The 57,671-nt window shown below is 65.6% G+C and carries 36 protein-coding genes (2 of these 36 only partly in view); 23 read left to right on the top strand and 13 right to left on the bottom strand.

What is annotated here, in order from left to right; all coding sequences use genetic code 11:
- From BH683_RS11320 to BH683_RS11335, 4 genes are all read left to right on the top strand, one after another.
- Window positions 1-1,493: the 3' portion of an AMP-binding protein gene (locus BH683_RS11320; protein WP_246833323.1), read on the top strand. It extends 73 nt beyond the left edge of the window; only the last 1,493 of its 1,566 coding nucleotides appear in the window; the start codon falls outside the window, past its left edge; its stop codon occupies window positions 1,491-1,493.
- 196 nt (window positions 1,494-1,689) lie between these two features.
- Complete coding sequence (locus tag BH683_RS11325) at window positions 1,690-2,514, top strand: FAD binding domain-containing protein (protein WP_084836372.1); 825 nt, start codon at window positions 1,690-1,692, stop codon at window positions 2,512-2,514.
- The gene (locus tag BH683_RS11330; protein ID WP_084836373.1) at window positions 2,511-5,243 is read left to right on the top strand and encodes a molybdopterin-dependent oxidoreductase; all 2,733 of its coding nucleotides are present in this window, start codon (window positions 2,511-2,513) and stop codon (window positions 5,241-5,243) included. The genes BH683_RS11325 and BH683_RS11330 overlap by 4 nt, the downstream gene beginning before the upstream one ends.
- A gap of 34 nt (window positions 5,244-5,277) precedes the next feature.
- A complete protein-coding gene (locus BH683_RS11335) occupies window positions 5,278-6,249 on the top strand; it encodes an antibiotic biosynthesis monooxygenase (protein WP_084836446.1) in 972 nt (323 codons plus the stop codon).
- A gap of 3 nt (window positions 6,250-6,252) precedes the next feature.
- Here the strand turns inward: BH683_RS11335 and BH683_RS11340 are convergent, their stop codons facing one another.
- The 4 genes from BH683_RS11340 to BH683_RS11355 all read right to left on the bottom strand — a co-directional run bounded on the left by BH683_RS11340 (window position 6,253) and on the right by BH683_RS11355 (window position 13,780).
- Window positions 6,253-7,005, bottom strand: coding sequence for a maleylpyruvate isomerase family mycothiol-dependent enzyme (locus BH683_RS11340; RefSeq protein WP_084836374.1), 753 nt, complete (start codon window positions 7,003-7,005; stop codon window positions 6,253-6,255).
- A gap of 56 nt (window positions 7,006-7,061) precedes the next feature.
- Window positions 7,062-10,220, bottom strand: a complete 3,159-nt coding sequence (locus BH683_RS11345) for a multicopper oxidase domain-containing protein (protein ID WP_084836375.1) — start codon at window positions 10,218-10,220, stop codon at window positions 7,062-7,064.
- A 165-nt stretch (window positions 10,221-10,385) separates the two neighbouring features.
- Complete coding sequence (locus BH683_RS11350) at window positions 10,386-11,891, bottom strand: dynamin family protein (protein WP_084836376.1); 1,506 nt, start codon at window positions 11,889-11,891, stop codon at window positions 10,386-10,388.
- On the bottom strand, window positions 11,888-13,780 hold the full coding sequence (locus BH683_RS11355; RefSeq protein WP_168187022.1) for a dynamin family protein: 1,893 nt from the start codon (window positions 13,778-13,780) through the stop codon (window positions 11,888-11,890). The genes BH683_RS11350 and BH683_RS11355 overlap by 4 nt, the downstream gene beginning before the upstream one ends.
- 90 nt (window positions 13,781-13,870) lie before the next feature.
- Between BH683_RS11355 and BH683_RS28415 the strand changes: the two genes are divergently transcribed.
- Window positions 13,871-14,386 (top strand): sigma-70 family RNA polymerase sigma factor, encoded by a 516-nt coding sequence (locus BH683_RS28415; RefSeq protein ID WP_143696047.1) that lies wholly within the window; start codon window positions 13,871-13,873, stop codon window positions 14,384-14,386.
- A complete protein-coding gene (locus tag BH683_RS11360) occupies window positions 14,379-14,870 on the top strand; it encodes a nuclear transport factor 2 family protein (protein WP_084836378.1) in 492 nt (163 codons plus the stop codon). Before BH683_RS28415 ends, BH683_RS11360 begins: the two co-directional genes overlap by 8 nt.
- A 78-nt stretch (window positions 14,871-14,948) precedes the next feature.
- Here BH683_RS11360 and BH683_RS11365 read toward each other — a convergent pair whose 3' ends face one another.
- Window positions 14,949-15,275, bottom strand: a complete 327-nt coding sequence (locus BH683_RS11365) for a hypothetical protein (RefSeq protein WP_084836379.1) — start codon at window positions 15,273-15,275, stop codon at window positions 14,949-14,951.
- A gap of 154 nt (window positions 15,276-15,429) precedes the next feature.
- Here BH683_RS11365 and glf point away from each other — a divergent pair, with 154 nt between their 5' ends.
- From glf to BH683_RS11430, 13 genes are all read left to right on the top strand, one after another.
- Window positions 15,430-16,668 (top strand): UDP-galactopyranose mutase, encoded by a 1,239-nt coding sequence (gene glf, locus BH683_RS11370; RefSeq protein ID WP_084836380.1) that lies wholly within the window; start codon window positions 15,430-15,432, stop codon window positions 16,666-16,668.
- Window positions 16,665-18,599, top strand: coding sequence for a glycosyltransferase (locus BH683_RS11375; protein WP_084836381.1), 1,935 nt, complete (start codon window positions 16,665-16,667; stop codon window positions 18,597-18,599). The genes glf and BH683_RS11375 overlap by 4 nt, the downstream gene beginning before the upstream one ends.
- A complete protein-coding gene (locus tag BH683_RS11380) occupies window positions 18,580-19,161 on the top strand; it encodes a phosphatase PAP2 family protein (RefSeq protein ID WP_084836382.1) in 582 nt (193 codons plus the stop codon). The genes BH683_RS11375 and BH683_RS11380 overlap by 20 nt, the downstream gene beginning before the upstream one ends.
- 9 nt (window positions 19,162-19,170) lie before the next feature.
- The gene (locus tag BH683_RS11385; RefSeq protein WP_084836383.1) at window positions 19,171-20,097 is read left to right on the top strand and encodes a decaprenyl-phosphate phosphoribosyltransferase; all 927 of its coding nucleotides are present in this window, start codon (window positions 19,171-19,173) and stop codon (window positions 20,095-20,097) included.
- On the top strand, window positions 20,084-22,126 hold the full coding sequence (gene zomB, locus BH683_RS11390) for a flagellar motor control protein ZomB (protein ID WP_084836384.1): 2,043 nt from the start codon (window positions 20,084-20,086) through the stop codon (window positions 22,124-22,126). The genes BH683_RS11385 and zomB overlap by 14 nt, the downstream gene beginning before the upstream one ends.
- Window positions 22,127-22,545: 419 nt before the next feature.
- Complete coding sequence (locus BH683_RS11395; protein ID WP_084836385.1) at window positions 22,546-23,517, top strand: alpha/beta hydrolase family protein; 972 nt, start codon at window positions 22,546-22,548, stop codon at window positions 23,515-23,517.
- Between the two features lie 157 nt (window positions 23,518-23,674).
- Window positions 23,675-25,528, top strand: coding sequence for an alpha/beta hydrolase-fold protein (locus tag BH683_RS11400; protein WP_084836386.1), 1,854 nt, complete (start codon window positions 23,675-23,677; stop codon window positions 25,526-25,528).
- A gap of 109 nt (window positions 25,529-25,637) precedes the next feature.
- Window positions 25,638-26,168: a DUF732 domain-containing protein gene (locus tag BH683_RS11405; RefSeq protein ID WP_084836387.1), complete on the top strand. Its 531-nt coding sequence runs from the start codon at window positions 25,638-25,640 to the stop codon at window positions 26,166-26,168.
- Between the two features lie 10 nt (window positions 26,169-26,178).
- Window positions 26,179-27,153, top strand: a complete 975-nt coding sequence (locus BH683_RS11410; protein WP_084836388.1) for a cutinase family protein — start codon at window positions 26,179-26,181, stop codon at window positions 27,151-27,153.
- Between the two features lie 135 nt (window positions 27,154-27,288).
- Window positions 27,289-28,284, top strand: a complete 996-nt coding sequence (locus tag BH683_RS11415; RefSeq protein WP_084836389.1) for an LLM class F420-dependent oxidoreductase — start codon at window positions 27,289-27,291, stop codon at window positions 28,282-28,284.
- Window positions 28,285-28,526: 242 nt separating this feature from the next.
- Window positions 28,527-30,425, top strand: coding sequence for a long-chain-fatty-acid--AMP ligase FadD32 (gene fadD32 / locus BH683_RS11420; RefSeq protein ID WP_084836390.1), 1,899 nt, complete (start codon window positions 28,527-28,529; stop codon window positions 30,423-30,425).
- A gap of 174 nt (window positions 30,426-30,599) precedes the next feature.
- Window positions 30,600-35,732 carry a polyketide synthase Pks13 gene (gene pks13 / locus BH683_RS11425; RefSeq protein WP_246833328.1) on the top strand — a complete coding sequence of 1,711 codons (5,133 nt, stop codon included), beginning with the start codon at window positions 30,600-30,602 and terminating at the stop codon, window positions 35,730-35,732.
- On the top strand, window positions 35,729-37,279 hold the full coding sequence (locus tag BH683_RS11430) for an acyl-CoA carboxylase subunit beta (RefSeq protein ID WP_084836392.1): 1,551 nt from the start codon (window positions 35,729-35,731) through the stop codon (window positions 37,277-37,279). Before pks13 ends, BH683_RS11430 begins: the two co-directional genes overlap by 4 nt.
- Before the next feature lie 94 nt (window positions 37,280-37,373).
- On the opposite strand, the gene BH683_RS11435 is transcribed toward BH683_RS11430, so the two are convergent.
- The 4 genes from BH683_RS11435 to BH683_RS11450 form a co-directional block, all read right to left on the bottom strand.
- On the bottom strand, window positions 37,374-37,874 hold the full coding sequence (locus tag BH683_RS11435) for a hypothetical protein (RefSeq protein WP_084836393.1): 501 nt from the start codon (window positions 37,872-37,874) through the stop codon (window positions 37,374-37,376).
- A 94-nt stretch (window positions 37,875-37,968) separates the two neighbouring features.
- On the bottom strand, window positions 37,969-41,265 hold the full coding sequence (locus BH683_RS11440; RefSeq protein ID WP_084836394.1) for an arabinosyltransferase domain-containing protein: 3,297 nt from the start codon (window positions 41,263-41,265) through the stop codon (window positions 37,969-37,971).
- Window positions 41,258-44,647 carry an arabinosyltransferase domain-containing protein gene (locus BH683_RS11445; RefSeq protein WP_084836395.1) on the bottom strand — a complete coding sequence of 1,130 codons (3,390 nt, stop codon included), beginning with the start codon at window positions 44,645-44,647 and terminating at the stop codon, window positions 41,258-41,260. Before BH683_RS11445 ends, BH683_RS11440 begins: the two co-directional genes overlap by 8 nt.
- 106 nt (window positions 44,648-44,753) lie before the next feature.
- On the bottom strand, window positions 44,754-48,002 hold the full coding sequence (locus tag BH683_RS11450; RefSeq protein ID WP_246833329.1) for an arabinosyltransferase domain-containing protein: 3,249 nt from the start codon (window positions 48,000-48,002) through the stop codon (window positions 44,754-44,756).
- A gap of 173 nt (window positions 48,003-48,175) precedes the next feature.
- On the opposite strand from BH683_RS11450, the gene aroQ reads away from it, so the two are divergent.
- The 3 genes from aroQ to BH683_RS11465 all read left to right on the top strand — a co-directional run bounded on the left by aroQ (window position 48,176) and on the right by BH683_RS11465 (window position 51,462).
- Window positions 48,176-48,634, top strand: coding sequence for a type II 3-dehydroquinate dehydratase (aroQ, locus tag BH683_RS11455; protein ID WP_084836397.1), 459 nt, complete (start codon window positions 48,176-48,178; stop codon window positions 48,632-48,634).
- Window positions 48,635-48,940: 306 nt separating this feature from the next.
- Window positions 48,941-49,882: a phosphatase PAP2 family protein gene (locus BH683_RS11460; protein ID WP_084836398.1), complete on the top strand. Its 942-nt coding sequence runs from the start codon at window positions 48,941-48,943 to the stop codon at window positions 49,880-49,882.
- A complete protein-coding gene (locus BH683_RS11465) occupies window positions 49,879-51,462 on the top strand; it encodes a hypothetical protein (RefSeq protein ID WP_094647414.1) in 1,584 nt (527 codons plus the stop codon). Before BH683_RS11460 ends, BH683_RS11465 begins: the two co-directional genes overlap by 4 nt.
- Window positions 51,463-51,544: 82 nt before the next feature.
- Here BH683_RS11465 and BH683_RS11470 read toward each other — a convergent pair whose 3' ends face one another.
- From BH683_RS11470 to BH683_RS11480, 3 genes are read right to left on the bottom strand one after another with little or no spacing between them, the layout of a single operon-like run.
- On the bottom strand, window positions 51,545-53,431 hold the full coding sequence (locus tag BH683_RS11470) for a galactan 5-O-arabinofuranosyltransferase (RefSeq protein WP_084836399.1): 1,887 nt from the start codon (window positions 53,429-53,431) through the stop codon (window positions 51,545-51,547).
- Between the two features lie 3 nt (window positions 53,432-53,434).
- Complete coding sequence (locus tag BH683_RS11475) at window positions 53,435-54,196, bottom strand: decaprenylphospho-beta-D-erythro-pentofuranosid-2-ulose 2-reductase (RefSeq protein ID WP_084836400.1); 762 nt, start codon at window positions 54,194-54,196, stop codon at window positions 53,435-53,437.
- Between the two features lie 49 nt (window positions 54,197-54,245).
- Entirely contained in the window at window positions 54,246-55,667 is a 1,422-nt protein-coding gene (locus BH683_RS11480; RefSeq protein WP_084836401.1) for an FAD-binding oxidoreductase, read from the bottom strand.
- A gap of 91 nt (window positions 55,668-55,758) precedes the next feature.
- Between BH683_RS11480 and BH683_RS11485 the strand changes: the two genes are divergently transcribed.
- Window positions 55,759-56,556, top strand: a complete 798-nt coding sequence (locus BH683_RS11485; protein WP_084836402.1) for an SDR family oxidoreductase — start codon at window positions 55,759-55,761, stop codon at window positions 56,554-56,556.
- Window positions 56,557-56,563: 7 nt separating this feature from the next.
- Here BH683_RS11485 and BH683_RS11490 read toward each other — a convergent pair whose 3' ends face one another.
- Window positions 56,564-57,671, bottom strand: partial view of an NAD(P)/FAD-dependent oxidoreductase gene (locus BH683_RS11490; protein ID WP_094647428.1) — the 3' portion only. It continues 428 nt past the right edge of the window; only the last 1,108 of its 1,536 coding nucleotides appear in the window; the start codon falls outside the window, past its right edge — the gene reads right to left on this strand; the stop codon is at window positions 56,564-56,566.

Below are 57,671 nucleotides of genomic sequence, written 5' to 3' on the forward strand. Positions count from 1 at the left end.
TCACCCGGGCCGCTAAGGCCTTCGCCGACCGCATCGCCGTCGTCGACGGCGAGCATTCCTTCACCTACGCAGAGCACCACCGTCGCGTACTGGCGCTGACCGGAGTACTGGGCGCGGCGGGCGTCCGGGCCGGCGACCGGGTGGCGGCGTTGTGTGCGAACAGTCACGTGATGCTCGAGTTGCACGGCGCGATCCCGCTGCACGGGTCGGTCCTGGTGCCGTTGAACACCCGGCTCTCGGTCCCGGAGATCAGCTACATCCTCGAGCACAGCGGGGCGACGATCTTGTTCGCGACCGAAGAGTTCGCCGAGACCGCGGCTGCGGTGGCGGACGCCGCAGGTATCGACCTGGTGCTCGCCGGAGCCGGCGGTGATTACGAGAAGCTGCTCGCGGATGCGCCGGGGCCGGTGCTGCGGGACCCTCATGAGCGCGGGCTCCTCGCGATCAACTACACGTCAGGGACCACCGGGCGGCCCAAAGGGGTGATGTATCACCACCGTGGGGCCTACCTGCAGGCCGTGGCGATGGCTTACCATTCCCGGCTCGACCCTGCGTCGAAGTATCTGTGGACGTTGCCGATGTTCCATTGCGACGGATGGTGTTTCACCTGGGCGGTCACCGCCGCCGGTGGCACCCATGTCTGTCTACGGTCCATCGACACCGCCGAGATCTGGCGGCGGCTGCGCGAAAGCGGTGTCACGCACTTCAGTGCGGCGCCGACGGTGCTGACGATGATCGCCGAGGATTCGGCTGCGGCGCCACTTGATCGCGCGGTGGCCGTGGGTACCGGGGGAGCTCCACCTTCACCCGTGCTGCTCTCCCGGATGTCTCGACTGGGCATGGAGGTCACCCACCTGTACGGGATGACCGAGACGTTCGGGCCGATCATGGTCAACCAGTGGCAACCCGAGTGGGATGAGCTGGAACGGGACGAGGTCTCGGTGCTCAAGGCCCGGCAAGGGATCGGCAACATCGTCGCCAGACCGGCACGGGTGGTGACGCCTGAAGGCATCGATGTGCCCGCCGACGGAAACACCATGGGAGAGTTGGTGGTCAGCGGAAATGACGTGATGCTCGGCTACTACCGGGACCCGGATGCCACCGCTGCAGCCACGATCGACGGGCATCTGCGGACCGGTGATCTGGCCGTGATGCACCCTGACGGATACGTCGAACTCCGAGACCGCAGCAAAGACGTCATCATCTCCGGCGGGGAGAACATAGCCTCCGTCGAGGTCGAGCGGGTTCTCGACGCCCATCCCGATGTCGTGGAATCGGCGGTCGTCGGACGCCCCGACGAACGCTGGGGTGAGGTACCGGTCGGCTATGTCACGATCCGGGCGGGTCGGGATCTGAGCGCGGAGGAGCTGATCGATTTCGCGAGAACACGTCTCGCGCGTTTCAAGGTCCCGAAGGAGATCGTGTTCACCGAACTCCCGAAGACATCGACCGGGAAGATCCAGAAAAACGTCCTGCGATCGGGACTGCGCTGAGTCGTCGACCCGTTCAGGGCGGTCGGATCGGGGCGATTTCGGTCTGAAACCTCACGGTGGCGCCGCAGGTCACGTAGATTTACTCCCGCCACGAACTTCGCCTTTCAGCTCTTCGACTCACTTCGTAGAAGTGCCGCCAGACATCGGGTTCGGCCCGCCGGCCGCCGTGGCATGAGCTGCCGAGGGAGACGACGCCATCGATATCAACACGATCACGGAAGTGGTCCGGCACCCGCCCGACCGGCCGGGGCACGACTGGCGCGACGGAGACGCGTGGCTGGCCGGGGGTACCTGGCTGTTCTCCGACGAGCAACCCCATCTGCGCAGGTTGATCGATCTCGCCGCCCTCGGATGGGACTCGCTGACCGCTGGTCCGCACGGCCTTCAGATCGGAGCCACCTGCACCATCCGCGAGCTCTACGCGCTTGTGACTCCTGATGATTGGACTGTCGGTCCGCTGCTGCGCACCAGTTGTGAGGCGTTCTTGGCCTCGTTCAAGGTGTGGAACTCCGCAACGGTCGGTGGCAACATCGTGATGGCCCTGCCTGCGGGGCCGATGACCACGGTGACGGTCGCACTGGAGGCGACCTATACCCTGTGGTCACCCGACGGCACCGAACGGACAGTTGACGCAGTCGATTTCGTGACGGCGAACAACCGAAATGTGCTTGCCCCGGGAGAGATCCTGCGCCGCATCGACATTCCGGCCTCCGCGCTCCGCAAGCGCTACACCCATCGCCGGTTCACCCTGACCAAGATGGGGCGTTCGACGATCTTCATGATCGCCACGCAGACGCCGGGCAGCGACGATCTGCTGCTGACCCTCACGGCGGGAACGACGCATCCGGTGCAGTTGGCCTTCGATTCCATGCCCGATGCGGATACCCTTCGCGACGCCGTCGACGCGGTACCGGCAGACGTCTGGTTCGACGACCCCAACGGCACGCCGGACCATCGGCATCATCTGGCGAGGCACTTCGCCGAAGAGATCCGCGTCGAACTGGCAGGCGGCACCCCATGACGTACACGGTGAACGGTAAGACCTTCTCCGAGGAACCCGATCCAGGGCAATGCCTGCGTACCTTCATGCGCTCATTGGGCCATCATGGCGTCAAGAAGGGTTGCGACGGCGGCGATTGCGGGGCGTGCACGGTCTGGCTCGACGGCAATCCCGTTCACAGTTGCATCACCCCGGCGTTCCGGGCAGACGGGCACGAGGTCACCACGATCGAGGGGCTAGGCACACCTGAAGCTCTGCATCCGATGCAGAAGAACTTCTGTGCTGCACCTGGATTCCAGTGTGGGTTCTGCACGGCAGGCATGATCATGACCGCTGCGACGTTCACCGACGAGCAGAAGCAGGATCTGCCCCGGGCGCTCAAAGGCAACCTGTGCCGTTGCACCGGATACCGCGCGATCGAAGACGCGGTGAACGGGGTCGCGGAAATCGAGGAGGCGAAGCCCGGTCACGCCGTCGGCACCAGCGTAGGTGCGCCGGCCGCCCTCGACATCGTGACCGGGCGGGCCGAGTACACGATGGATGTCGAGATGGACGGAATGCTCCATCTGAAACTGCTGCATTCCCCGCACGCGCATGCACGCATCGTGTCCATCGACACAACCGCAGCGTTGGCGATCCCCGGGGTGCAACGGGTCTACACCTGGGAGGACGTGCCCCGCAAGCTCTATACGACGGCGATCCACACCGATCACCTCGTCGACCCCGACGACACCTACATGCTCGACAACGTCGTCAGGTTCGTCGGTCAGCGGGTGGTGGCGGTGCTCGCCGACACCATCGGGGCGGCAGAGGAAGGCTGCAGGCGAGTTGTCGTCGAGTACGAGCCGCTGCCCGCGGTGTTCGACCCCGTCGAGGCGATGAAAGACGGAGCCCCGGCGCTGCACGGCTCGGACGACCCGTTTGTGCAGGATCCCGAGCACAACATCTTGCTCGAGATCCACGGCCACGTCGGAGACGTCGAAGCGGGTTTCGCCGAGGCCGACGTCATCCACGAGGGCACGTATTCCTCGCCGCGCGTGCAGCATGCGCATCTGGAGACCCACGGTGCGGTCGCGTGGATGGAAGACGGACGGCTCAACGTCCGGACCAGTTCGCAATCACCGTCCATCGCCAAGATCAAACTCTCGCACCTGTTCGATCTGCGGCCGGACCAGCTCCGCGTCTTCTGCAAGCGCGTCGGTGGCGGATTCGGTGGCAAGCAGGAGGTGATCGTCGAGGACCTGGTGTCACTGGCGACGCTCGACACCGGCAAACCGGTCAGTCTCGAGTTCACCCGCACCGAGGAGTTCACCACCGCCTCACCGCGGCATCCCATGACCCTGACCATCAAGCTCGGCGCCAAGGCGGATGGAACCCTCACGGCGTTCTCGGTGCACAACATCTCCAACACCGGTGCTTATGGCAACCATGGCGGTGAGACCTTGTTCGCAGGCGGCGCGGCCGTGGCGATCTACCGCTGTGCGAACAAGAAATACGACGCGTACTCGGTGTACACGAACACCGTTCCGAGTGGCGCGCTGCGCGGCTACGGCATGACTCAGCCGTCGTTCGCGGTCGAATCTGCCATGCACGAGTTGGCGGTCGCACTGCACATGGATCCGCTCGAGTTGCGCCGCCGCAACATCGTGCGCCCCGGTGACGCGCTGGTCGCGCTCGAAGACGGGCCCGACGATGTGATGTTCAGTGAAGACGGGCTCGGTGATTGTCTCGACCTGGTGGACGCGGCGTTGAAGCGCAACACCATCGAAGGACCCGCAGGTGACGAATGGTCGGTGGGCGTCGGAACCGCCAGCTCGGTGCATGAGACCGCGCCCCCGACAGAACACATCTCCGAGGCCTGGGCGACGCTCGGTGACGATCTCGTCTACGAGCTGGCCGTCGGAACCGTGGAGTTCGGTGAGGGCACATCGACCGCACATGTGCAGATCTGTGCGAATCAGCTCGGCACCACACCGTCTCGCGTGCGCTTGATCCAATCAGACACCGACAAGACGGGTTTCGACACAGGTGCCTTTGCCAGCGCCGGGCTCTTCGTGGCGGGAAACGCAGTTCTCAATGCGTCGAACGCACTCCGGAGCAGGATCCTGGCGTTTGCGGCGTCGCATACCGGGGTGCCCCTGGCCGACTGCTCGATGGACGATGACGGGGTGCTGTGCGGTGACACGAGATTGACGCTGGCCGAGGTGGTGGCGGCGGGCAAGGCCCGGGGGATCAGGTTCACCGAGGCGCGTAAAGCCTACGGATCGCCGCGTAGCGTCACCTCGAACACGCACGGCTTCCGGATCGCGGTCAACCGGATCACCGGCGAGATCCGCGTCCTCTACAGCGTCCAGGCCGCCGATCCGGGGGTCGTCATCAACCCGGCACAGGTACGCGGACAGATCGAAGGTGGTGTCGCGCAAGGCCTCGGTTTCGTTCTCACCGAGGATCACCACGTCGATCACACGGGGACGATGATCAATCCGAACCTGCGGAACTACCGGATCCCCACCTATGCGGACGTGCCGCGCACTGAGGTGATCCTGGTGGAGTCCCAGGATTCGGTGGGCCCGATGCGTTCTAAAGGTATGGCGGAGTGCTGCATCAACCCGGTCGCCGGGGCAATGGCCAACGCTCTCTTCGACGCCACGGGGGTTCGCATTCGTGAGCTTCCGCTCACCCCGGACCGTATATTCAGCACGTTGCTCGAGCACCAGAAGACGGTTGTCTCAGCGGCGGCAACCGCTTGAAGAACTCAACTTTCGCAACCAGTAGGAGATGGCGATGAGCGCCGACACGACCACCAACAACGCCGCGACGGTGATCATCGGCCAGAAGGTTCGGCCGGGTGCAGAGGCCGCATTCGCCATCTGGCAGGACAACATGAATGCCGCGGCCGCACAGTATCCCGGCTTCATCGCCGCCGAGACGGCACAGCCCACCAACGTCCAGCCCGACTGGGTCGTCGTCTACCGCTTCGATTCAATCTCCAATGTGCAGGCCTGGATCAACAGTTCGACCCGCCAGGAGCATCTCGATCTCGGCCGCGACTACTTCGACGGACCGGCCACCCAGCAGGTGATCAGCGGCGGGTCGAGGCCCACCGACCCGCTGGTGACGGTGGTCGTGACCCATCGGGTCAGACCTGAACACGTCGAAGACTTCCTTGCGTGGCAGGGGCGACTTCGGGAGGCCGAGACCTCGTTCGCGGGTTTTCGTGGGACCGAGTTGTTCCGCCCGATCGAGGGTCTGCAGGACGAGTGGACGGCGCTGTACCGCTACGACACCGCCGCCGATCTCGATGCCTGGCTGACCTCGCCGAAGCGCACGGCTCTGCTCGACGAGGGAAAGAAGTTCGACGACTTCGAACTCCGCACCATCGACAACTCGTTCGGCAGCTGGTTCGCCTTCGACGACAAGGGACACGAGGCCCCACCGCCGTCGGACTTCAAGACCTCGATAGCGGTTTGGGTTGGTCTGTACCCGACCGTCGTGCTGCTGACGCTTGCGCTGTCGCCGCTGGAGATGCCGCTGTGGCTGGGCCTGCTGATCGGCAACTTGATCTCGAGCTTCGTGATGAGCTATTTCACGATGCCCTACTACGTCAACAAGCTCCTCAAGATCTGGCTGTGGCCGAGACAAGACCGCACGGTGTCATGGACCAACGGCTGGGGATGGGCGATCATCGCCGGCGTCAACGTCTTCTGGGTTGCGGTGTTCTTCCTCTGCACCACGGTGTTCTGGAGCCTGCCCTAGCGATCAGAAACCGGTGCGGTCGAGCCAGGTGTCCCAGACCGAACGGTCTCCGATGATCTCGACCCCGGCGTCATCGGTCGGGCGTCGCCGAGTCAGCGCGAGCAGCAGATCGACCGATCGTCCGCGGACGGCCGTCGTCGCCTTGGCGTGAGAGTGCTCGACGCCGAGCGCATCGCCATCGCGACGGATGAACCATTCGCCTGCCGAACCGAGATCCTTCTCGGCCGCGTGCAGGTGCAAAGTGGACCCGTCGTCGAGTGGGGGAGTCCGTCGGCCGGCGGGCTCTGCTGCGAATATCTCGAACCATTCGGAGATGCAGTCAGCGGACAGTTCCGGCGACAGCGTGTAATCGCGTCCCACCGCGAGCTCTGCGTCTGCGCGATGGACCGTGGTCTCGTGCAGGCGACGGCGGATCCACCAGGAGGCGGGACGGGGTCCTACGAAGGTCCATACCGGAGTGTCGGGACCGGTCGCCCCCACCGCGTCGAGCAGTGTCCGGACGCCACCGTGGTACCACTCGATCGCACCATCGATGTCCGCCGGCGGCTTACCGTCGGGCACCTGCCGAGGGTCTCGAGGGCCGTCGGCCTTCTCGGCGACGATCTGGGCGGCCCAGCGATCACCTCGGCCGATGTGGCGGAAGAGCTGCTGGATCGTCCACTCCGGACACGTCGGTACGGGCGCGCCGTGGTCCGCGCCTCGGAAGACCTCACCGAGTAAGCGGTTCTGTTCGAGGAGAGCAGCTGAGTAGTCCATGGCTGAACGATACCGCCCGGGTCTGCCGTGACCGTGCCGGAAATCGCCGACGGAGGTCAGCGGCCGGCCAAGGCCGGCGCTCCGGTACCGGGTGTCGATGGCGGCAGTATCGTGAGCAGCCGTGGGCTCACTGTCGTCGAGGCCGGATCGGGCCGTCCAAGAGCATATTTGCGTACCTCGCCACCCGGGCCGGCGACCAGCAGGTCAGCGCCCGTGGTGGTGCTCGTGGTCGCGAGCCGGGCACCCGAACCGGGGAAGGCTGCGAACGATGCGATCTGACGGAACGCCACCGAGTCGTGGTGATGGGCCGGATTCTGCAGGTACATCTCGGGTCCACCGTCGAGCAGCGATCCACTGGACCAGACGTTCACCACGCCTTCGCCCGAGGCCATCCCGGTGACGATGCTCTGTGCGCCACCCTCTGCGCCTGCAACCCATCCCGTCGCCAATGACACTCCACCGGTGTAGGTCTCGTCGAAGGCAAGAAACTCTGAGGTCTTCGTCGGTTCGCCTATCTTGACCGCGTGTTCGGGGTCCGGTCTGGAACCGGGGCGCTCGTGTCGTGCCGTCGGCTGGTAGAGGTCGTAACGGAAGGTCTTGATCAGCGGTGACTCACCGGGCCCCGGCGCCGTCACGATGCTCATCCGGCCGGAAACGGCGTCGACCATCCCCGTCGCGACGGTGACCCCGCTCGTCGACCCCGGGTAGGGCGTGAAGCGTGAGAACTCATCAGGTGCCGTGCCGGACGGAGGCAGCACGCTCGAATAGATCCGCACCTGCGATTCGGTGCCGGGTCCTGTACCGACGATGATGTTGTCGGCCAGAGCATTTCCATCGATATCCGCGCCCGCGACGTTCACCCCACCGCGGACGTCGGCAGGGAAAGGTGCAAAGCGGGTGATCTCCTGCTGGAAGGGTGCACCACCCGCACCGCTGTACGCAACGACCTGCGGCGCGACCCCGGGCCCGGTGCCGGCCAGCAGGTCGAGCACCATGTCGCCGTCGACGTCTGCCATGGCCACGGTCGGTGTTCCCTCGAACCCGGGAAAGGGAGTGATGTTTGCCAGGGGCCGGTCTCCCGTGCCGTCGAGGACCTGTACCGCAGCTGCCCTGCCGGGTGAACCAGGCACTGTCACTGCATAACTCGACACCTCGGGGATCACATTGACCGTGGCCATCAACCCGTTGTCCTCGTGGTTGAGGCGGTGGCAGTGGATCACGTATGTCCCGATGTACTCGGTGAACTCGGACCGCAGGGTGAGAGAGGCCGGAACCAGGGCGTTTTCCTGGTCGTCGGTCACCGGTGCCGGAACGTTGATGTTGTCGACGCCCCACGGCTGTACGCCGGTGGTGGTCCCGGCGATCGGATCCACCATCTCGGTGACCTGAAAGTCGTTGACGTGGATGTGCATCGGATGTTCGTCGTTGTTGAGGTTGGTGATCTTCCATTCCTCGACCGAGTTCAGTCGTGGCTGGATCAGAGGGATGTTGGGGTATGTGCTCGAGTCGAAGGCATACGTGAACGCCTTGGGATCGTTCTCGCTGGCCAACGTGTTCGTGAAACCGCCTGACACGACGAGTTCACGGCTGACGTCCACGGGCATCGCCGAGGTGTCGACAAAGGACGTGTAGGCGTTCAGTGGCTGCCCGTGGTCGAAGGCGGTGGTCTGTCCCTGCCCCTCGCCCGGTGTGGCGTGGATGAGCTTCTGGGTGGGAAAGGTGAAGAATCCGTCGGCGTAGCTGATGTGCCGTGGGTCGACGGTGACCGTACCGAGTTCGGCGGGTGGGTTGTCGGTGCCGTTGTTGGTATAGAGAACACCGGGATTGGAGACCGGCTCGGCACCGGCGAGCGGTGGCATGTCGAGGATGAGATCACCCGTCGCCGGCATCGTGACCGCGATGGCGTACCGGGACGCGGGCGGGACGACGAGCCGAGTGCCGTCACCGCCTACGGGGCCCGCGACCTTCGTGTAGGGATTTCCGTCCTGGCCGACGATGGCGAACGTCGGATGGTTGCCGGTGGCGGTCTCCGTGAGCCGCAGTGGCATGTAGGCGAAGTCGCTGATGTTCGCGAGCACCCAGATCTCGGTCTGGCCCGGTTCGAGTTCGAGCTTCGGCTGGAACAGTCCGTTGACGGTGAACTGGACATCACGTTCGTTGTCGGGCAGGTCCGGATTCGCTCGGATCGTGGTCTTCTCGCCGATGAACGTCTGCAGGTTCTGCGGGACCATCTGGTTCTGGCCCCGATGATTGTCGGGGGACAGGGGTCCGGAGTACCAGTTGGTGAAGTACTGCGACCCCTTCGCCGTCTCGGCAAAGTTCGTCGGCGCCAGGACCGGTCGATAGGTGCCGTCCGCGAGCTGCGCAGGGTCGGGCGGGGTGAGCGTACTCAGATACTGCGGCCAGCCCGGATGATTGAGTGTCGCGCCGTCACCGCTGCGGTCGAAGACATAGTTGTACTGCAAGGCCATATCGCGAATCGGTATGTTCTTCTCCGTGACGATGGGCAGGTTCCCGTCTGGCCGCCCGATCTCCAGCAGGCCCGCCAGACCTGAGTAGGTCTGCGCGGCGGTGAGGGTGTGACGATGGCTGTGATACCAATACATCCCGTTGGGCATGTCATCCGGAATCGCATAGTCATAGGTGTTGCCCAGGCCCGCGGGAATGTCGAGAAGCACGTTGTCCGCGTTGCCATCCGGGCTCACATGGAGTCCGTGGGTGTGCAGATTCAGCGGCGATGATTCAAGCGCGGGAGGGTAGATCGGGACCTCACCGCCCTTGGGCGTGAACGCCGGGTCGTAGTAGTCCCTGATCGTCAGGCCCTGCAGGTCGTTGTCGTAGTGGACGATCAGTCGCTCGCCGGGGTCGACGCGCAGGGTCGGGGCGGGATACAGGTTGTCGCCGGTGGTCTCGCCGTTCGACGCGGTGCCCACGATGACCTCATATCCGAAGATGAGGAAGTCCGACACCGGACGCGACGCGGTGTCGAGGGCGACGGTGCCCTGATGGGCGGACAAACGTACCTCGAGTACCCCGTTCACACTCGAGAGCTTGACAGGTTCGGTATATGCCACGGGGCTACCGTCCGGGCCGTGGTTGGCACCGGCGTAGGCGAGGTCGTCATCGGAACCCCCGGACATGCAGGCGGCGATGACAATCGCCGTCGTGAGGGCGATCGCCATGGCGGATGAGAGCTTTGCGCGACTGTCGAACATGCTCTGCGTCCCTCACATCGATGCCGGACATCGATATAGGTCGAGCTCCGCCTCCGGCTGCGTCTCCGCGTGAGCCGCCCCGGTGGAGTCGCTGCAGCGAATGCGAGAACCATAGCCGGAAGAGGGGCCCAGATCAGCGTGAATGCCCGAACGCCCGACCGCTGATCAGATCGCGCGGCGCATCATCGAATAGGTGTGGAGCAGGACTGCGACGGCTTGTTCTTCGGCAGCGGACCCCCCGAGCAGGCCGGCTTCGTGGACGCGGCGGAGCCGGTTGTCGAGTTCCGCGGCCATCGCGCCACGTTCGGCGCCGACGGGCAGACCGATCCGGCCGGCGATCCCGGACCCGACCAGCACCTGCCTGAGTTCGCCGACCCATGGCGATTCCGGATCGGTGCGGGTCAGCGAATGCATGGCCTTGAACTCTTCCATCGTGTGCGCCTGGGGGGTCTGCCGAACCTTCCGCAGTATCGACCTGATCCGGCCGCCGGCCGGATGCGTCAGCGCCAGATGTTCGATCTGCGTGCAGGTCGAGACCGCCCGGGTGATCAACACCGATCGGGTCAGGTTGACGTCGATGTTGTCCCGCAGTTCATCGACGCCGGAACGCTGTTGGAGCCAGGCGTTCACCGCGTGCGCACCCTGCGGCGCGACCGCGCGTGCGTGGCGGAGGCCGTACTCGCCGAGCAGGTCGAGAAGTCGATCACGCCCCGCGTGGGTACCCGGTGACGGCGTTTCGGCCTCGAGCCAGAGCTCGAGTTGCATGTCGGACAGCCCGGCCAGGGCGGAGAGGGCGTCGGCGTCGGCCTCGGTGAATTGTCCGGTCTGGGCGGTCTGCGCCAGCAAACCGGCGACCGGCTGGACGGTCAGCAGTGCCGCCGACATCGACCGGGCGATCTTCTCGGACTGCGCGCGCGCCGTGGCGATCGGGTCCTCGTCGCCGAATGCGCCCTCTCCGATGGTGTCGGCCTTGGCCAGGGCACCAATGGTGTTGACCGCGGAGAAGCCGAGATCATGAAGGAACGCCACCTCGTCGGCCCTGGGGGTGGCGTCGAACAGGAAGATCGCCGCGTCGGCGCCCACAGACGCATCGCGGGTCTGTCCGTACCCGTCGATGAGCGCGCGCCGCGTCGCCTGTTCGTTGCCCGTGGTGATGGTGGCCAGACCAGGGGTGTCGATGAGAACCATGCTTCGCAGCAGCCGACTGGGCAGAAAGCGGTCGAGGTAGGCGACTTCGTCTGTGGGGCAGTTGAGCTCGGTGGGGCGGCCGTCGGTCAGCCGGACACTGTGCCTGGCGCCGCCGACCTTGACGACCTCGGCCCGCGACGGTGCGCCGTCTTGATACACCGCAACGACTTTGGTGCACTCGGTGGCGGCAGTGTCGGCAACCCTGTCCCCGATGAGAGCATTGACCAGCGTCGACTTACCGGCCTTGACGCGGCCGACCACCACGACGCGGGGCGGGGCCCAGAGGGCGTCGCGGATCTGGGCGGTGGAGCGGGCCAGTGGGCGGTCGATCCGGGCGATCTCGGCGAGCGCGGCGGTGAGCTGATCCCGTAGGGCGTGGGGTCGGGTGCGCCGGGTGGGTTGGTGGACGGTGGGCTGATTCGGGGTGGGTCGTTGAGGGGTGGGCTGATTCCGGGTGGGTCGTTGCGGGTTGGGCTGATTCACTGCGCGGTCTCCACGTCGGCGTCCAGGACGGGGTCCTTGCCCAACGCGACGGGGCCCTTGGTCCGGGCCTCCGCCTTGAGACCGTCGATCGCGGCGTCGAGTTGTTCGATGAGAGAGACGATCTCGGCCAGTCGCCGGCTCAGGCCCCGAACCCTCTTGTCGCGGGTCGCCTTGTCTTCCTTCGCGGCCTCGGCGCCGGCGTTGATCTGATCGGTGATCACGTCGGTCTGGGCCCGGAGGTGACGGCGATACGCCACGACGATCTCGGGTCGCGCCGTGGCGACGGTGCGATCGATGACACGCAACGTCGATTTGTTGGCCAGCGACAATGTCTCGCGCAACCAGGTGATCAGGTGCTGCCTGCCGTTGCGCATCGCTCGATACCCGAGGTTGACCGACAGCCAGACCCCGCCGGCGACGAGTCCGATCGGCAGCACGGCCGCCATTGCCAGGCTCCCGAAGATGGCCCCGCCGACCATGCCCCCGGTGAGCAGATTGGCGCCCATGAACCCCATCATCAGAGCGCTGGGATCCACCACATCCTTCCATTTGCGTTGGACCTCAGGAGAATTGATGTCCTCGGCGACCATGGCCCCGGCCACCGCATCCATGATGTCCTCCCAGTGCTCGTCGTCACCGAAGAGCGACGAGACGATCTGGTGCAGGGACTCGGAGAAGTTCTCGAACGCGCGTGCCGTCGCCGCCTGGAGGTCGGACATGATCGCGGCGGTGAACACCTGCGGCTGCTTGCGCAGGATCCGCCAGCCCTCACCGTTGATCCGTTCGCTCCAGCCCTCCTTGATCTTGTTCAGATCGGAGTCGAGCAACCCTACGGCGCGTTGGCGAGCGAGGGTGATGTCCCGGGAGAGGTGTTGATCCCATTCGGTGCCGTGCTCACGCAGTGCCTTGAGTGCGGCCTTCTTCTCGGCCAGATCATCGAGCGCCGACGAATCGCCCTGCACGACAGCGATCTCGGTGTCCAGGCGGACTTTCATGCGGTGCATGCCGCTGCGGCACACCTGGAGGCCGTCGAGCATCGGGGCGATCTCCGCGTCTTCCAACAGCGTGTCGATGGCGGCGCGGAGGGCGGGAATCCCTGAGGCTGCCAGAATCTCGTCGCGCGTGTCCGCCGGTTGCTCGAGCGCGGTCAGCGCCCGGACACCCGACACCCCGATCACCTCGACCGTGCGGCCCAGCCGACTTCGCACGATGGACCGGTTCTCCTCGGCGATCGTGCGCCAGTTGCGCCTGTTCTTGTCGATTTTCGTCATGGCCACGACCACCGACCCCGACGTCTCGGTCGCGGTCCGCAGGAACTCGATCTCGGGCGCTGTCAGCGGGGCGGCGCTGTCGCACACCATCACGATCGCGCCCGCCCTGCGTGCCGCGGTCAACGCGAGCCGGGCATGGCGGGGATCGAGCCCACCGGCCCCGGGGGTGTCCACCAGGGTGAGACCGGGCAGATGGAGGGCATCGACTGCGACGACCGCCTCGGTCGGCAGCGCCTCGACGGTCTGATCCTGCACGTGCCGTCCGTCCATCGTGACCCAGTCGGGTAGCTCGGCCGCGTCGATCACCCGCGTCGAATCCGCGAACACCAGGCGCGCGGAGCCTGCGAGCAGGGTGTCGTCAGGTGGTGCGAACCAGACGCTGGCGCTGGTGGTGATGTCGACACCCACCGGTGCCAGATCCGGGTGGCCGATGAGTGCGTTGACCAACGTGCTCTTGCCGCGCTTCACCTCTCCGACGAACACGATGGCACCGGCGGTGTCGGCGGCATGGAAGCGCGCGTGCGCGAGCTCGGCCGCGCGTCCCTGTCCGAACTTGCGGAGGGTTGCGGACGCGGTGGCGAGCGCATCGGCCGCCTCGGCCGTGGCACCTGCGGTCACAATGACTCCCGGGTCAGTCGTTGGAACGGTTTCACTGCCGATTACTCTGCCGCATCCGCAGCCATCTGCGACATTTATCAAGTGACTGACATGAGCGAGCGGGAACTCGTACTGCGGAGCCAGGACGGCGACCAGGCGGCATTCGGAGAGCTCGTCACCCGCAACCGCGATCAGATCTGGGCCATCTGTCTGCGGATCACGGCCAACAAGTACGACGCAGAGGACGCGTTGCAAGACGCACTGATCGCCGGTTGGCAGAACATCGGCAAGTTCCGGGGCGACTCGAAGTTCACCAGTTGGATGTACCGCATCGCCTCCAACGCCGCGCTCGCCGTCATCCGCAAGCGACTGGACACCTCGGCCGACGGACCGCCCGAGTTCGAGTCGAACGCGCCGCGAATCGATTCCCAGGTCACCGATGTGGCCCGGGTCCGGGCCGCGCTGAGCGCGTTGCCGATCGAGTTCCGGGAAGCAATCGTGTTGCGCGAGTTCGGCGATCTCTCGTATCAGGAAATCGCAGACCAGCAGGGGGTGGGCGTGCAGACTGTGAAGAGCCGGATCAACCGGGCCCGCGCCAAACTGCTGGAGATTCTGCACGATGCCTGACGCAATCCCCGCCCCGCTCGATGTCATCCCCGTCTCCACCGACCCCACCGACGCGCTGATCCGCTTCGCCTTCGGGCTGGATGCCGGCGACAAGGAGATCCTCGAATCGGCCTTCACCGAGGACGTCGTATTCGACGTCAGCCAGGTGGGGGACGAGCGCAGCGGCTTTCCCGCGATCGAGGGCCGCGACTCGGTCGTCGAGATGCTGCTGATGTCGATGGGCCCGCTCGACACGATGCACGCGTTGTCCAACTTCCGCGTCCACGTCGGCGGCGACGTCGCCCGCCTCAACTGTTACGCCATGGCGCAGCATTACCGGCCCGGTGAAGGACGTCCCAGAGACAAGACCGATCAGGTGATGATGGGCAACAAGTACGACGCCGAGCTCGTCCGTGACGGCGCCGGCTGGCGGATCAGACGCCTGACCATCGTCACCGTCTGGTCGCAGGGCAACCCCGATGTCTTGATCGACCACCTCCGCTGACCCGATCTTGGTGGGTTCTGGCGACCAAAAGCCCAGGTCAGGCTCACCATAACCCACCAAAATCGGGGGGTGGGGGAGTCAGATGTCGAGGTCGTCGGCGGGTGCGTAGTCGTCGCCGGTGTGGTCGGTGAAGTCGGTGGTGTCCGACTCGTCGGTCTCTGTGTCGCCGCCGTCGATGTCCCCGGAGGTGTCGAAGGCGTCCTCGAAATCACCGCCGAGAAGGTCATCTCCGTCACCATCGGTGTCGGTGACATCGTCGGTCTCATCCGGGATCAACTCGTCGAGTCCGCTGCCTGCGTGGTCGAATGCGGCTTCGAGGCTCTGATCGAAGACCGCCGGATCGACCTGGTCCTCGGCGCCGATCTGCGAAAAGATCGAGTCGAGCTGGTCATCTGGGCTGGTCACGGTATTTCTCCTCGGGTCGGGGGACGTCGGCACGCGGGGTACGACGAGGGTTTGTCAGTTATTGGAGTCTCCGGCACCCCAGAATGTTCCCTGGTGAGCAGAATGTTCCCTGGTGAGTCGGACCCTGCTCTCGGGTCGGTTACCCTGAACACCCGTGACCCCCGACAACGCCGCCCCCGGTGCTTCTCGATCCGGCATCGATAGTTCTCGATACGACCTCATTGTCGTCGGTTCCGGCTTCTACGGCCTGACGATCGCAGAACGAGCAGCGAACGACCTCGGCAAGCGGGTCCTGGTCATCGACCGGCGCAACCATCTCGGCGGCAACGCGTACTCCGAAGCCGAGCCCACCACGGGGATCGAGATCCACAAGTACGGTGCGCACCTCTTCCACACGTCCAACAAGAAGGTGTGGGACTACGTCAACAAGTTCACCGATTTCACCGGGTACCAGCACCGGGTCTTCGCGATGTACGAGGGTCAGGCCTACCAGTTCCCGATGGGCCTCGGTCTGGTCTCGCAGTTCTTCGGTCGCTACTTCACCCCGGACGAGGCGCGCGCGCTCATCGCCGAGCAGGCCAGCGAGATCGACACCGACGCGGCCTCGAACCTGGAAGAGAAGGCCATCAGCCTGATCGGACGGCCCCTGTACGAGGCCTTCGTCAAGCACTACACCGCCAAGCAGTGGCAGACCGATCCCACCGAGTTGCCCGCTGCGAACATCGCGCGGCTGCCGGTGCGCTACAACTTCGACAACCGCTACTTCAACGACACCTACGAGGGCCTCCCCGTCGACGGTTACACCGCCTGGCTCGAGAACATGACGAAGAGCGACCTGATCGAGGTACGCCTCGACACCGACTGGTTCGACGTTCGCGAGGATCTGCGAGCGCAGAGTCCGGATGCGCCGGTGGTCTACACCGGGCCGCTGGACCGGTACTTCGACTATGCCGACGGTGAACTCGGCTGGCGCACGCTCGATTTCGAGACCGAAGTGCTCGATACCGGAGACTTCCAGGGCACCCCGGTGATGAACTACAACGACGCCGCCGTCCCGTACACCCGGATCCACGAGTTCCGGCATTTCCACCCCGAGCGCACCTACCCGACGGACAAGACGGTCATCATGCGCGAGTTCAGTCGCTTCGCCGAGAGTGGTGACGAGCCGTACTACCCCATCAACACCCCGGAGGACCGGGCGAAGCTCAGTGCCTACCGAGCCCGCGCGAAAGCGGAAACAGCCTCGCAGAAGGTGCTTTTCGGTGGCCGCCTGGGCACCTACCAGTACCTCGACATGCACATGGCGATCGCCAGTGCGCTCACTGCCTATGAGAACACGTTGGCGCCGCACCTGCAGTCGGGTGCGCCCCTGGCGACAGAGAGTGAACAGTGACGGTATCGACAGCGGCCGAGCAGTCGCAGAACCCGCAGACCTTCGATGCGGCCAAAACCCTGCTGCAGCGGGTGATCCTGCCCCGACAGGGTGAGCCGCTCGATGTGCGGTCGCTGTACCTGGTGGAGTCCGAGTCCAACTCGCGCCGCGCTCACGCCCCGTCGCGCACCTCGGTGCTGCTGGGCGCGGAGTCCGAAGTCAGCTTCCTGACCTACTTCAACGCCTTCGCCGCCTCCTACTGGCGGCGCTGGTCGATTCTGAAATCGGTTGTGTTGCGTATCGAGGTGATCGGCGCGTGCCGCGTCGATGTGTACCGGTCGAAGATCGACGGATCCCGCATCGCGGTGGACGGAAATCTCGTCCCCACCGACGACAGCGGCCGCGGTGTCATCGAATTCGAGGTCGGGCTGGAGCCTTTCGAGGACGGCGGCTGGATCTGGTTCGACATCACGACCGACACCGACGTCGAGGTCGTCTCTGCCGGCTGGTACGCCCCGATCGATGCGCCCAGCGGTCCCGACACCAAGCGGGTGACGGTCGGCATCCCGACCTTCAACCGCCCCACCGACGCGGTGAATGCGTTGCGCGCGTTGACGTCCGATCCGCTGGTCGACGAGGTCATCGACGCCGTCATGATGCCCGATCAGGGCACCCGGCTGGTCACCGACGAGCCCGGCTTCACCGAAGCCGCTGCGGCACTGGGTGATCGCCTTCACATGTTCAAGCAGGGCAACCTCGGTGGATCTGGTGGCTATTCACGGATCATGTACGAGGCGCTGAAGCAGACCGACAGTCCGTACGTCCTGTACATGGACGACGACATCAGTATCGAGCCCGACTCGATCCTGCGCGCCCTCGCGATGTCGCGATTTGCCAAGTCTCCGATGCTCGTCGGCGGACAGATGCTCAACCTGCAGGATCGTAGTCACCTGCACTGCATGGGTGAGGTGATCGACCACCGCAACTTCATGTGGACGGCCGCGCCGTTCGTGGAGTACGACCACGACTTCGCCGAGTATCCACTACGCGACCGCGAGAACTCGAAGAACCTGCACCGGCGGATCGACGTCGAGGGCAACGGCTGGTGGATGTGCATGATCCCACGCGTGGCCGCGGAACAGATCGGCCTGCCGCTGCCGCTGTTCATCAAGTGGGACGACTGGGAGTACGCACTGCGGGCGGCCAAGGCCGGTTACCCGACGGCCACCATCCCCGGCATCGCGATCTGGCACATGGCCTGGAGTGACAAGGACGACGCCATCGATTGGCAGGCCTATTTCCACCTGCGTAACCGGTTGGTGGTCGCCTCGCTCCATCACGACGGCCCACTCGGCCCGATTCTGCAGTCGATCACCAAGGCGACCGCGAAACACCTGCTCTGTCTGGAATATTCGACTGTGGCCATCCAGAACGAGGCCATCCGGGACTTCTTGGCCGGACCCGAACACATTCGCGATCTCTTGCCGACCGCACTGCCCAAGATCGCGGCGATGCGCAAACAGTTCCCGGACGCAGTCGTCCTACCGTCCGCGACCGAACTGCCCCGAACATCCGGTGAGGCAACGCATCTCGGGGTGAACATCCCCGCGAACCCGATCAGCAAGATCAGGGCACTCGGAGCTGCGGTGGTGAACAATCTGCGGCCGGCGGATCCGCGCCATCACGAGGTGCCCCAGGCCAACTACCCGCCCATCGAGGCCCGCTGGTTCAGTCTCGGCCGCGTCGACGGGGTGACCGTGACGACCGCCGACGGCCGTGGTGTGGTGTACCGGCAGCGCGACCGTGACAAGATGATCGCCCTGGCGAAGGAATCAGCCGCGCTTGTGAAAGAACTGCGGGCTCGTTTTCCCGAACTCCGTGAAACGTATCGGTCCGCACATGCTGAGCTGACCAGTAAGGAAAGCTGGGAGCGTGTCTTCGGAATCGATTGAGGTCCCCCAGAGTTTCATCGGTCCGCTCAGCGGTGAGGTCAAGATCCTGGTCGGCGTGCAGAAGGCACTGTCCGACCGCCCCGGTGTCCTGGCGTCGGCCCGTGGGCTGTCGCACTTCGGTGAGCACTCCCTGGGCTGGCTCGGGCTGGCGGCCGCCGGTGGGGCCGCAGCGCAGGTCCGGGGCGACAAGGCGAACCGCAACCAGTGGATCGCTGCCGGTGTCGGCGCGTTCGGAGCGCACGCCGCATCTGTGGTCATCAAACGGATCGTGCGCCGCCGCCGACCCCACGACCCCCGGATCGCGATCGGGGTGGGCACGCCCAGCAAGCTGAGCTTCCCCTCCAGTCACGCGACCTCCACCACCGCTGCGGCGATTCTCATCGGTCGCGCTGCGGGATTACCGTCCGGGGCGCTGCCTGCGGCACTGGTGCCGCCGATGTTGCTGTCCCGGCTCGTGCTGGGTGTGCACTACCCGTCCGACGTGATCGGTGGCGCCCTGATCGGAGCCACCTGTGCAGCCGCGGTCACTGCGGGTGAAAGACTGACGAGAACTGAGAACTGAGGGAGTGCAGTGAGCGAGGAGCCGATCGAGCACGAGGTCGTGCGCGGCCCGCCCAAGAATCTGGCAACGGGTTTGGTCAAGGCGGTCAGGCCCCGGCAGTGGGTCAAGAACCTGTTGGTGCTGGCGGCACCCCTGGCAGCGGGTGCTGTCGACGAGCCGGATGTGCTCTGGCGTACCGGCGTCGCCTTTGTGGCGTTCTGCCTGATCGCGTCCTGCATCTACCTGGTCAACGATGCGCTCGACGTCGAGGCCGACCGTAACCACCCGACCAAGCGGTTCCGTCCGATCGCCGCGGGTGTGGTCCCCAGGTCGCTGGCGTTCGTGCTGGCGGCGGTCCTCGGGATCACGTCCCTCGGTATCTCGTTCCTGGCGAACTGGCAGCTGGCCGTCGTCATCGCGGTCTACCTGGCCATCCAGCTCGGATACTGCTTCGGTCTCAAGCACGAGCCCGTGATCGACATCTGCATCGTCTCGTCCGGGTTCTTGCTGCGTGCCATTGCCGGCGGCGTGGCGGCCGAGTTGCCCGACGGGCTCTCGAAGTGGTTCCTGCTGGTGATGACCTTCGGATCCCTGTTCATGGCGGCGGGTAAGCGCTACGCGGAGCTACAGCTCGCCGAACGCACCGGCGCCAAGATCCGCAAGAGCCTCGAGTACTACACGACGACCTACCTGCGTTTCGTCTGGACGCTGTCGGCAACAGCCGTCGTGCTCTGTTACGGGATGTGGGCATTCGACACAGACGGTGGACACAACGAGAACGTCTGGTACGCCCTGTCGATGGTGCCGTTCACCATCGCAATCCTTCGTTACGCCGTCGACGTCGACGGTGGTCAGGCGGGCGAACCCGAAGAAATCGCGCTCGGTGACCGTGTTCTCCAGCTGCTCGCCATCGCCTGGTTAGTATGCGTTGGTGTCGCGGTCTATGCCATCAGCTGAGAAGGGCCGGCCATCAGCTGATCCGGGGGTTCGTACAGCGCAACCACGGGTGTTCGGCCGCACGATCAATCCGGCCACCATCTCGCTGTGGATCAGCGCCGTCGTCGTCGGCGTCATCTTCGGATACGGCGCCTGGCAGCGTCGCTGGATCGCCGACGACGGTCTGATCGTTCTCCGCACGGTCCGAAACCTGTTGGCCGGCAACGGTCCGGTGTTCAACAAGGGCGAGCGCGTCGAGGCGAACACCTCGACGCTCTGGACCTATCTGATCTGGTTCTGGAGTTGGGTGACCGATGCCCAGACCGAGTACGTGGTGCTCTGGATCGCACTGGTGCTGTCGATAGCGGCCGTCCCGCTGGCCATGTACGGCACCGGCCGGCTCTACCGCATCGGCAGGGGACAGGGCCCGATGAACCCGGGCTGGATGCTCCTGCTCCCGCTCGGCGCACTCGTCTACATCGCTCTGCCGCCCGCGCGGGACTTTGCGACCAGTGGCCTCGAGACGTCGCTCTGTATCTTCTGGGCCGCGCTGCTGTGGTGTCAGCTGATCGCGTGGAGTCAGCGCTCGCCCGATCCGGCCGCCTGGGGGCGCAAGCAGGTCGTGACGACGCTGTTGCTCGGTTTTACCGCCGGGCTGTCGCCGCTGATCCGCCCTGAGCTGACGCTGGTCGGCGGCCTGGCCCTGCTCTTGGTCTTCTGTAGCCCGATGAGCTGGAAGATGCGGATCGCCTTCGCCGGCGTCGCGGCGGTTCTTCCCGTCGGCTACCAGATCTTCCGCATGGGTTACTACGCCCTGTTGGTACCGAACACGGCCGTCGCCAAAGACGCCTCCGGGTCGAAGTTCGATCAGGGGCTGACGTACCTGGGCAACATGTTCAGCCCCTACTTCCTGATCCTTCCGCTGGTCATCGCCGTGATCGCTGCCGGACTCACCTGGTACCTGCGTCGCAGTGCAGTGGATACCTCTGCTGAGCGTCCCGTTGATCTCGTCAAGCACGAGGACGACGCTCCGGTGAGCTGGCGTACACGCGCGGGTTCGATCAGTCGCAGGTTGCAGAGTCCCGCCGCGGTGGTGACGCTGATCTTCGTCTGCGGCTTCCTCGAGTCGTTCTATTGGGTACGTCAGGGCGGCGACTTCATGCACGCCCGGGTCCTGTTGGTCCCGCTGTTCCTCCTGATGCTGCCGGTGATGGTGATCCCGGTTGCTCTTCCCGCCGGGTTCGGGCTGCGCCGGAGTGACACCGATGGTTCGCGGAGTGTGCGTCCACAGGTGGTCGGCTGGGCCGGGACGGTGGTCATGGCTGGGTTGTGGATCACGACCGTCGTGTGGGCGATCTCGACCTCACATGTGGCAGGCATGAAGAACGGCACCGAGATCGGTCGCGGTGGCATCGTCGACGAGCGGCGCTACTACATCCAGAACATCGGTGTCGAGCACCCGATCACCGCTGAGGACTACCTGAGCTACCCGCGGATCCGGGCGATGGTCGCGTCGATCAACAAACACCAGGACACCGGTGGGGTGCTGCTGCCCTCCCCGAACTACGACGAGTGGTATTTCGATCCGCTGCCGGTTCCTCCTCCGCCGGGCGTGGACAAACAGATCACCGTCTTCTATCTGAACCTCGGGATGACGAGCATGAATGCCTCGCTCGATGTGCGCGTCATCGACCAGATGGGGCTGGCATATCCGATCGCGGCGCACTCGGATCGGCTTCCGGACGGCCGCATCGGTCACGACAAAGACCTCGACGCCGAATGGGTGGTCGCGGAATCGGGTGCCTACCCCCGATACCCGGTGCTCCCGCCCTTCGTCAGCGCCGACGGGGTGCGCCAGGCGCAGGTGGCCCTGACCTGTAAGCCGACGGAGGACCTGATCGCGTCGTATTCGGCACCCTGGACGTTCGCGCGCTTCAAACACAACCTGCGGCAGGCGGCGGGATTCACGTCCTACCGCATCAATCGCGTGCCCGAGTACGAGTTGGAGCGGTGCAAACTACCCATCCCGGCTCCGGTCTATCCGAACTAGGCACCTGTAGCGTGACGAATGAACCGGCGTGAGCGTCACGCTCAGTTACCTGAGCACACGCGCATGGTTTCCTGAGAAAAAGCTGATAACTTGAGGTCTCGCACCTGGTCGCCGCAACCCTGCGCCGGGCCGGCAACACGCAAGGTCTCGAATGTGTAACGCGGCGTTTTGCAGGTGCGATACGTATGGGGAAGAACGATTTGGGCAGGTCACGAGGTCGTCTAATCCGACAGTGTGACCGATCACAGGGTTTGTCAGACCGGAAGCTATCTAATAGGCTCCGGTCGTTGCCAAAGGGCGGCACGCTGCGTTCGTGAAGCTGTGTGACACCTGAGGATCTTGGTGTCCTCGTGGCCAGAGTTATTTTGCTGAACTGCAGTCCGGGCCGTTGCCGCTGGATAGAGAGAGAGTTGTATTCGATGCGCGTACGCACACCGTTTGGGCGAGTGGGGTTCGGTAAGCGACTCGTCGCTTCCGTCGCCGCACTGGCGACCATTGCCGGCATCGGCGTTGTTGCCGGTACAGGCACCGCCAGCGCCTGGGGCACCGGAACCGGGTTCCAGCAGTTCCGCGTGGACGGCTGCGGGATGCCGGGTGGGGTCAAGGTCCGCTCGTGGAGCAAGCCCGGCAACTACAAGACCGTCGTCATGCTCGACGGCCTGCGTGCGACGAACGACGTCAGCGGCTGGGAGCACGAGACCAATGTGCAGAACATGGTCGATCGCGGCGTCAATGTCGTGATGCCCGTCGGTGGTGCCGCGAGCTTCTACAGCGACTGGAATGCTCCGAGCAACTTCAACGGACAGACCTACACCTACAAGTGGAACTGCGTCATCGCGAACACGCTTCCGCAGGCGCTGTACGCCAAGAACATGGTTCCCGGCGGCAAGCTCGCGATCGCCGGCATCTCGATGGGTGGCAACGCTGCGCTCGTGGTGGCCGCGAACAACAAGCGCTACTACTCACACGCCTTCTCGATGTCGGGCTACCTGAACCTCTCGGCTCCGGGCATGAAGTCGGCCATCCGCGTCGCTCTGCTCGACGCCGACGGCGGCCCGTGGAACTCTGACAGCATGTGGGGCCCGCCGTGGAGCACCCGCTGGTACGACAACGATCCGTTCGTGCAGATCACCAAGATGCACGACCTGAAGGTTCGCGTCGCATCGGGCAGCGGTATCCCCGGTGGCTACAACCAGAACGACAACGCCGTCAGCATCGTCCAGGGCGTGCCGCTCGAGATGCTGTCGCTGGCACAGACCCGCGCGTTCGAGGTGCAGGCCTTCGTCAACCGCGTCCAGCTGACCACCGACTACCCGTTCGCCGGTACTCACAAGTGGGGCTACTGGCAGGACATGATGTGGCGCGCACTCCAGCAGGGCTGGTTCCGCTGATCTGTCTCCCGTGACCCACTAGTCACAAAATTCACACCTGTCACAGGTGTGGCAACCTCAAAACAGAACGCTCTACGTGTAGACAACACGTAGAGCGTTCTGTTTTTGGTTCGGTCCCAGAGAGTCGGCTGGGTGTGACTTGGAGGAGTAGATCTACATGCGGAAGCAATTTGTGCGCGGTGCGCTCGGACTGATGGCCGGCGCGATATCGGTGTGCACGGTGCTCGGCGTGACGACGCCCGCCATGGCCGCGCCGGTGGTTCCCGCCCCGCAGGCCCCCGCCGTCAGCGCTCCGGTCGCCGTGCCGGGGGTCAAGATCACCAACACCTTCTGGTATTCCGACCGACGGGTCGCGATGTGGGTCTACTCGCCCGCGATGGGAACCAACATCCAGGTGCAGGTGCTCCTGGCCCGCGATTGGAACTACCGCCCGGCGAACAAGTTCCCGCAGATGTACATGCTCGACGGGCTACGAGCCCAGGACGACCAGAACGGCTGGATCCTCAACACCAACATCGAGGACTTCTACAAGGACAAGAACGTCAACGTCGTCCTGCCCGTCGGCGGAGAGTCCAGCTTCTACACCGACTGGGCCGAACCCGACAACGGCAAGAACTATCAGTGGGAGACGTTCCTGACCAAGGAACTGCCGCCCCTGATGGAGAGCCAGTGGCGATCGACCGACGTCCGCGGCGTCGAAGGACTGTCGATGGGCGGCAGCGCAGCGATGATGCTCGCAGCCCGCAATCCCGGTTTCTTCAAGTTCGCCGCGTCCTTCTCGGGCATCCTGCAGCTGAGCTCGTTCGGGATGCCGCAGGCGATCCAGTTCGCGCAGAACGACGCGGGCGGTTATGACTCGGCGAAGATGTTCGGTCCGCCGACCGCACCGGCGTGGAAAGAACACGATCCCTACGTCCTCGCAGACAAGCTGCGCGGGACGAGTCTCTACGTGTCCTCGGGCAACGGCCTGGTGGGTCAGTACGACACCGCATCCACCATCCCGGGTCTGGCCACCAACTACGCGGGCGTCGGCCTCGAGGTCCTCTCGCGGGTGACGTCGCAGCAGTTCGCGAGCAGGCTGAACCAACTCGGGGTGCGGGCGCAGGCCGTCTATCGCGCCTCGGGGACGCACACGTGGCCCTACTGGCAGTTCGAGATGGAGCAGGCGTGGCCGCAGGCGGCCGGAGCCCTGGGGCTCGCGGCAGACAAGCCGGCCTGTGCCACCGGCGGCGCCATCGCGCCCGTCTACAAGGCGAACAAGTCGCTCGGCGAGTGCCTCACCCCGGAGTACGACGTACCCGGTGGGCGCGCACAGGACTTCCGCAACGGACGCATCATCTGGTCGGCCAAGACCGGAGCACAGGTGGTCGGTGGCGGCATCGGCGGCGCGTACGTCGCCGCGGGTGGTCCCGGCGGTTGGCTCGGATTCCCGACCAGCGGTGAGCTCGCCACCCCCGACAAGGTCGGCCGCTTCAACCGGTTCCAGAACGGCAACATCTACTGGACCCGGACGACGGGGGCGCACCCGGTCGGTGGCGCGATCTTCGCGGATTGGGGCAAGAGCGGCTACGAACGTGGCCCGCTGAAGTACCCGACCGGCGACGAGCACAACACTCCCGGCGACAAGGGACGCGTGCAGGACTTCCAGGTCGGCTCGTACTACTGGAATCCGACGAACGGCGCACATTCGGTGCAGGGCAAGATCTTCGAGAAGTACGCGGCCCTCGGATACGAGGGTGGCTGGCTCGGATTCCCGAAGACCAACGAGATCGGCCTGGCCCGGGGCGGCAAGCTCACGGCCTTCGACGGCGGCAACATCTACTGGACCGCCACGAAGGGTGCCTACGCCATCGCACCCGGCCCGATCTTCGACGCCTGGGGCAAGGCCGGGTACGAGAACGGCAAGCTGGGTTACCCGATCAGCGATGCGCAGGAGATCACCGGCGGAACGCGGGTCCTGTTCGAACGCGGCGTGATCGAGGTCGTGAACGGCGTCGCCGTCGTCAAGTAAATCCTCAGGTCGCTTCGGTAGCCTTGCTGGCATTCGAGAACGGCGGGTTCGGAGCCGGGCGGCTCCGCCCTGCCGACCTTCTCCTGATGACGTGAGAAAAGGACGTGACATGACAGGCTCCACCATCCGGGTTCTCACCGCCGGGGCCGCGCTGCTGATGACCGCGGCGCTGGCCACCGGTTGCGGTGACGACTCGACGGCATCTGCGCCGACCGATGTGGTCAGCTCCACCACCAGTGCGCCGAGCAGCACGAGCGCCACGAGCAGCAAAGCCGCACCGTCCAGCAGTGCCGCGACCTCGACCGAGGCCAGCAGCGACGGTCAGCCCGACGACACCGAGGGCCTGCCCGCAACAGGGCCCGCACCGGCCGACGTACCCGAGGGCGTCGAGTCGGACAACAAGACCGAGGCCTATCTCGCGGAGCTGAAGAAGCAGGGTGTGAGCGTTCCCAACGACCCCGACAACGCGCTCGCGCTGAGTGCCGCCCAGGCCGTCTGCAACGGCAAGGAGCAGGGCACGAGCATCGACGACATCAAGATCTTCGTGGTGCCGCTGGTGGGATCGGGAACCACCGATGAGGCCAAAGCCAACGCCGACGCCGACAAGGTGATCAAGGCCGCCGAGTCGAAGTACTGCTGACGCCCCCGAGATGAGCGCCAAAAAGAGAAGTAAGGGCCGGTTGCTGCTGCTGGCGATCCTCGGTCTGGGGATCCTGAGCATCATCGCGATCATCCTCGTGGTGATCTTGATCATCAATCTGTTCAAGCCGGAACCGTCCGGCCCCACCGGTCCGAGCGGCTCTCCGTCGAGCTCGGCCCCGCGGCCGACCGCCCAGCCGGCGGACTGCCCCGACGTGCAGGTGATCGTGGTACCGGGAACGTGGGAGTCGGCAAGCGACGACGACCCCTACAACCCGACGTCGAACCCGAACTCGTTGATGCTCAAGGTGTCCGCGCCGCTGGCGAACGAGTTCGACAGCTCTCGTGCCGACGTCTACACGGTCCCGTATGTGGCGCAGTTCAAGAACCCGACCAACTTGGCCGACCGGCAGGTGGACTACAACACCTCGCGCGCCGAGGGAACCAACGCGACGCGGGCGAAGATCGCCGAGGTCAATCAGAAGTGCCCGCTGACCAGTTTCGTCCTGACAGGGTTCTCGCAGGGTGCGGTCATCGCCGGCGACATCGCAGGTGAGATCGGTAACGGCCGGGGCCCGGTGTCGCAGGATCTGGTCGTCGGGGTCGGGTTGATCGCCGACGGTCGCCGCCAGCCGAATCAGGTCGGTAACGCCGGACCGAACCCGCCGGGGGTCGGGGCGGAAATCGCCCTCGACATCCTGCCGATCCCGGGAATCGACCTCACGGGGCCACGGCCGGGTGGATTCGGCGAACTCACCGACCGTAGCTATTCACTGTGTGCGCCCGGCGATTTGATCTGCGATGCACCGACGATCGCGAATCCGGTCGAAGGTCTGACGAAGCTCATGGGCGCGATCAACAACCCGGTGCACGCGATGTACAACACCACGCGTTACTGGAGCGACAACGGACAGCCGGCCACCGTCTGGATGACCGACTGGGCGCGAGGTGTCATCGACAAGGCGCCGTTCCCGAAGCACGAGTGATCGCATTTTGCCGGGCTCGGGTCCGGAAGTAACGTTGTCCCGGCCAACCCCTGGCTGACCGGGATATCGGGCGGACTGGGCCCCGGTCCGGCCTGCGATGGTGCCGGGTGACTTTTGTGAAACAGGAGACCTGAGATGACGTCAGCGAATGCCGAGTCGGGCCTGCGCAAGTTCCGGTTCGGGGCGGGTGGCGAGGGCAACCGTGACGAAGGTGGTGCCCGCAAGTTCGTCAAACTCGCGCAGACCGCCGAGGAATACGGATTCGACACCTTCGCTGTGCCCGACCACCTCGGCAACCAGGTCGGCCCGCTCGCCGCGCTCGGCGCGCTGAGCCAGGCCACGGACAAGATCCGGCTGGCCACCTCGGTCCTCGCGAACGGATATCGCCATCCGGCTCTGCTGGCGAAAGAGGCCACGACCATCGATGTGCTGTCCAAGGGCCGTCTCGAACTGGGCATCGGCGCGGGCTGGATGAAAGAGGAGTTCGACAAGGCCGGGATCGAGTTCGAGTCCCCGGGTGCCCGGATCCGCCGCCTCGACGAGTCGCTGACGATCCTCGATGGCCTACTGCGCGGCGAAGAAGTCAATTTCGACGGCGAGTTCTACACCATCAAGGGCCTCGTCGGCAGCCCGCGACCGCGGCAGGGACCTCGGCCGCCGATCGCGGTGGGTGGCGGCGGACCCAAGATGCTGGCGCTGGCCGCAAAGCACGCCGACATCATCTCTGTGGCCACGGGCACCACTGCCGAGGGCAAGCTGCGGTTGTCGGACATGACGATGGAGAAGACCATCGAGCGCGTCGATCGCATCCGGCAGGCCGCCGGTGACCGGTTCGCCGAGATCGAGCTGAACTGGACGATCGCGACCATCGTGGTCACCGACGACCGGGAGGCGACCGCCGAGATGGCACTGGCCGCTCTCGATCAGGGGTACCCCCCGAACATCGCGATGGACGTCAAGCTCTCCGTCGAGGACATCCTGCAGTCGCCGTACCTGGCGTTCGGGTCATTCGAGCAGATCGCCGAGCAGATCCGTGAGGTCCGGCGCAGGACCACGATGTCGTACGTCGGAATCTTCCCGACCCAGATGGATGCGTTCGCACCGGTCATCCCGCTGCTCAAGGGCGAGTAGCCCATGATCTTTGCCATGGTGGCGTAGGTTGACCCTCGGCGCTATCCCCTCCGGGGTGACCACCTGGCAAAAGGAGAGTTACTGACCGGTAGTATGTTGGCGATTTGGCTCGGGCCTGAACGCGGCTGCGAGTCTTGTTTGGCTTGATAAGAAGAATAAGGAACGCTGAGAGGTCGAGGCGTCTACAGAACCGGTGACCACACGTATTTCGGCAGGTGTCGGAGTCGCTATCAGGAGTGCGAATGAACAACGAGTTTGACCAGTTTTTGGATGAGGACGGCAATCTGTTCTTCACCGAAGACGCAACCCTGGTCGACTACGTCGAGCGCAACGTCGCGGAGCAGGCCGACACCCTGGCTTACCGGTTCATGGACTACAGCCGCGAACGTGACGGCGAGGCCATCGACCTGACGTGGTCCCAGTTCGGCAAGCGGTTGCGTGCCATCGCCGCCCGTCTGCAGCAGGTCACCGAACCGGGCGACCGCGTGGCGATCCTGGCCCCACAGTCGCTCGAATACGTCATCGGTTTCTTCGCCTCGCTGTATGCGGGCAACATCGCCGTACCGCTGTTCTCCCCGGACGAACCCGGCCACACCGACCGGCTGACCGCAGTGCTCGCCGACTGCAAGCCCAGCGCGATCCTGACGTCGACCAAGTCGGCCGAGGCCGTGCGCGACTTCTTCAAGCCGCTGCCCGCCAAGGAACGCCCTCGCGTCATCGCCGTCGACGCCGTCCCGGATTCGGTCGGCGAGACCTGGGTCCGCCCGACGCCGAAGCTCCACGACACCGCGTACCTGCAGTACACCTCGGGTTCGACTCGCGTCCCGGCCGGCGTGATCATCACCTTCGAGTCGGTGGCGGCCAATGCGCTGCAGATGATCGACGCGATCGAGTTCGACCACAATTCGCGCGGGGTGACCTGGCTGCCGATGTTCCATGACATGGGACTGCTGACCGTCATCCTGCCCGCACTCGGTGGCAAATACATCACCATCATGAGTCCACAGGCCTTCGTACGCAGGCCCGGCCGATGGATCAAGGAACTCGCGGCGCAGGCCGACGGGACCGAAACGTTCGCCGCAGCACCGAACTTCGCCTTCGAACACGCGGCCGTGCGCGGCCTCCCGAAGGAAGGTGAGGACCTCGACCTGAGCAACGTCATCGGTCTGATCAACGGCAGCGAGCCGGTCACGGTCAGCTCGATGAAGAAGTTCAACGATGCGTTCGGTCCCTACGGTCTGCCGAAGACGTCGATCAAACCGTCCTACGGCATGGCCGAGGCGACGCTGTTCGTCTCGTCCACCAAACGCGACAACGAGGCCAAGATTGTCTACGTCGACCGCGAGGAGCTCAACGCGGGCACGTTCAAGATCGTCGACCAGGACGCACCCGGTGCGGTCGCGCAGGTATCGTGTGGTCAGGTCTCGGTGAGCCAGTGGGCGGTCATCGCGGACTCCGAGACCGGTGCGGAGCGCCCCGACGGCCGCGTCGGGGAGATCTGGCTGAACGGTATGAACATCGGACACGGCTACTGGGGACGTCCGGAAGAGACCGAGGAGACGTTCAACAACACTCTCGTCACCCCGCTCGACGAGGGCAGCCACAGTGTCGGCGCACCGAAGAACAGCAAGTGGATGAAGACCGGCGACTACGGCGTCTGGCTCGATGGTGAGCTCTACATCACCGGCCGCGTCAAGGATCTGGTGATCGTCGACGGCCGCAACCACTACCCACAAGATCTGGAGTTCTCCGCGCAGGAGGCCAGCCCCGCCCTGCGCCCGGGCTTCGTCGCCGCGTTCGCGGTCCCGGCGAACGAGCTCCCTGAGGTCGTGTTCGAGAACTCGGCCAGCGGCCTGAAGTTCGATGCCGACGACGCGTCGGAGCAGTTGGTGATCGTGGCCGAACGTGGACCCGGCAAGAAGGTGGATCCGCAGGAGGTCGCCGACACGGTGCGCGCGTCGGTGGCGCAGCGACATGGCGTGATGGCACGCGACGTACTGATGGTCCCAGCCGGATCGATCCCGCGTACCTCCAGCGGCAAGATCGCCCGACGGGCGTGCAAGGCGGCGTACATCGACGGAACCCTGCGTGGTGGCTACCAGCAGACCGCGTTCCCCGATGCGCCGAACGAGAATCAATAGTCTGGACTGGCGATGCCTGAACTGAACAGCTCGAGCGAGAAGAACCTGAACTCGGACGACAAGTTGCCGGGCTCGACGTTCGGTCCCGGGACTGACGACGATGGCGTCGACGTGACGCCCGTCGGTACACCACTTGCATCGGAGCACGGTTCCGACGGTGAGACCGCCGGGGACATGACCGTCACCGAGTTGCGGGAGTGGCTGCGGCAGTGGGTCTCCGACACCACCGGCCTACCGGTCGACCAGGTCTCCGATGACCGCCCCCTCGAGGAGTTCGGGCTGTCCTCACGCGACGCCGTGGCGATGTCCGGCGACATCGAGGACAAGACCGGGGTGATCCTCACCGCCACCGTCGCCTATCAGCATCCGACCATCGCGTCCCTGGCCAAACGCATCATCGAGGGCGATCCCGACGAAGGTCGCGACGACGACGAGGACTCCGCCCGCTATCAGCGCGTACGCGGCGACGACGATGACATCGCGATCGTCGGTGTGGCCACCCGGTTCCCGAAAGCGGGCCACACCCCGGAGTCGACCTGGGACCTGCTGATCAACGGGCGTGACGGCATCAGCGATCTGCCGGAGGACCGCTGGACCGAGTTCAAGGCCGAACCGCGTATCGCCAAGGTGCTTGCCGATGCCAATCTGCACGGCGGTTACCTCGACGACGTCAAGGGATTCGACGCCGACTTCTTCCAGATGTCGCCGCGCGAGGTCGAGATGGTCGACCCGCAGCAGCGTCTTGCGCTCGAATTGACCTGGGAAGCCCTCGAACACGCGCACATCCCCGCCAGTGACCTCAAGGGCGGTCAGGTCGGTGTCTTCATCGGTAGCTCGACCAACGACTACCAGATGCTCGCGGTCTCCGATCCCGAAGGGGCCGGCGAAACCGCCGCATACGCCCTCACCGGCACGTCCACATCCATCGTCGCGGGCCGGGTGTCGTATTACTTCGACTTTCGCGGTCCCTCGGTCGCCCTCGACACCGCCTGCTCGTCATCGCTGGTCGCGGTCCATCAGGCCGTGCGCAGCCTGCGCTCCGGGGAGTCCGATGTCGCCCTTGCCGGCGGCGTCAACATGCTCATCACGCCGGCGGCGACGCTCGGCTTCGACTCGGTGGGCGTGCAGTCGAAAGACGGACGCATCAAAGCTTTCTCGTCCGACGCCGATGGCATGATCCGTGCCGAAGGCGGCGGACTCGTCGTGCTCAAGCGCCTGTCCGACGCACGACGTGACGGCGACAAGGTGCTCGCGGTGGTGGCAGGTTCGGCGGTCAACTCCGACGGCCGGTCCAACGGACTGCCTGCGCCCAATCCCGAAGCGCAGGTGCAGGTGCTGCGGTCGGCGTACACCGACGCCGCGATCGATCCGCGGGACGTCGACTACATCGAGGCGCACGGCACCGGCACCATCCTGGGTGACCCGATCGAGGCCGACGCCCTGGGACGCGTGCTGGGCAAGGGCCGCGACGCCGACAAGCCGACCCTGCTCGGATCGGCCAAGACCAACTTCGGTCACCTCGAAGCCGCCGCCGGCGCTGCGGGTCTGATCAAGGTGGTGCTGGCACTGGGGGAGAACAAGCTCCCGCCGTCGCTGAACTACGCCGGACCCAACCCCTACATCCAGTTCGACGCCCTGCGCCTGCAGGTCATCGGAGAGGCCACGGACTGGCCGCGCTACTCCGGTCATGCCGTCGCCGGCGTCTCGGGCTTCGGATTCGGTGGCACCAACGCGCACGTGGTGGTGCGCGAGGTCACGCCCGAGGACCTCGCCGGTCCGGTCGCCCAGGACCCGGCCCCGGCGGCCCAGGCCACGGTGGAGGCATTCATCGATGACGATGACGACGACGAATACCTGACCGACGCCGAGCGCGCCGCGCTCGGGCAACTCGCCACCGCCACCTCCGCTGCCGACGAGCCTGCAGCGGAGATCGATCCGACTGAGGGCTTCGCGCCGTGTAAGGCGCAGGGTTCGGTTGTCCCGCTGGTGGTCTCGGGATTCCTGCCCTCGCGGCGACGTAAGTCGGCCGCCGATCTCGCTGACTGGTTCGAGACGGACGAGGCGAAGGCGACACCGCTCGTCGACATCGGCCGCACCCTGGCCCACCGCAACCATGGCCGTACCCGCTCAGTGGTGATGGCCCGCACCCACGACGAGGCACTCAAAGGCCTGCGCGCGGTGGCGGACAACAAGAACAGTCCGATCGTCTACACCTGTGACTCACCGGATTCGGCGTCCGCGGTGTGGTTGCTGTCGGGCTTCGGTTCGCAACACCGCAAGATGGCCAAGCAGCTCTACACCGAGAACCCCGTGTTCGCCGCCGCGGTCGACAAGGTCGACGCGCTGGTCCGAAGCGAGCTCGGATACTCCATGGTCGAGATAATCCTCGACGATTCGATCACCTACGAGATCGAGACCTCACAGGTCGGCATCTTCACCATCCAGATCGGGCTCGCGGAGTTGTTGCGCCATCACGGCGCGGATGCCGGTGTGGTGGTCGGACATTCGATGGGTGAAGCCGCAGGTGCGTACATCACCGGTGGGCTCTCGCTCGAGGACGCCGTCCGGGTCATCTGCCAGCGGTCCCGCCTGATGGGTGAGGCCGAGGCGACGCTGACCGGCGACGACATCCGGCTCATGGCGTTGGTCGAGTACAGCGCCGATGACATCACCGATGTCCTCGTCGACTATCCCGACCTCGAGATCTGTGTCTACGCCGCGCCGACCCACACAGTGATCGGCGGACCCGAACCGCAGGTCGACGCCATCGTGGCGCGCGCCGAGAGCGAGGGCAAACTCGGCCGGAAGCTTGCGACGAAGGGTGCGAGCCACACGTCGCAGACCGATCCGCTGCTCGGTGAACTCGCTTACGAGCTCACCGGGATCGAGCCGTTGTCGCCGAAGATCGGCTTCTACAGCTCGGTCGACCGCGAGGCGTTCTACCGTCCGGGCCATGCACCGGTGCACGCGGTGGAGTACTGGACCAAGGGCCTGCGACACAGTGTCTGGTTCTCCCAGGCGGTGTCGAAGTCCGTGGAGAACGGGCACACCACGTTCCTGGAACTCTCTCCCAACCCGGCCGTGCTGATCTCCGTTGCCGCGGTGACGTTCTCGGCCGGTATCCACGACGCCGAACTCATCGAGACACTTCGCCGCAAGGAAGACGAGAGCTACGGCGTGATCAATGCGCTGATGAAGCTCTACGTCCACGGGCATGCCGTCGATGTCGGATCGCTCTTCGGGCAGGGCGATTTCGCCCACGTCCCGCGAACCCGCTTCGAGCGCAAGCCCTACTGGCTCACCGCGTCGATCTCGGGTGGTTCCGGCGAGGGCCGGATCCCAGGATCACATGTGTCACTGCCCGACGGCCGCCACGTATGGCAGGTCGCGGCGTCCGCGGCCACCGATCTGACCGAGCTGGTGAAAGCCGCGGCAGGGCAGGTGCTGTCCGACGTGCAGGTCACCGCGGTCCAGCCGCACGGCGAGGCACTCGGAGCCACGACCTTGACAACAACCCTCGCACCCCACCCCGGCGGCGGTGCCCTGCAGGTGCATGCCGCCCGCGGTGATTCGTTCCAGCTGTTGCTCGACGCCGTCGTCACCTCCGGTGCGGCAGTGGCGGCTCCGGCTGTTCCCGACTCCGCTGCGGCCCCGGTCAGTGCGGAGAAGTCTGGTTTCGTCGACAACTCCGTGACGACCGATCCCGAGGTGTCCGATGAGATCGGTGCCCGCTGGGATCCGAAATCGGGCGAGAGCGTCGATGATCGGCTGGCCAACATCGTCGCCGAGTCGATGGGTTACGAACCCGAGGACCTGCCCCGCGAGATCCCGTTGATCGAGCTGGGCCTCGACTCTCTGATGGCGATGCGTATCAAGAACCGTGCCGAGTGGGAGTTCGACATCCCGCAGCTGCAGCTCCAGGCGATGCGAGATGCGAACCTGCAGGACGTCGTCAAGTTCGTCACCTACGCCGTGGAACATCGCGACGAGGTGCAGGCCCTCGCCGCCGAGGCCGAGGGCAAGGGCGAACTCGATACCGCCGCGCTGGCCCAACTGATCGAGGCCGGTGACACCAACGACGCGGGAGAGCCCGAAGCACAGGCACAGGCGATCGCCGAGGCCGAGACGGCAGCGGCTACCGAAGCCCCTGCCGAGCCTGCGGTGACCACCGAAACCGTTGTCGCTCCTGCGAACCTGCAGAATCAGGCAGCAGTCGCCGCCGCGGCCGGCGCTGATGTGCCTCCGCGCGACGCCGCCGAGCGCCTCACCTTCGGGGTGTGGGCAGTGGTGACCGGCAAGTCGGCGGGTGGGATCTTCAATCCCCTTCCGGTACTCGACGACGAGATGGCCGAGAAGCTGACCGCCAGGCTCTCCGAGCGTGCGGGTGGCGAACTCGACATCGAGGACGTCATCGACGCCGACAACATCGAGACGATGTCGAACTACGTGCGCGAGCACCTCGAGGGCGGTCTCGTCGATGGGTTCGTCCGCTACCTCCGGACACCGGAGAACTCCGATCGGACACCGGTATTGGTGTTCCACCCCGCCGGTGGTTCGACCGCTGCGTACGAAGCTCTGCTCAAACGGCTTCCGGCCGACGTGCCCGTCATCGGGTTCGACCGTGTCGAAGGCACCATCGAAGAACGCGTCAAGCAGTACTACCCGAAACTCAAAGAGGTGCAGCCGGAAGGGCCGTACATCCTGGTCGGATGGTCGCTCGGCGGCGCACTCGCGTACGGCGCCGCGCAGTTGCTCACCGAGGCGGGCGACGAGGTGTCGTTCGTGGGCCTCATCGATGTGGTCAGGCCTCGCGAGCCCATCGTCGACACCCCGGAGGCCAAGCGGGCCCGGCTCGAGCGCTACTACGAGTTCGCAAAGCGCACCTACGGTCTCGACGATGCGCCGCTGCCGATGGAACGTCTGGTGAACGCCGATGACGAGGGACAGTTCCGGATCATCATGGAAATGCTCGCGATGAGCGACGCCAAGATCCCCGGCGGGATCATCGAGCACCAGCGCACCAGCTTCCTCGACAACCGGGCCCTGACCACCGTCGAGCCGACCAGGTACGACGGCAAGGTGATCCTCTATCGCGCCGAGAAGATGCACGAGGGCGCCATCGAGTTGGAGCCCCAATGGGCCGTGATCGATGAAGACGGTCGATGGGGTGAAGTCGTCGACGATCTCGAGATCGTCCACGTCGGAGGCGATCACCTGGGCATCGTCGACGAGCCCTACATCGGAATCATTGGTGCCGATCTGACCGCACGGCTCGACGAACTCGCAGGGAAAGTGACCAAAGATTGACTGACACGACCGCCGGGAAGCTCAAAGAGCTCCGCGAAAAGCTCGAGTCCGCAAAAGAACCCGGTGGCGACAAGGCCATCGCGAAGCGCGCTGCCAAGGGCATCGGGTCGCCGCGTGATCGCCTGAACATGCTGTTCGATCCCGGTACCTTCGTCGAGATCGGGCAGCTGGCCAAGATGCCCGGGGCCGCCGACACCGGGTATGGCGACGGCGTGGTCACCGGCCACGGCTTGGTGAACGGCCGTCCCGTGGCGGCGTTCTCGCACGATCAGGCGGTCTTCGGCGGCACGGTCGGTGAGATGTTCGGTCGCAAGGTCGCGGCCATCATGGAGTGGGCGGGCAAGGTGGGTTGCCCGGTGGTCGGTATCAACGACTCGGCGGGCGCCCGCATCCAGGACGCCGTCACCTCGTTGGCCTGGTACGCCGAGATGGGGCGCCGTAGCGACCTGATCTCAGGGCTGGCTCCGCAGGTGTCGGTGATCCTCGGGAAGTGCGCGGGCGGAGCGGTGTACGGCCCGGCCAACACCGATGTCCTGGTCGGCGTCAAAGACCAGAGCTTCATGTTCGTGACCGGGCCCGATGTGCTCAAACAGGTGACCGGCGAGGACGTCACCCCCGAGGAGCTGGGTGGTTCGTTCAATCAGGCGCGCTGGGGCAACCTGCACCACCTCGCCGATGACGAGCAGGCTGCGTTCAACTGGGTTCGCGACTATCTCGAGTACATGCCGTCGACCGTTCACGAGCGGCCGCCGATCGTCAACCCCGGGCTCGAACCCGAGATCACCGAGACCGATCTCTCGCTCAACACCTTCATGCCCGACAACGACAACGCCGGCTACGACATGCGCGACATCATCGTCCGCATCTTCGACGACGGATCGTTCCACGAGATCGGCGAGCTCTACGCGTCCAACATCCTGACCGGATTCTCCCGGATCGACGGGGCGTCGGTCGGGATCGTGGCCAACCAGCCGAATGTCATGTCCGGTGTGCTGGACACGGATTCGTCGGAGAAGGCCAGCCGATTCGTCCGGCTGTGCAACGCCTACAACATCCCGCTCATCTTCTTGGTGGACACCCCGGGCATCCTCCCCGGACTGGAGGAGGAGCGGAAGGGCACGATCAGGCGTTCCGGTCGTTTCCTCTACGCGTACGTCGAGGCCGATGTCCCGAAGATCACGGTGGTGCTGCGCAAGGCGTACGGCGGCGCGTATGCGGTGATGGGCAGCAAGCAACTCGGCGCCGACCTGAACTTCGCGTGGCCGACGGCCAAGATCGCGGTGATGGGAGCCGAATCCGCAGCGGCCGTGCTGACCCGGCGACAGACCGAGAACGCGACGCCCGAGGAAGCCGACAGGATCCGCCAAGATTTCATCGACTTCTACAACACGGCGATGGCCACCCCGTACCTCGCGGCCGAGCGCGGCTACATCGATGCGGTGATCGAACCGTCCGAGACCCGTCTGGCACTCCGGAAGGCGTTGGCGCAGCTGAAGGACAAGCACGTGATCAGGTCGCCCCGTAAGCACCTGTTGATGCCGATCTAGCAGCACCCACCCACAAACCCACCCGTTGCAGACAAATCCAGGGGTTCGAGAGCCCTGGGTTTGACCAGAACGGGTGGGTTTGTTGTCACCAGGCTCAGCTCGACTCGAGTTCTGCGTCCTCATCGGGATGGCGGATGTTGCCCGCGAACATCACGCCGATCGCGAAACCCATGATCGGGAACAGGTAGGCCCAGGTGAAGCCGATGTCGGGTAGGTAGCCGTCGTCGCCGTCGACGAGTTCGGCGTTGTGCGGCACCAGCCACACGGTGGCCAGCACCGCGGCGCCACCCAGCGTGCATCCGGCGACGGTCATGATGCTGAGGAACTCGCTGCGGGTGGCGGGATCGAGGTGCTCGGTGAACCGCAGGGTCGCCCATCCGAAAACCCCGCCGCACAGCGCGAAGATCGGTGGGGTCAGCCAGATCAGCAATGGCACCTTGAGGTTCAGGTCCTGACCTCGCGGCACGTGGATGGTCGATTCGAGCCCGTCCACGTCCGGTGCGATGAAATACCAGGCGACGACGGCGATGATGCCGATGCCGAACCCCACCAGCGCTGCCTGTAGCCAGACGGCCCTCCACAGCCGTGTGACCATCACCCGTCCTCCCGCATCGTCTTCCCGGTCAGTTACCCAGCCTCAGTGTTCCATGTCTGGGCAGCGGAAACGGCGATTAGACGGGGTCGAGCTGTCAGTAGCCGACAGCCCGCATCGGCGCCGGTGACCACAATCCCGAATGCGTGCTCGAACCCAGTTCGATCTGCGCGGGCTTCGCGGTTGCGATCTCGGTGAACTGCTGCAGAGAACCCCAGTCCCGTCCCCAGTCGTTCCGTAGATAGGAGGGGATGATCGTGGGCCGCAGCATGGCCTGGGTGATCCCGAGTGGACCACCCGCATCACCGGACATCCAGGTCTGGCTGTTCTGCCTCGTGGCCTGGGCGTCCGGCAGGATGCGCCACTTGGGAACCTCTGTGACGCCGTACTTGACGGCCATGGGCTGCTGACATGGGAAGACCATGGCGGGCAACCAGTCGACGAGCACCGGATCATTGGTGCCCACAAGGTCATTGAGGGTGCGCAAGGTGGTGATGCGCGGAGGCGTCACCGCCAGCCACTGATCTGGTGCAAGCGAGGTGTCCTTGGCGATGATCCGCACGACCGATGCGCCCGCGGGGGCGTCGGAGAGCGGGAACCTGAGATTTCGCCAGATCGGCGGGTCCCCGATGTCGATGGGTGTCATCTGGCCCATCGGTATCACGGTGTTCCCGGGTCCCGGACGGCCGAACTCGGCGATCAGTTCTTGTCCCGGCTGCACCACGCCTTCGCCGTCGACCGCGGTGACCCGTCCGGCCGCTGACAGGGTCATCAGCGGAGCATTCGGATTGGACTCGGGCATCTGGTACCAGGAGGACGTCAGGTTGCCACCGGTCGAGCCGAAGCTGCCGAGAACCGGTGTGTCGGCGGGGTCGAGACCGAACGGCAACCGCACGGTCGAGCCGTTGACGCCGAGCGAGCCCTGCCCGCCACCGGTTCCGGCCTCGTCGGCGTCGGTCGAGTCGTCATCGGAACCGGCGCCGGTCTGGGCGGTGTTCTGCGCCGCAGCGGTGTCGCTGGACTCCGTCGCGTCGACCGAGAGGTCATTCGGCACGCCGTTGGGGGTGAACCCGGTCATGTCGGCACCTGCCAGTGCCTCACCCGGGGACAGGTCGGTCTGCCCCGCGACCGTTGCCGGTTGCAGCAAGCCCGTGTTCGGATCTGGTTCCACGAGAACGTCATTGGCGAGCGCGCAGATGTTACCGCGCAGGGCGTCGACATTGGAGTTCAGCCATGACCAGCTGTCCTTCTGCACGTACGCGGCCTTCGCGAACGATGCCATCATGAACAGCACCATCAGGCCCGACAGCACCGGCATGGGGGAGAACGCCAAGCGGTGCAGGCGCTTTGAACCCTCGGTGCGTTGATCGGCATCGACGTAGTCGTCGCGGAAGTGTTGCCACAGACCGACCAGGGTGGTGGCCACGGCGATCACCAGCACGATCCATGTGACCCGGATGCCCGCGATCTGTGGCGGCTGGTCCCACCACGGGATGCCGTAGCTGGCGACGAACCACCAGCCGTTGGTGCCTGCGAAGGACAGCGCCACGACATAGAGGACGGCGGCGGCGAAGAAGGTGCGATTACGCCTGCGTCGCAACAGGGCCGGGGCCATCATCGCACCGGCGGCCGCCGCCAGCGCGGCGCCGATGCCGGCGTAGACACCGAGGTGGTGCGTCCACTTGGTGGGGGTGAAGGCCAGGAAGAACATGAACCCGAACACGCCGGCGACCAGACGCCAGGTGGGTCCCTTGGCGATACCCATGGGCTTGCGGCGGCGCAGCAACATGAGCAGCACGACCATCAGGCACAAGAACGCCATGAGGATGCCGAAGCGCCTGGACAAGGTGCCATCGGCGGTCGGCAACATGAGGTAGTAGTAGCGAACCGGTTCCTGCCACCACTCGAGTGTCGGCCCGACCTCGGACGCGACCTGCGACGACGTGAGGATGGTCGAGAGTGTCTGGTCGGCGAAGATGTTGTACAACACCGCGGTTCCGGCGGCCAGGATCGGCGTCAGCAACGGCAGCAGGCCATCTCGATGCCTACGGGCCATGATCCGGCGGAGCAGGGGACGGATGCCGGCGAGGAGCAGGGCGACAGCCATGAGGCCGCCGGGTGCCAGTGCCAGGGTGAACGCCGCGATGGTGGTCGCGAGAGCGAGCGGCAACAATCGTCCGGTGGCGATCGAGCGGTCCACCGAGACCCACGTGAGCAGGGCACCGACCGCCAGGGCGGGCTCGGGTCGCAAACCGTTGTTGTAGGGCATCCAGATGGCCAGGAAGACGAAAGCGGCCGACCACAGCGCGGGGGTGGAATGTCGGACGGTCCGGCCGAGACGTGGGATGACCTCGCGAGAGATGAGCCACCACCCGAGCAGGCCGAGCAAGAACGCAGGCAATCGCATCCACGGGGCAGACAGGCTGACGTTCGCCATGGCCGAGATCACCTGGTAGTGCCAGCCGAAGGGATCTTGTGGGACACCGAAGTAGCGGTAATAGTTGTCGACGTATCCGGCCTCGCCCGCGATGCGGCCGACCGTGAAGTTGTAGCCGTCGTCGGAGGTGTTGGAACCCATCAACCACCAGAACGCGAGCACCCCGAAGACCACGACGTCGGAGACGCGGATGGTCCACCACCGTGCGGGCAGGAATCGGTGGTGGCCGCGTCCGTCGCGCGCGTCGAGCAGGGCGAGAGCCACCAGCGACAGCACCGTCATCGCGATCCCGATGACCATGGACAAGAACTTCAGGGTCGTCGGGGTGGTGACGAAGCGGGTGTCGATGGTGGCGTTGAACTCGAGTCCCGCGGGTGAGGTGTTCTCGGGCAGTTCGGTGAAGACACCCACGATCTGAGGCCGCAGGTTGGGGTCGGGTACGTCGAAGGAGAGCTGACCTTCGGAGCCACCGTCCACGATCTCGCCGGAGGCACCGTCGCCGTCGGCGTTGAAGATGATGCGGCAGTTCGGATTCGACTGCGCGCTCGCGCGATCGGCGGTGAGCAGCACGACGTCACGACCGGTGACGGTGATGCTGTCGGCGGTGGCCCGGATGAACAACCCGCGTGAGGTGGCCTCGGCGCCGCCGGTGGGCAGGGTCGAGAGCAACACGCCCCCGCCGGCGGGCAGATCGGCCGCGGTTGCACACGGCACCGACACCCGCAGGTCGGTGGGCACGAACGACACCAGCGGCGCGGCGACGTTGGTGACCGAATTGTCTTGCGGCCAATTGAGTTCTGCCGTGGTCTGTTTCACCGGCATCAGCGGGCTGAGGCAGGCCAGGAGAAATCCGATGAGACCGGCGACGACCGCGACGATCTTCACGTTTCGGTAGCCGGAACCGGCGAATCCGCGGACGGATCGGTTTGTGCTGATGGTGCTTGCCTTTTCACTCATTGCTCTGCGGCACCACTCTCAGGGAGCCGGTACGGGCCCATCCCCATTTGCTCTCGGTGCCGGTGGTGATCGTCGCGGATGGTGCGTCGGGCACCAGCGGGGTCAGTCGTTCGAGTGAGCCCCAGTCCCTGAACCAGTCGTCCTTCAGGTAGGTGGCGACAGTGTTCGCGCTGGTCACCGATTCGCTCACAGCGAGCACGCCGCCGTCCTCGGCTGCTTGCCAGGTCTTGGACTGCGATGCCGCGGTGGTGCGGTCCGGCAGGATCCGCCACTGCGGGATCTCGGCGACACCATCGGTGATCGCGAACGGGCGCTGACAAGGGAATTGGCTCCCGACGCTGAGGTCGATGAGGGTCGGTGCCTGCGATCCGACGACCTCCTGCAACGTCTGGAGTTGTGGCGCCCGCGGTGGGGTGATCGCCAGCCACTGCTTCGGGTTGACGTTGTTGTCCTTGGCGATGATCCGCATGGCGGTGGCGCCGGCGGGGACCTGATCCATCGGGACCCGCAGGTTGCGCCACGGCCGGTTCGGCTTGTCCGGACCCGGGTCGATCGGCCGGATCAACGGTCCGAGCTCGGTGAAGGAGCCGTCCGGTCCGTTCGCGCCGAACTGCACCTGGAGCTGTTGACCGAACGTCGACACCCCTTCGTCGTTGAGGGTGAAGACCGGCCCGGCGACACTGAACACCAGGAGCGGTGAGGCGTCGCGGGCAGGCAGCTCGTACCAGCCGGTCTCGAGGTTCGCCTCACCGCTGTCGTAGCCGTAGCTGCCCAGCACCGGGGTGGTCTCGGGATCCAGACCGAAGGGCAATGCGACCGTGGACCCGTTGACGGTTTCGGGGCCGGTGCCCCCGGTGATGCCAGCGCCCGCACCGGAAACCACGAACGGCTTGTTGAAGCTGGCCGAGACGTTCATCTGGCCCGGCCGGGCCGATCCGGCCTCGGGAGTCAGATCCGGTGCGACGCCGTCGGGGGTGAACCCGACCGGGTCGTCGCCCGCGAGGGCCTGCGACGCGGTGGCCCCACCCGCAGGGGTCAGCGTGCCCTGGTTCGGATCCGGTTCCACGAGAACGGCATCGGCCATTGCGCAGCTGTTGCCGCGGAGGGTGTCGAGGTTGGCACCCAGCACGGTGTACGCCGGGTAGCGGGCCAGCGCGGCCTTGGCGAAGACCGCGAGCATGCAGATCACCATGAAGCCTGCGATCAACGCGATCGGCGAGGACGCGACGAACAGACGCCGCCGATCGGAGCGGGCGGCGCGGTCCGAGCCGCCGCCGGTCCCGGCGTCTGTGTCCGGGCCGGAGTCGCTGCGGCTGTGTGTGAGTCCCTTGTTCTCGACGTAGTCCAGACGCAGGTGCTGCCACACCGCGACAGCGCCGGCGATCACAGCGAGGATGAGGAAGAGCGTCGACACCTCCCGTCCCGCGATCACCGGAGCCTTGTCGAACCAGGAGATCCCGAAGTCGAATGCCCAGGGCCAGGCGTTCTCTCCGGCCATGGCGGCGGCGAGGGCGAACATCAGGCCCGCCACGAACACCGAGAGGTTCCGCGTGGAACGGGCCGCCGACTGGGCGACTGCGATGGTCGCCGTGGCTGCGAGTGCGGCAGCGAATCCGGCGAAGATGCCGAAGTGGATGGTCCACTTGGTGGGGGTGAACATCAGCAGCAGCAGCGTGATCAGAGTGGCGCCGAGCACTCGCCACACCGGACCCGGATCGATCGCGCGGATCTTGCTGCGCCGCAACATGACGGCGAGGGTCACGAACACCGAGGCGAGGAGCAGCAGAACCGGGACGCGCCGGGTCAGGGCGCCGTCGTCGGTGGTGACGGTGAGGAAGTAGTACCGCAGGTACTCCTGCCACCACGAGATGGTCGGTCCGACGATGTAGCGGGTGCGCACGGCGTCGAACACGGTGGAGAGGGTCTGGTCGCGGAAGACGACCAAAACGACGAGGGACGCGGCAGCCACCGAGGGCGCCATCAGGGACGCGAGCCGGAAGTAGCGGACGCGGGGTTCGGTGGTGGGGGAGGGGTCTCCGTGGCGATCCTCGCGACTGCGTTCGAGAAGAATTCTGAGCATCGGCCGGGCGCCGACGATCAGCACCGCGAGGGCGATGACGCCTTGGGGGGCGAGCGCGAGTGTGAATCCGGCCACGAGCGCGGCCAGTGCCGCAGGCAGTAGTCGTCGTGTCGCGATGGCGTGCTCGACGGCCCACCAGGTCAGGAGCGATCCCAGGATGATGATCGATTCGCTGCGCAGCCCGCTGGCGAACGGGATCCAGAAGGCCGTGAACACGGCGGCGGCGGCCCAGACGGACCAGGCGCTGCGCCGGACACCGGCGCCGAGCCGCGGCAGCAGCACCCGCGAGAGGATGAACCAGGACGCGAGGCCGGCGAGCAGGGACGGGATGTGCATCCAGAGCCCCGACGCGGACACCTTCGACCACGCGGCCAGGAAGGAGTAGTACCAGTCGAACGGTGCTTCGGCGATGCCGTAGAAGCGGTAGTAGTTCGCCAGATAGCCTGCGCCGTCAGAGGCACGGCCCATGTTGAGGATGTACCCGTCGTCGGGCGATGCGGCACCGAGGAAGTGCCAGATCAGCAGGACGGCGGTGACAGCGAGGTCGGTGATGCGTGGTCGCAGGATCTGCTTCCAGGAGCGTTTACCGACGAGCCGGTGGTACCCACCGATCCGGTCGAGGAGGGCAAGGCTCACCAAGGACGTGAGCACCGCGATGACGCCCACGATCATGGCGAGGAGTTTCACGACGGACGGCGAGTTCGCGAACCTGGTGTCGACGACGGTGGTCACCGAGAGTCCCTGCTGCGCAGCAGCATCGACCTCGGCGGGTGACAGCGAGGTGAAGATTCCGTCGAACTGCGGGCGCTGATCGATGCCGAGCGTGCTCGCCGGTCCCAGTCCGACGAATTCGGCACCGACACCGCCGGGGCCTGACCAGATGTGGAGCTCGCGGCACTGCGGCGATCCCACCTCGGCCCGTGGCGCACTGACGGCGAGTTCGTTGCGGAAGATCACCGAGACCGCGGACGGGGAGGCACCCACGACCAGAGCGTTCTGGTTGAAGCCCTGAGCTGCCTGCGGCATGGTCGCCAGGACCAGCCCGCCTTCGTCGCCGAGGGTGTCTATCAGCGCGCAGGGAATTCTTGCATCGAACGTCCGGGGGGTCTGGGCGATGAGCGGCGCGGTGACCGATGCGGTGTCACCAGAGAGGGCTTGCCCCTGCGGCCAGTTGATCGTGGAGGTCGACTGGGTGACGGGCAACAACGGGGTGATCGCACACAAGACGATTCCCACCAGACCCGCGATAATTGCGGCCCAACGGACAGTCCCCGCACGGGGGATGTGAGAGGACACAGGCACGAGCAACGATGGTATTGCACCGACCTGAGAGTTCTTACCTGCCCCGAGCGTGCGAGGAGATCGCGTGCTCTGCTCACGTCGCGGGCCAGGTGAGCGGCGCCTGGACTCAGTACCGGATCGGTGCCGGACTCCACAGACCGGAACGGGTGGCCTTGCCGAGGTCGAGCTCCGCGACCTCCGCGGGCTCGCCGTAGGGCTCGTAGCTCACCAGTGAGCCCCAGTCCCGGCCGATGTCACCTTCCAGATAAGAGGGCACGGTCGTCTTCTCGAGGGCCACCTCGATCCAGCCGAGTGGCCCACCACCGAAGGCGTCCTGCCAGGCACCGACGGCCGCAGACAGGTCCGCACCGGGCGCGATGCGCCATTGCGGGATCTCTGCGACCCCGTTGAGGTGGTCGAACGGTCGCTGGCACGGGAATGCCAGACCACTGGTCCAGTCGATCTGGACCGGGTCGGTGCTGCCGACCATGGTCTGCAGGGTCTGCAGTCGCGGCGACCGGGGCGGGGTGAGGCCGATGAAACTGTCCTGGGCGAGGTTCTCGTCCTTGGCGACGATGCGGATCGCGGTGGTGTCGGCGGGGAACGAGCTGCGGTAGGTCCGCAGGTCGCGCCACGACGGGCGCGGGCCCGGGTCGATCATGTCGACCTCGCCGGCCACCTGGAAGTCCTCGTTCGTCGATCCCGAACCGGTCGAGTACTCCATCGTGACGTTCTCGATGTCGAACTGACCGGCCACGGCCATCGTCACCAACGGGGTGTCCGCGGCCTTCGGCGGCAGGCGGTACCAGGACGAGGTCAGGTAGGCGGGGAACTGGTTGTCCTGGGAGTAACTACCGAGTACGGGGGTCAGTGCGGGATCGAGGCCGAAGGGGAGCTTCGCGGTGCTGCCGTTGATCCCGGCCTGATCGGTCTCGCCGCCGCCGGTGCCGCCCGCGTTGGAGTTGAGGACGTCGGGTGAGATCGCGACATTGCCGCCGAGCACACCGAGACTGCCGGCACTGGCCGTCGAATCGAGGGTCAGCGGCAGGCCGTTCGGAGTGAAACCGGAGGTGGGCGTGGCGTCAGCGCCCGGATCGGCCGGTCCGATGAGGCCACCGACGATGTTGCCGTCGACAGGGGTGAGGATGTCGGCGGAGGGGTCGGGCTCGACCAGGACCTTCTCGGCCATCCCGCAGGTGTCGCCCTGCAGAGCGGCGACGTTGGAGGTGGGAATCGAGAAGGATCCACTCTGTTGCACTCCGGCACCGACGGCGGTGCCGATCTGGAACACGACGAGGAACGCGCCCGCGACAGCCAGGGGTGCGGTGGCGAGGGTGCTGAACCAGCGGCGCCGCGAGGTGGTGCCCGGTTCGGCGGGGGTATCGGGCTTGAAGGGTTCTCGGAAGTGGAACCAGAAGGCCACGAGCAGCGCGGCCACACAGAGGTAGAGCAGGGCGCTGCCGAGGGCGACCCCGAAGCGAACCGGTAGGGCACCCCACGGCATGCCCCAGTTGGAGTAGTAGAAGAAGGCGTTCGGTGCGGTGAAGGCGAGACCGGTGATGAACAGCACCAGCGCGATGAACAGCATCCGGTTGCGCCGGGCGTGCATCGCCTCCGCGCTCACCGCGATCGCCGCGATGGCCGCCAGCGCTGCGGCGAGGCCCGCGAAGACACCGAACTGGTGGGTCCACTTGGTCGGGGTGAACATCATGAAGATCAGTGACGCGAACGTGATGCCGACGATGCGCCGGGACGGGCCGAGGGCGGTTCCGGGGATGCGACTCTTGCGGATCAGCATCGCGCCCGAGACGACCAGGCCCACCAGCATCGCGAGGACGGCGAATCGCCGCGAGACCGATCCGTTGGCGGAGAACTCGAAAAGAGCTGAGTAACGGTCGATCTCGTTGTACCAGTGCAGCGAGGGTCCGAGCGCGGACTTCATACGCGTCGACTGGGTGAAGGCGGCGAGGGTCAGGTCGGAGAACACGACGAAGATCACGAAGGTGCCGGCAGCAAGGACCGGCGCGAGCATCGCCAGGTAGCTCTTCGCGTCGGCGCCGATGGCTCTGGCCCGTTTGATCAGCGCCATCACCATCGGCCGGGCACCGGCGATGAGCGCCGCGACGGCCATCAGGCCGGTGGGGCCGGCAGCCAGGCTGAAAGCGCCGATGGTGCAGGCCACCGCGGCAGGCAAGGTTCTGCCGGTGGCGATCGCCCGCTCCACAGAGCACCACGTCAGCAGCGCGCCGAGGCAGATGATCGGCTCAGGACGCAGGCCGTTGTTGAACGGGAACCAGGAGGCCAGGAACACGAACGCGGCCGTCCAGGGCACGATGCGGTTGACGGTGGCGGCTCGGCCGAGCCGGGGCAGTACCTCGTGGGAGATGATGAGCCACACCAGGATTCCGCAGGCCAGAGCGGGCAGTCGCATCCACGGGCTTGCCGTGGTGACGTGTGCGAGCCAGCCGAACACCTGGTAGTACCAGCCGAAGGGCGCCTCGGGGGCGCCGTACCAGCGGTAGTAGTTGGCCGTGTAATCGGCGTGCTCGGCCACCCGCGACATCGTCAGGATGTAGCCGTCGTCGGACGTGTTCGGGCCGACGATGTGCCAGATCAGCAGGGCGCCGATGACGACGGCGTCGCGGGCGTTGAACTTCCACCAGCGCGCCGGCAGGAAGCGGCGGTGCTTGCGACCGTCCGTACCGTCGAGGACCGCGAGCGCACCCAGCGAGATGATGGTGCACACCACTCCGACGGCGATGGCCAGCCACTTCAGCACGGTCGGGGCGGTGCTGTATCGGTCGTCGATCGTGGCGTGGGCTTCCAGACCCGGAATGGATGCGGCATCTCCGGTCAGATCTGTGTAGATCCCGGTGAGTTGGGGGCGCTGGTCACCGTCGGTGATCTCGCCGACAACGGGTTCGCCCTCGGAATTGGTCAGGCCCACGAACTCGGCGCGCACCGACGTCGCGGTGGCCGTGACGACGATTTCCTGGCAGTCCTGGTCCTCCATCTGCGCGAGGGTGGCCATGGCGACCGGGGTGTTGCGGACCACGACCTCCACGGACTGTCGGTCGAGCGCATCGGTCGCCTGGCCGGATTTACGAACGAACAAGCCGCGGGCGACCGCCTTTTCGGCTTCCTTCGGCAGGGTCGAGACCAGCACTGTCTGTCCCGGCGCCGTCAACTGCCTGACCGCCGAACAGGGCACAGAGATCTCGAGGTCCACGGGCACATAGGAGACGAGTGGCGAGAGGACCGACTGCAGCTTGTCCTGCTGCGGCCAGTTCAGCTCGGCGGTGGTCTGATTGACGGGCAGCAGCGGTGTCGCCAAGGCGAGGAAGAGGCCGATCAGGCCGGTGACGATCGCGGCGATCTTCGCAAATCGGACCCGGTCCCCGCCGGAGGGCGGCTGGTTGGATCCGCTGGATCGCGGCCGAGTCGTTCCAGTCGCGTTGTCAACGGCGTCAGCAGGCACAAGGCAAGATGCTATCGCTCACCGCGTGTGGCGATGGTCCGCGGTCACGCGCGGCGCCATACAGTGGCACGATGACCTCCACGCCGCCCATCCTGCTGCTGAACGGACCGAACCTGAACACGCTCGGCGTCCGCCAGCCGGAGGTGTACGGGACAGCCACGCTCGAGGATGCCGTGACACTGGCCACGGAGGTCGCCGGCGAGCTCGGCTGGACGATCGACGCGAGGCAGACCAATCACGAGGGCGAGATGCTCGAGTGGATCCACGCCGGGCGCGGAACCGTCGCCGGCATCGTCATCAATCCAGGGGCGTGGACGCACACCTCGATCGCTCTCCGCGACGCACTGTCGGTCCCGGAGGTCCCCATCATCGAGGTCCACATCAGCAACGTGCATGCCCGTGAGGAGTTCCGACGGCACTCCTATGTCTCCGGGATAGCGGCGGGAGTGATCGCCGGTTTCGGTATCCGGGGGTACGAGTTCGCGATCCGCCATCTCGTCGATCTGGTCACTCCGGGACCCGGCGATTAGGTCATTCGACGTAACATGTGATCAGCGTCACACATAGTCTCTTCGGTGCAAGTCATACCGGACTAAACGCCCGCAATCGAGGTGACGTCGGCCCAGTTCACCGGCCCGCTGAGTGAAATGCGGGAAGGGAAACGCGTCGCCCTCGGTTATGCTCCACCAGAACCAATGCGTCCACTCAGGCGTCGATTGGTGAACGCGATGTGTCGGGGCCGTTATCTGCGCGCGGTAGTTTCGCATTCGATCCCCAAGGCGGATCGGGGCGTAAGAGTCGGTCAGCAGTTGGAGGGTATATGCGGGAGGTCTTGTATGGCGCCCCGTGATAGCCGCCGCACCTTCGCCCCGCCCGAGAGCCCCGCGTCGCCGCAGGGCCGGGCCGATTCGGGCGAGATCGACCTGGTCGCGCCGGACCTGGACCCCCGAGAACTCGAAGCCTTCGAATCCGAGCTCAAACAAACCGGATTCCGTGCGGTGGTCACCCGGGTCAACCGGTATCTGGCCCGGCCGCGCTGGTGGGTCGAAGTGCTGCTCCTCGGAGCCCTCTACGCCGTCTACTCGGTCATCCGGAACAGCGTCGGCGAGGTCGCTGACCAGGCCTATCGCAACGCATACGAGATCCTCCGCATCGAAGACGCCTGGCACTTCGCGCTGGAGCGGCCGCTGAACGAGCTGGTCCACACCACGTCCTGGCTCGCCAACATCGTCGCCCTGCAATATGCGACGCTGCACTTCCTCGTCACGCCTGCCGTCCTCATCTGGCTCCTGTTCCGACGCAAAGACCATTACCGCAAGGTCAGCGGAACGTTGGTGCTGTGTACCGGGCTCGCCCTGTTCGGTTTCTACTTCATGCCCACCGCACCGCCACGGCTGCTGCCGGGCGAAGGATTCGTCGACGTGATGGCGCAGACCTCGTCCTGGGGCTGGTGGCCGGAATCCGGCGCGCCGGGTAGCGATGCGATTTCCAACCAGTTCGCTGCGATGCCGTCCCTGCACTGCGCCTGGGCGACCTGGTGCGGACTGGTGCTGTTCTTCCTCGCCAAATGGCAATGGCTGCGCATTCTGGGGCTGATCTACCCCTTCACCACATACTTCGTGGTCATGGGCTCGGGCAACCACTTCATCCTGGATGTCGTCGCCGGAGTGGCGCTGCTCGCCATCGCCGCCGCGATCGTCTACGCCCCCACCCTCCTGCGGTGGTGGCGAGGCAGATCTGCGGATGCGCCGGCCGGGGCGGGAGTCCCGATCGGATGAGCCTCTCGGTGGCCCTGCCGGCGAAACGCTGGCGGGGCCTGCTTCCGCTTGGGGTCGCGCTGATCGCCATCGTGGCGCTGTTTCTCGCTCATCCCACCGTCGGAGACCTGCAGGCAGCGATCGCGCGAGAGGAAGCCGCTCGGTCCGGCGTCGGCCTCGGCTACTGGTTCGGCTGGTACGGCGGTGTCTCGCCGGGTAGTTACTCCCTGATCGTCCCGGCCCTCTCGACCGTCACCGGCTCGCTGCTGTTGCTGTGCCTGGCGACAGCCGCGATCGCACTATTGGCGTTTCCCCTGTCCAAGGGTGCGGCGTACCCCACCGTGCTCGTCTGGGCGATCACCGTCGCCGCGGTGCTGAACATGCTCTCCGGCCGGGTGGCCTTCGCGGTCGGCGGGGCCATTGCATTGGCGGCCATCGTCGCCTTCAAGAAGGGCTACCGATCGCTGACAGTGATCGGATTGCTCGTCGCAGGGCTGGCGAGCCCGCTCGCGCCCGCGTTCGTCGGACTGGCGGTGCTCCCTTTCGCGGCCGGACGTGACGACGCGGCACGGCGGGCGTGGTGGGTTCTCGGGGGTGCGGCGCTCGGTGTCGGCGTTCCGTTCCTGATGTTCGGCAATCCGGGCTCGCAAGGCTTTCCGGCGACGACCCTGTTCTGGGTGGCGGCCATCGCCGTCGGCACCGGATTGGCACTGACAGTTCCACCGGCGCGCTGGATCGTGCCCCTCGCGAGCGCGGTCGCGATCATCATGTTCCTGGTCCCCACCGGGATCGGGTCCAACCTGAGCCGGTTCTTCGCTCTGGTGCTGCCGTGTCTGTGCCTCTACTACTCGCCGAAGTCGCTCAAGTTCTTGGCGATCGCGCTGGCGCCCGCGCTCATCTACGCCACGTTTGTCGCCACCGCGGATCAGGTGGTCGCCTCCGACTCAGGTGAGAGCGATACCTCCTACATCCCACTGCGCTCCCAGCTGATGGCGCAGTCGAACATCGAGAACCATCGCGTGGAACTCGTGGACGCCCAAACGCATGCCGGCTCACACAAATTGGGCATGACCATCAATCTGGCCCGCGGATGGGAAAACCAGTCGGACTCGCGATTCAACCCCATCTTCTATGACGAGAATGCGCTGACACCCGAGTCGTACCGACTCTGGCTGTCCGAGAACGCGGTGGCCTTCGTCGCGGTGTCGGCCGATCCGCTCCGCCAGATGAAAGCCGAAGCAGCACTGGTCGAGCAGGGCCTGCCCTATCTGCAACGGGTCTGGGCCAACGACAAGTGGGAGCTCTACAAGGTCGACGATCCGCGGCCGATCGTGCCTGCACCCCTCACCGTCGTGGAGTCATCGCCCGCGAAGATGGTCCTCGACGTCCCCGATACCAACATCCATCCACTTCAGTTGCGTCACAACAAGTATCTGGTCGCCCGCAGTACCATCGACGAGAATCTCTACGCCTGCATCCAGACCACACCGGACGACTGGATCACCGTGCAGGCCCCACTGCCCGGCGAATACGTCCTGGAGGGACTGCTCTCCGTGCGTGGTGTCGTCGGGGCCCAGCCTCCAGATTGTGCGCCCAGTTAGACAGAAGCACACGCTTGAGTCATAAACACACGTTGCGACGTGTGTTTTTGACTCAACGATGTGCATCTGTGGGGTGGCGGCGCTACTTCCTCACGACGAGAACGAAGGGGCCGATCGTGGTGACCGTGAAACGCGGATCGTCGAAGACGTTCTGATTGAACGTCACCGTGTAGCGGCGGACGTTGGGGTCGTTCGGGTAGACGTCCTCGGCCAGCCTCAGGTCGTAACCTTCTGGGCTGTACCGGAACAGGAACACCGTCGGTGGCCGCCAAGGCGCTGTGTCCAGCTGCTCGATGAGGCTGTCTGCGGTTTGTGCCTGCGACCAGGTCTCGATGGTCGCAGCCCGTTTGTCGAACTCCGCCAATGGATTCGCGTAATGCGACGTGAGGCCCTGGAAGCCGAGGTAGGGGTAGATCGAGAGGAAACCGTAGTCTGCGGTCAGCACCACGACGTCGTCCTGGGCGCGGCCACCGGTCTGCTCGTCGATGGTGGCGCTGATCTCGGGAAAGTATGCCTGCGCGCCCGGGGGACGCTGGTCGGCGCGCACGCCGTAACCGTCGGTGTCTGTGTAGGCGACGATGATCTCGGAGGCGAGATGACCCGGGATGCTCTGCGCCACCGCGATTGCCGCACCGGCGGCCAGTACGCCGACGACCGTGCGGACATCGCCGAATCGACGGACGGCGACGGCCGCGAGTTCGGCGAAGCCGTACACGCCCGCGACTCCGAGCACCACTGCCAGCACCGGTTCCATCCGGAACGAGAGCAAGGTGGTCCCCATCGCGGTCAGAGCCATCGACAGCAGGCAGAACACGTAGATGGAGAAAACGGTGACACCGAAGGTCAATGCGACCGTGCGGGTCCGGAATCGGAGCACGATCCAGATCAGCCCGACCATCGTCAGTGCACCGATCAGAGACCAGTGCAGCATCGGTGTCGGGAGCACGGCCCCCGAGCTCGGTAGGTAGTGTTCGGCGGTGCCGCCGGAGGCCGGCTTGTTCTGTAGTCGCGCCCACAGGTAGGGCGCCCACACGATCATCGCCACGAGCCCGGCGACCACTGCCATGGCCGCCAGTCGGGCGCCATGGATCAGGACTACCCGCCATCGCCGCGATCTGACGGTGGACGGGTGAGTTGTCTTGTTGGAGAGCTCGAACCAGGCTGACGCGGCCAGGTATAGCGCTATCAGCACCGCGGTCAAGGCGTACAGGCCGGTGTACAGCGTGTAGAAGGTGGCGCTCGACCCCAGAAAGAGCCCCCCGGCAACGATCGCTGGCTTACTTCCCGAACGGAGTCCGTGCAGGATGGTGATCAGCGTCGGGGCGCCGAGGATGACCAGGACGGCGGCGTACGGCTCCGGGCTGACGTACATGAGCGTCAGGACCGTGGACGCCAGGCTGACCGCGATCGCCCGATCGGTGCGGATCATGCGCTGCCACAGCGCCATCGCGATGGCGGCGGCGACCGCGATCGAGATGATCGCCCACGGCTTGAACGCTTCCCAACCGGGTTGACCGGTGAGGCTTGCGTAGCGGCCGCCCAGCCAGAACCAGCCGGCCGGGTAGTACGGCGGCAGGTCGGCGTACGTCATGTCTGCCAGATGCGGACTGGTGGTGAGCCGGGTCAGGTACTCGGTCCGGAACTGCTGATCGACGGAGATGCCGAACAGGTACAGCTTGGTCGCGCCGAGCGGCATCGCGAGTGTGACCGCCGCGAACGCCGAGATACCCACCCACGACAGCGGTTTGATCGCCCACGCGGCCCTGCCAGCCCGGGAGAGCACCACCGCGACGAGCAGTAGCGCGATGGCCACCACCTGGCCGGTGGTGGTCAGCGCGGTCTCGACATTGGACGAGTTGAATGCGGGCCACTCGACCCTGGCGATCACTGCCAGGCCGGCTCCTGCGACGACGAGCGCAACCAAGGCCGCGCCGATCAGGTTTCCGATCGCTGACAGATGTTTCGGCATGGATCAGATGGGCAGTTTGCGGAAGATCGGCCGCGGGATGTGGCGCAGGATGATCATCACGAAGCGGAAGGGTCCCGGAGCCCAGACGAGCTCTTTGCCCTTGTCCGCCGACGCCACGGCGAGCTTGGCCACGTCTTCCTTGTTGACCGTCAGCGGCGCTTCTTTCACGTGCGCGGACAACCGGGTGCGGACCATGCCGGGGCGGATGACGAGAACGCGGATGTTGTATTCGCGCAGCGCTTCTCCGAGTCCGAGGTAGAAGCCGTCGAGGCCGGCCTTGGAGGATCCGTAGACAAAGTTGCTGCGGCGCACACGCTCGCCGGCCACCGAGCTCATCGCGATGATCTGGCCGTGGCCCTGCTCGCGCATCTTCTCGCCGAGGAGCACACCGACGGAGACCGCGGCGGTGTAGTTGATGTTGGCGGTGAACACGGCTTTGCGCTGGTCCTGCCACACCTCTTCGTCGACACCCTGGACGCCGAAGGCGACGATCGCGACGTCGATGTCGCCGCCGGCGAATGCCTGCGCGATCACCGCGGGGTGGGTGTCGGGTGCGAGGGCGTCGAAGTCGATGCGCTCGACCGAGGAGGCACCTGCCGCCTTGATCGTCTCGACCGCGGCATCGCCGGCGGGGTCGCCGGGCACAGTGGCCAGGACCACCCGCATCGGGCCCTTCTTGAGGTACTCGGAGGTGATCGCGAGCCCGATCTCCGAGCTGCCACCGAGCACGAGGATCGACTTGGGTACGCCTACGGCGTTGATCATGAATGTTCCTGTCGTTGAGATGAAGTCGGGTCGGCAGTCGAGCGCAGGCTCAGTCGAGTTCGAGCCGGCGCGCCATGTCGGAGATGAAGACCCCGGTGGGGTCGATCTTGCGGCGAGTGGCGATCCAGGAGTCGATCTGCGGGTACATCGCGTGGAAGTTCTGCGCGGAGGTGCGGGAATCCTTTGCGGTGTAGAGGCGTCCACCCATCGCCATCACCCTGCGGTCGAGCTCGTTGAGGTACTCGCCGAGGCCGCGTTTGACGGGGAAGTCGAGACACACGTTCCAGCCACGGAACGGAAAGCTCAGTGGGGCTTGGTTTCCCTCGCCGAACAGCTTGATGACATTGAGGAAGCTCACGTGGCCGGACGCCTGGACATCGGCGATGATCTTCTTGAACTCGTCCTCGTTGCCGGTGGGCACGATGAACTGGTATTGGGTGAAACCACCGGTCCGGCCGTACGCCCGATTCCACTCTCCGAAAATGTCGAGGATGTGGTAGAACTGCGCCAAATTCTTGACCTGACCGGTCTTGTTCGACCCCATCCGGTAGTACGCCTCACCGACGATCGAGAAGTCGAACTTGTTGGCCAGGCCGTTGGGGAAGACGTCGGGGAACGTCACGAGTGGCTTGCCGTTGAACTTCAGCGGATCCTTGCGGAGCTTCGCGGGCAATTCGTCGAGACGCGCCAGGTTGCCGCGGCTGAACGAACCACGGCCGAGCTTCGGCGGCTTGCTGATCGAGTCGAACCACCCCGAGGCGTACTCGTAGCCGTCCTCGAAGCCATCTTCGAGGTGCAGTGCGATGGTCTCGTCGAGGCTGTTGGTGGTGGCGGTGTCTGCGATGAAGTAGGCGCTCTCGGTCCGCTTCATCTGCACCTTGGCGCGCAGGATGATGCCGGTGAGACCGATCCCCGCGACGGTCGCCCAGAAAAGCTCGCCCGCGGGGTCGTCGGAGCTGCCACCGGGGGTGAGGGTCAGGATGCGGCCGTCGGCCACCAGCAGCGTGATCTCGAGCACATGCTGGCCGAACGTGCCCGCGCTGTGGTGATTCTTGCCGTGGATGTCGTGGGCGATGGCACCGCCGATGGTGACCTGCCGGGTGCCCGGGAGCACCGGTACCCATAGTCCGAAGGGCAGGGCGACGGCCATGAGCTCGTCGAGGGAGACCCCGGCGTCCAGATCCACGACCCCGGTGGCGTCATCGATCGAGTGGATCCGTTTGAGCATCGTCATGTCGATGGTCAAACCGCCGATGTTCTGCGCGGACTCGTTGTAGGAGCGTCCCAGTCCGCGGGCGATGACGCCTCGGCGGAGGTAGGACGGCTTGTCGGCGTTTGCGTCCGCGACCTGCGCGAGCGCCTTGGCGATCACCTCGACATCGGGTGTCGCCAGCACGTGACCCTCGATCGGCGTCGTTCGGCTCCAGCCGACGAGCTTGCGGGTTTCAATGGGCAATTCAGCGGTAGACATCGCAGCAGAGCCTACCGCTCCGGAGACGAAGCGAAGCGGAGCTCGACTTGGGTGCTCGCGATATGACAACGAGCGGTGTAAGAATCCCCGTATGACCTCACGATCTGTGTTCATCACCGGAGCGGCCGCCGGGATCGGCCGCCACACTGCCCTGACCTTCGCGCGCAAGGGCTACTCCATCGGCGCCTACGACATCGACGAGGCGGGGCTGGCCACCCTGGCCGAGGAGGTGAAGGGTCTGGGTGCCCAGATCGTCACCGGCCATCTCGACGTCACCGATGCCGAGGAGTTCACCACCCGTCTGGACGAGTTCGCCGCGGCGGGTGGCGGCCGGCTCGACGTGTTGATCAACAACGCGGGCATCCTGCTGGCCGGCGCCTTCGAAGAGATCCCGCTGGCGACCCAGCACAAACAGATCGACATCAACATCAAGGGCGTCACGAATGGCTGCCACAGCGCGTACCGCCACCTGAAAGCAACGCCGGGCTCGGTGGTCGTCAACATCGCGTCTGCCTCGGCGATCTACGGGCAGGCAGAGCTGGCCAGTTACAGCGCCACCAAGTTCTACGTGCGCGGGCTCACCGAGGCACTCGACATCGAGTGGGGCCCGCAGGGGATCCGGGTCGTGGCGATGTGGCCGCTGTTCGTCCAGACGGCGATGACGGCGAACGTCTCCACCGGCACCACCAATTCACTCGGCATCAAGCTCGGGCCGCAGGATGTGGCCGACGCGATCGTGGCCGCGGTCGAGGAGAGCAAGGTCGACAAGCTCATCCACCGGGTCCACTACGCCGTCGGTAATCAGACGCGGGCGATGTCGCTGGGAGCGCGGTTCTCGCCTGCGTGGCTGACCAGGGTGGTCAACAAGAAGCTCGCACAGCCGCACTGACAGGCAATCACTCCGCGAGCACGGCCGATGCGGCGTTGTGGCCAGGGATGCCGCTGACCCCGCCGCCTCGCCGTGCTCCGGCGCCCGCGATCAGCAGCCTCGGATGCCGGGTCTCGACACCCCAGGTGCCGACCTCGGCCGCGGTCTCTGCCCAGGGCCACTGGAGCGGCCGGTGGAAGATGTTCCCGCCGGGCAGTCCCACGGAGTCCTGGAGTTCGAGCGGTGATTTCGCCTCGATGCAGGGGGCGCCCGTCGAATCGGTCGCGATGACATCCGAGATGGGTTCGGCAAGCACGGAATCGAGCGCTGCGAGGGTCGCTGCGACTGCTTCGTCCTTGGCTCCTGGCCGGCTGAAGACGCCGGGCGGCATGTGCAGGCCGAAAAGGGTGAGGGTGTGCATGCCGGTGAGTTCTGGGCCGAGAATGCTGGGGTCGGAGAGGGTGTGGCAGTAGATCTCGCTGGGTGGCAGCGACGGGATCTGCCCGCGTGCGGCGTCCTGATACGCCTGCGCGAGTGCCCCGAAGCCCTCGTGGATGTGGAACGTGCCCGAGAATGCGACCTCCCGCGGCGTCGCCGTGTCGCGTAGTCGGGGGAGCCTGCGCAGCAACAGGTTGATCTTGAGCTGCGCTCCTTCGGGCGCGGGGCCGGTGCCGAGCGGCTCCTCGAGGAGTTCATCGAGAACGGCTGGGGCGCAAGCGCCCAGAATGTAGTCGGCGGCTGCGGCCCCGCCCCGCCACGCGACGCGGCCCGTTTCGGGGTCGATGTCCGTGACCTCGACCCCGGTGCGGATCTCGGCGCCTGCCGCCACTGCCGCGGCTGCGAGAGCCCCGGACACCGCGCCCATCCCGCCGACCGGTACGTCCCAGTCCCCGGTGCCGCCCCCGATCAGGTGGTAGAGCAGGCAGATGTTCTGGCGCAGCGACGTCTCGTGCATGTCCGCGAAGGTCCCGATCAAGCCGTCGGTGGCCACGATTCCGCGCACGGTGTCGTCGGCGAAGGTGTCGGCGATGATCTCTCCTGCCGGCCTCGTCGTCAGCTGCTTCCACAGATCCATGGCGCCGTCATCACCTCCGGCGATGGACGCCATCTCCTCGGCACCGAGAAGTGGCTCCAGC

Source organism: Williamsia sp. 1138, from assembly GCF_002095435.2.
GTDB lineage: Bacteria > Actinomycetota > Actinomycetes > Mycobacteriales > Mycobacteriaceae > Williamsia.

Bases quoted from the DNA above. Each gene is read 5' to 3' on its own strand.
- zomB (WP_084836384.1), top strand. From the start codon at position 20,084: ATGCCATCAGCTGAGAAGGGCCGGCCATCAGCTGATCCGGGGGTTCGT.
- BH683_RS11410 (WP_084836388.1), top strand. From the start codon at position 26,179: ATGAGCGCCAAAAAGAGAAGTAAGGGCCGGTTGCTGCTGCTGGCGATC.
- BH683_RS11485 (WP_084836402.1), top strand. From the start codon at position 55,759: ATGACCTCACGATCTGTGTTCATCACCGGAGCGGCCGCCGGGATCGGC.
- fadD32 (WP_084836390.1), top strand. From the start codon at position 28,527: ATGAACAACGAGTTTGACCAGTTTTTGGATGAGGACGGCAATCTGTTC.
- pks13 (WP_246833328.1), top strand. From the start codon at position 30,600: ATGACCGTCACCGAGTTGCGGGAGTGGCTGCGGCAGTGGGTCTCCGAC.
- BH683_RS11415 (WP_084836389.1), top strand. From the start codon at position 27,289: ATGACGTCAGCGAATGCCGAGTCGGGCCTGCGCAAGTTCCGGTTCGGG.
- BH683_RS11395 (WP_084836385.1), top strand. From the start codon at position 22,546: ATGCGCGTACGCACACCGTTTGGGCGAGTGGGGTTCGGTAAGCGACTC.
- BH683_RS11460 (WP_084836398.1), top strand. From the start codon at position 48,941: ATGGCGCCCCGTGATAGCCGCCGCACCTTCGCCCCGCCCGAGAGCCCC.
- BH683_RS11440 (WP_084836394.1), bottom strand. From the start codon at position 41,265: ATGAGTGAAAAGGCAAGCACCATCAGCACAAACCGATCCGTCCGCGGA.
- BH683_RS11475 (WP_084836400.1), bottom strand. From the start codon at position 54,196: ATGATCAACGCCGTAGGCGTACCCAAGTCGATCCTCGTGCTCGGTGGC.
- BH683_RS11400 (WP_084836386.1), top strand. From the start codon at position 23,675: ATGCGGAAGCAATTTGTGCGCGGTGCGCTCGGACTGATGGCCGGCGCG.
- BH683_RS11345 (WP_084836375.1), bottom strand. From the start codon at position 10,220: ATGTTCGACAGTCGCGCAAAGCTCTCATCCGCCATGGCGATCGCCCTC.
- BH683_RS11435 (WP_084836393.1), bottom strand. From the start codon at position 37,874: ATGGTCACACGGCTGTGGAGGGCCGTCTGGCTACAGGCAGCGCTGGTG.
- BH683_RS11335 (WP_084836446.1), top strand. From the start codon at position 5,278: ATGAGCGCCGACACGACCACCAACAACGCCGCGACGGTGATCATCGGC.
- BH683_RS11465 (WP_094647414.1), top strand. From the start codon at position 49,879: ATGAGCCTCTCGGTGGCCCTGCCGGCGAAACGCTGGCGGGGCCTGCTT.
- BH683_RS11470 (WP_084836399.1), bottom strand. From the start codon at position 53,431: ATGCCGAAACATCTGTCAGCGATCGGAAACCTGATCGGCGCGGCCTTG.
- BH683_RS11405 (WP_084836387.1), top strand. From the start codon at position 25,638: ATGACAGGCTCCACCATCCGGGTTCTCACCGCCGGGGCCGCGCTGCTG.
- BH683_RS11330 (WP_084836373.1), top strand. From the start codon at position 2,511: ATGACGTACACGGTGAACGGTAAGACCTTCTCCGAGGAACCCGATCCA.
- BH683_RS28415 (WP_143696047.1), top strand. From the start codon at position 13,871: ATGAGCGAGCGGGAACTCGTACTGCGGAGCCAGGACGGCGACCAGGCG.
- BH683_RS11340 (WP_084836374.1), bottom strand. From the start codon at position 7,005: ATGGACTACTCAGCTGCTCTCCTCGAACAGAACCGCTTACTCGGTGAG.
- aroQ (WP_084836397.1), top strand. From the start codon at position 48,176: ATGACCTCCACGCCGCCCATCCTGCTGCTGAACGGACCGAACCTGAAC.
- BH683_RS11360 (WP_084836378.1), top strand. From the start codon at position 14,379: ATGCCTGACGCAATCCCCGCCCCGCTCGATGTCATCCCCGTCTCCACC.
- BH683_RS11480 (WP_084836401.1), bottom strand. From the start codon at position 55,667: ATGTCTACCGCTGAATTGCCCATTGAAACCCGCAAGCTCGTCGGCTGG.